The organism is Halobacterium bonnevillei (genome assembly GCF_009831555.1).
Lineage (GTDB): Archaea > Halobacteriota > Halobacteria > Halobacteriales > Halobacteriaceae > Halobacterium > Halobacterium bonnevillei.
This window is the reverse complement of sequence record NZ_WUUU01000001.1, coordinates 1-57,671: the sequence shown is the minus strand read 5'-3', so window position 1 is coordinate 57,671 and position 57,671 is coordinate 1. Positions and strand designations below refer to the sequence as shown.

45 protein-coding genes and 5 pseudogenes (1 of these 50 running past the window's edge) are annotated in these 57,671 nt (G+C 53.3%); 23 read left to right on the top strand and 27 right to left on the bottom strand.

Features of this window, described 5'->3' with window-relative positions:
• The 6 genes from GRX66_RS00250 to GRX66_RS00225 all read right to left on the bottom strand — a co-directional run.
• Nucleotides 1-440, bottom strand: the 5' end (the start) of a protein-coding gene (locus GRX66_RS00250) for an RNA-guided endonuclease InsQ/TnpB family protein (protein ID WP_159524711.1). Its footprint begins 820 nt before the window's first position; only the first 440 of its 1,260 coding nucleotides appear in the window; it begins with the start codon at nucleotides 438-440; its stop codon lies beyond the left edge, outside the window.
• A gap of 3 nt (nucleotides 441-443) precedes the next feature.
• Nucleotides 444-584 (bottom strand): DUF2080 family transposase-associated protein, encoded by a 141-nt coding sequence (locus GRX66_RS00245; protein ID WP_159524710.1) that lies wholly within the window; start codon nucleotides 582-584, stop codon nucleotides 444-446.
• 1,144 nt (nucleotides 585-1,728) lie between these two features.
• Nucleotides 1,729-3,759, bottom strand: a complete 2,031-nt coding sequence (locus tag GRX66_RS00240; RefSeq protein ID WP_159524709.1) for a hypothetical protein — start codon at nucleotides 3,757-3,759, stop codon at nucleotides 1,729-1,731.
• 100 nt (nucleotides 3,760-3,859) lie between these two features.
• On the bottom strand, nucleotides 3,860-6,127 hold the full coding sequence (locus GRX66_RS00235; protein WP_159524708.1) for a hypothetical protein: 2,268 nt from the start codon (nucleotides 6,125-6,127) through the stop codon (nucleotides 3,860-3,862).
• Between the two features lie 118 nt (nucleotides 6,128-6,245).
• Nucleotides 6,246-7,061 carry a hypothetical protein gene (locus GRX66_RS00230; RefSeq protein ID WP_159524707.1) on the bottom strand — a complete coding sequence of 272 codons (816 nt, stop codon included), beginning with the start codon at nucleotides 7,059-7,061 and terminating at the stop codon, nucleotides 6,246-6,248.
• Nucleotides 7,062-8,174: 1,113 nt separating this feature from the next.
• A complete protein-coding gene (locus GRX66_RS00225) occupies nucleotides 8,175-8,630 on the bottom strand; it encodes a MarR family transcriptional regulator (RefSeq protein WP_159524706.1) in 456 nt (151 codons plus the stop codon).
• Between the two features lie 637 nt (nucleotides 8,631-9,267).
• On the opposite strand from GRX66_RS00225, the gene GRX66_RS00220 reads away from it, so the two are divergent.
• The 6 genes from GRX66_RS00220 (at nucleotide 9,268) to GRX66_RS00195 (ending at nucleotide 13,721) form a co-directional block, all read left to right on the top strand.
• Complete coding sequence (locus GRX66_RS00220; protein ID WP_159524705.1) at nucleotides 9,268-9,561, top strand: hypothetical protein; 294 nt, start codon at nucleotides 9,268-9,270, stop codon at nucleotides 9,559-9,561.
• Nucleotides 9,562-9,618: 57 nt separating this feature from the next.
• Nucleotides 9,619-10,626 carry an ABC transporter ATP-binding protein gene (locus tag GRX66_RS00215; protein ID WP_159524704.1) on the top strand — a complete coding sequence of 336 codons (1,008 nt, stop codon included), beginning with the start codon at nucleotides 9,619-9,621 and terminating at the stop codon, nucleotides 10,624-10,626.
• A complete protein-coding gene (locus GRX66_RS00210; protein WP_159524703.1) occupies nucleotides 10,623-11,396 on the top strand; it encodes an ABC transporter permease in 774 nt (257 codons plus the stop codon). Before GRX66_RS00215 ends, GRX66_RS00210 begins: the two co-directional genes overlap by 4 nt.
• A gap of 218 nt (nucleotides 11,397-11,614) precedes the next feature.
• Nucleotides 11,615-12,871, top strand: a complete 1,257-nt coding sequence (locus GRX66_RS00205; protein WP_325063883.1) for an RNA-guided endonuclease InsQ/TnpB family protein — start codon at nucleotides 11,615-11,617, stop codon at nucleotides 12,869-12,871.
• Between the two features lie 180 nt (nucleotides 12,872-13,051).
• Nucleotides 13,052-13,345 carry a hypothetical protein gene (locus tag GRX66_RS00200; RefSeq protein ID WP_159524702.1) on the top strand — a complete coding sequence of 98 codons (294 nt, stop codon included), beginning with the start codon at nucleotides 13,052-13,054 and terminating at the stop codon, nucleotides 13,343-13,345.
• On the top strand, nucleotides 13,338-13,721 hold the full coding sequence (locus GRX66_RS00195; protein ID WP_159524701.1) for a DUF7344 domain-containing protein: 384 nt from the start codon (nucleotides 13,338-13,340) through the stop codon (nucleotides 13,719-13,721). The genes GRX66_RS00200 and GRX66_RS00195 overlap by 8 nt, the downstream gene beginning before the upstream one ends.
• Before the next feature lie 571 nt (nucleotides 13,722-14,292).
• On the opposite strand, the gene GRX66_RS00190 is transcribed toward GRX66_RS00195, so the two are convergent.
• Entirely contained in the window at nucleotides 14,293-14,790 is a 498-nt protein-coding gene (locus tag GRX66_RS00190) for a metal-dependent hydrolase (protein ID WP_159524700.1), read from the bottom strand.
• Nucleotides 14,783-15,286: a hypothetical protein gene (locus GRX66_RS00185; RefSeq protein WP_159524699.1), complete on the bottom strand. Its 504-nt coding sequence runs from the start codon at nucleotides 15,284-15,286 to the stop codon at nucleotides 14,783-14,785. The genes GRX66_RS00190 and GRX66_RS00185 overlap by 8 nt, the downstream gene beginning before the upstream one ends.
• A gap of 605 nt (nucleotides 15,287-15,891) precedes the next feature.
• Here GRX66_RS00185 and GRX66_RS00180 point away from each other — a divergent pair.
• Nucleotides 15,892-16,752 carry a TrmB family transcriptional regulator gene (locus GRX66_RS00180; RefSeq protein WP_159524698.1) on the top strand — a complete coding sequence of 287 codons (861 nt, stop codon included), beginning with the start codon at nucleotides 15,892-15,894 and terminating at the stop codon, nucleotides 16,750-16,752.
• Nucleotides 16,753-16,785: 33 nt separating this feature from the next.
• Here GRX66_RS00180 and GRX66_RS00175 read toward each other — a convergent pair whose 3' ends face one another.
• The 5 genes and pseudogenes from GRX66_RS00175 to rfbB form a co-directional block, all read right to left on the bottom strand.
• Nucleotides 16,786-17,793: an NAD-dependent epimerase/dehydratase family protein gene (locus GRX66_RS00175; protein WP_159524697.1), complete on the bottom strand. Its 1,008-nt coding sequence runs from the start codon at nucleotides 17,791-17,793 to the stop codon at nucleotides 16,786-16,788.
• A complete protein-coding gene (locus tag GRX66_RS00170) occupies nucleotides 17,790-18,773 on the bottom strand; it encodes an NAD-dependent epimerase/dehydratase family protein (RefSeq protein WP_159524696.1) in 984 nt (327 codons plus the stop codon). Before GRX66_RS00170 ends, GRX66_RS00175 begins: the two co-directional genes overlap by 4 nt.
• Before the next feature lie 78 nt (nucleotides 18,774-18,851).
• Complete coding sequence (locus tag GRX66_RS00165; protein ID WP_159524695.1) at nucleotides 18,852-20,033, bottom strand: NAD-dependent epimerase/dehydratase family protein; 1,182 nt, start codon at nucleotides 20,031-20,033, stop codon at nucleotides 18,852-18,854.
• A 737-nt stretch (nucleotides 20,034-20,770) separates the two neighbouring features.
• Nucleotides 20,771-21,173, bottom strand: a pseudogene (locus GRX66_RS00160) (NUDIX domain-containing protein).
• A gap of 47 nt (nucleotides 21,174-21,220) precedes the next feature.
• Complete coding sequence (rfbB, locus tag GRX66_RS00155; protein WP_159524694.1) at nucleotides 21,221-22,147, bottom strand: dTDP-glucose 4,6-dehydratase; 927 nt, start codon at nucleotides 22,145-22,147, stop codon at nucleotides 21,221-21,223.
• A gap of 51 nt (nucleotides 22,148-22,198) precedes the next feature.
• Between rfbB and rfbD the strand changes: the two genes are divergently transcribed.
• Nucleotides 22,199-23,089, top strand: coding sequence for a dTDP-4-dehydrorhamnose reductase (gene rfbD / locus GRX66_RS00150; protein WP_159524693.1), 891 nt, complete (start codon nucleotides 22,199-22,201; stop codon nucleotides 23,087-23,089).
• Here the strand turns inward: rfbD and GRX66_RS00145 are convergent.
• From GRX66_RS00145 to GRX66_RS00135, 3 genes are read right to left on the bottom strand one after another with little or no spacing between them, the layout of a single operon-like run.
• Nucleotides 23,086-23,265 (bottom strand): hypothetical protein, encoded by a 180-nt coding sequence (locus GRX66_RS00145; RefSeq protein ID WP_159524692.1) that lies wholly within the window; start codon nucleotides 23,263-23,265, stop codon nucleotides 23,086-23,088. The genes rfbD and GRX66_RS00145 overlap by 4 nt on opposite strands.
• A 2-nt stretch (nucleotides 23,266-23,267) precedes the next feature.
• Nucleotides 23,268-24,341: a glucose-1-phosphate thymidylyltransferase gene (locus GRX66_RS00140; RefSeq protein ID WP_159524691.1), complete on the bottom strand. Its 1,074-nt coding sequence runs from the start codon at nucleotides 24,339-24,341 to the stop codon at nucleotides 23,268-23,270.
• Nucleotides 24,342-24,399: 58 nt separating this feature from the next.
• Nucleotides 24,400-24,864: a dTDP-4-dehydrorhamnose 3,5-epimerase family protein gene (locus tag GRX66_RS00135; RefSeq protein ID WP_159524690.1), complete on the bottom strand. Its 465-nt coding sequence runs from the start codon at nucleotides 24,862-24,864 to the stop codon at nucleotides 24,400-24,402.
• Nucleotides 24,865-24,958: 94 nt separating this feature from the next.
• Here GRX66_RS00135 and GRX66_RS00130 point away from each other — a divergent pair.
• Nucleotides 24,959-25,554: pseudogene (locus GRX66_RS00130) on the top strand (IS6 family transposase).
• 653 nt (nucleotides 25,555-26,207) lie between these two features.
• On the opposite strand, the gene GRX66_RS20650 reads toward GRX66_RS00130, so the two are convergent.
• The gene (locus GRX66_RS20650) at nucleotides 26,208-27,149 is read right to left on the bottom strand and encodes a polysaccharide deacetylase family protein (RefSeq protein WP_159524689.1); all 942 of its coding nucleotides are present in this window, start codon (nucleotides 27,147-27,149) and stop codon (nucleotides 26,208-26,210) included.
• Nucleotides 27,150-27,255: 106 nt separating this feature from the next.
• Here GRX66_RS20650 and GRX66_RS00120 point away from each other — a divergent pair, with 106 nt between their 5' ends.
• Nucleotides 27,256-28,788: an alkaline phosphatase family protein gene (locus GRX66_RS00120; protein ID WP_159524688.1), complete on the top strand. Its 1,533-nt coding sequence runs from the start codon at nucleotides 27,256-27,258 to the stop codon at nucleotides 28,786-28,788.
• 1 nt (nucleotide 28,789) lies between these two features.
• Here the strand turns inward: GRX66_RS00120 and GRX66_RS00115 are convergent, their stop codons facing one another.
• Nucleotides 28,790-28,972, bottom strand: a complete 183-nt coding sequence (locus GRX66_RS00115; RefSeq protein ID WP_159524687.1) for a hypothetical protein — start codon at nucleotides 28,970-28,972, stop codon at nucleotides 28,790-28,792.
• 123 nt (nucleotides 28,973-29,095) lie between these two features.
• On the opposite strand from GRX66_RS00115, the gene GRX66_RS00110 reads away from it, so the two are divergent.
• From GRX66_RS00110 to GRX66_RS00080, 7 genes and pseudogenes are all read left to right on the top strand, one after another.
• Entirely contained in the window at nucleotides 29,096-30,142 is a 1,047-nt protein-coding gene (locus GRX66_RS00110) for a glycosyltransferase family 4 protein (RefSeq protein ID WP_159524686.1), read from the top strand.
• A 196-nt stretch (nucleotides 30,143-30,338) separates the two neighbouring features.
• A pseudogene (locus GRX66_RS00105) lies at nucleotides 30,339-30,960 on the top strand (IS6 family transposase).
• A 470-nt stretch (nucleotides 30,961-31,430) separates the two neighbouring features.
• Nucleotides 31,431-32,461: pseudogene (locus tag GRX66_RS19345) on the top strand (SDR family NAD(P)-dependent oxidoreductase).
• A complete protein-coding gene (locus GRX66_RS00095) occupies nucleotides 32,458-33,396 on the top strand; it encodes a dTDP-glucose 4,6-dehydratase (RefSeq protein ID WP_159524685.1) in 939 nt (312 codons plus the stop codon). The pseudogene GRX66_RS19345 and the gene GRX66_RS00095 overlap by 4 nt, the downstream one beginning before the upstream one ends.
• Nucleotides 33,393-34,583 (top strand): DegT/DnrJ/EryC1/StrS family aminotransferase, encoded by a 1,191-nt coding sequence (locus GRX66_RS00090; protein WP_159524684.1) that lies wholly within the window; start codon nucleotides 33,393-33,395, stop codon nucleotides 34,581-34,583. The genes GRX66_RS00095 and GRX66_RS00090 overlap by 4 nt, the downstream gene beginning before the upstream one ends.
• Before the next feature lie 401 nt (nucleotides 34,584-34,984).
• The gene (locus tag GRX66_RS00085) at nucleotides 34,985-36,022 is read left to right on the top strand and encodes a hypothetical protein (protein WP_159524683.1); all 1,038 of its coding nucleotides are present in this window, start codon (nucleotides 34,985-34,987) and stop codon (nucleotides 36,020-36,022) included.
• Entirely contained in the window at nucleotides 36,019-36,687 is a 669-nt protein-coding gene (locus GRX66_RS00080; protein WP_159524682.1) for an HAD family hydrolase, read from the top strand. The genes GRX66_RS00085 and GRX66_RS00080 overlap by 4 nt, the downstream gene beginning before the upstream one ends.
• Nucleotides 36,688-36,732: 45 nt before the next feature.
• Here the strand turns inward: GRX66_RS00080 and GRX66_RS00075 are convergent, their stop codons facing one another.
• Nucleotides 36,733-37,791, bottom strand: coding sequence for an N-acetylneuraminate synthase family protein (locus tag GRX66_RS00075; RefSeq protein WP_159524681.1), 1,059 nt, complete (start codon nucleotides 37,789-37,791; stop codon nucleotides 36,733-36,735).
• Between the two features lie 96 nt (nucleotides 37,792-37,887).
• On the opposite strand from GRX66_RS00075, the gene GRX66_RS00070 reads away from it, so the two are divergent.
• The 3 genes from GRX66_RS00070 to GRX66_RS00060 all read left to right on the top strand — a co-directional run bounded on the left by GRX66_RS00070 (nucleotide 37,888) and on the right by GRX66_RS00060 (nucleotide 40,911).
• Nucleotides 37,888-38,643, top strand: coding sequence for a glycosyltransferase family protein (locus GRX66_RS00070; RefSeq protein ID WP_267903043.1), 756 nt, complete (start codon nucleotides 37,888-37,890; stop codon nucleotides 38,641-38,643).
• A gap of 106 nt (nucleotides 38,644-38,749) precedes the next feature.
• On the top strand, nucleotides 38,750-39,784 hold the full coding sequence (gene pseG / locus GRX66_RS00065) for a UDP-2,4-diacetamido-2,4,6-trideoxy-beta-L-altropyranose hydrolase (RefSeq protein ID WP_159524679.1): 1,035 nt from the start codon (nucleotides 38,750-38,752) through the stop codon (nucleotides 39,782-39,784).
• A 236-nt stretch (nucleotides 39,785-40,020) separates the two neighbouring features.
• Nucleotides 40,021-40,911 carry a class I SAM-dependent methyltransferase gene (locus GRX66_RS00060; protein ID WP_159524678.1) on the top strand — a complete coding sequence of 297 codons (891 nt, stop codon included), beginning with the start codon at nucleotides 40,021-40,023 and terminating at the stop codon, nucleotides 40,909-40,911.
• Between the two features lie 93 nt (nucleotides 40,912-41,004).
• Here GRX66_RS00060 and GRX66_RS00055 read toward each other — a convergent pair whose 3' ends face one another.
• The 3 genes from GRX66_RS00055 to GRX66_RS00045 form a co-directional block, all read right to left on the bottom strand.
• Complete coding sequence (locus GRX66_RS00055; protein ID WP_159524677.1) at nucleotides 41,005-41,640, bottom strand: IS6 family transposase; 636 nt, start codon at nucleotides 41,638-41,640, stop codon at nucleotides 41,005-41,007.
• Nucleotides 41,641-42,023: 383 nt separating this feature from the next.
• Nucleotides 42,024-42,962: a hypothetical protein gene (locus GRX66_RS00050; RefSeq protein WP_159524676.1), complete on the bottom strand. Its 939-nt coding sequence runs from the start codon at nucleotides 42,960-42,962 to the stop codon at nucleotides 42,024-42,026.
• Nucleotides 42,963-43,455: 493 nt separating this feature from the next.
• The gene (locus tag GRX66_RS00045) at nucleotides 43,456-44,436 is read right to left on the bottom strand and encodes an NAD-dependent epimerase/dehydratase family protein (protein WP_159524675.1); all 981 of its coding nucleotides are present in this window, start codon (nucleotides 44,434-44,436) and stop codon (nucleotides 43,456-43,458) included.
• A gap of 1,171 nt (nucleotides 44,437-45,607) precedes the next feature.
• Between GRX66_RS00045 and GRX66_RS00040 the strand changes: the two genes are divergently transcribed.
• Entirely contained in the window at nucleotides 45,608-46,792 is a 1,185-nt protein-coding gene (locus GRX66_RS00040; RefSeq protein ID WP_159524674.1) for a hypothetical protein, read from the top strand.
• 821 nt (nucleotides 46,793-47,613) lie between these two features.
• Here GRX66_RS00040 and GRX66_RS00035 read toward each other — a convergent pair.
• Together GRX66_RS00035 and GRX66_RS00030 are read right to left on the bottom strand one after the other, a co-directional pair.
• Entirely contained in the window at nucleotides 47,614-48,774 is a 1,161-nt protein-coding gene (locus tag GRX66_RS00035) for a glycosyltransferase family 4 protein (protein ID WP_159524673.1), read from the bottom strand.
• Between the two features lie 1,114 nt (nucleotides 48,775-49,888).
• Nucleotides 49,889-50,492 (bottom strand): annotated as a pseudogene (locus GRX66_RS00030) (IS6 family transposase).
• Between the two features lie 100 nt (nucleotides 50,493-50,592).
• On the opposite strand from GRX66_RS00030, the gene GRX66_RS00025 reads away from it, so the two are divergent.
• Nucleotides 50,593-52,071, top strand: coding sequence for an alkaline phosphatase family protein (locus GRX66_RS00025; protein ID WP_159524672.1), 1,479 nt, complete (start codon nucleotides 50,593-50,595; stop codon nucleotides 52,069-52,071).
• 80 nt (nucleotides 52,072-52,151) lie between these two features.
• Nucleotides 52,152-53,264, top strand: coding sequence for a CgeB family protein (locus GRX66_RS00020; protein ID WP_159524671.1), 1,113 nt, complete (start codon nucleotides 52,152-52,154; stop codon nucleotides 53,262-53,264).
• Nucleotides 53,265-53,275: 11 nt separating this feature from the next.
• On the opposite strand, the gene GRX66_RS00015 is transcribed toward GRX66_RS00020, so the two are convergent.
• The 3 genes from GRX66_RS00015 to GRX66_RS00005 are packed head-to-tail and all read right to left on the bottom strand — an operon-like array spanning nucleotide 53,276 to nucleotide 57,632.
• A complete protein-coding gene (locus tag GRX66_RS00015; protein ID WP_159524670.1) occupies nucleotides 53,276-54,829 on the bottom strand; it encodes an alkaline phosphatase family protein in 1,554 nt (517 codons plus the stop codon).
• Nucleotides 54,830-54,852: 23 nt separating this feature from the next.
• Nucleotides 54,853-55,779, bottom strand: coding sequence for a polysaccharide deacetylase family protein (locus GRX66_RS00010; protein WP_159524669.1), 927 nt, complete (start codon nucleotides 55,777-55,779; stop codon nucleotides 54,853-54,855).
• Nucleotides 55,780-55,823: 44 nt separating this feature from the next.
• A complete protein-coding gene (locus GRX66_RS00005; protein WP_159524668.1) occupies nucleotides 55,824-57,632 on the bottom strand; it encodes an ABC transporter ATP-binding protein in 1,809 nt (602 codons plus the stop codon).
• Nucleotides 57,633-57,671: the final 39 nt, after the last annotated feature.

Below are 57,671 nucleotides of genomic sequence, written 5' to 3'. Positions count from 1 at the left end.
TGTCGGTGGCACTCAATGGGAATATCCGCGAGTTTCGACAACGAGAGCACAGTCTGACCGTTCTTCTTGTCGAACTCGAAGCCAGACTGGACGTAGGTGAAACTGCGGAAATCTCTGGGTGCCTTCCAGTTGAGACTGCCGACGTTGTAGCCCTTCTCTTTCAGTTCAGACAGTGCTGTGACACTGTCTTCAATCCGCATGACTGTGGCCTGTGCGACCGTCGAGTACAGGTCGTTCAACTCGTCCCACCAGTCTTTGAGGTCGGTGAGTTGGCCGCGGACTTGCCGCACCCGTTGATTGAGTGTTCCCGCCGATTCGGGAATCTTGTTAAACTCGGTGAGAGCGTGGTTGTAGAGTTGCCTACAGGTGTCTCGGTGGTAATCCAACAGCTCACGCTGGTCAGCAGTTGGCTTGAGCCGGAACCTGTAGGCGTAATGCATTGGTTACTCAGTTGGTTCTGATGTTCGGATGATTTTCACGTCTGCGCCACGCCAGTCTTTAGGAACGAGGACGTGTGCGCCGTTGCCGGTGGCTTTCACCTCGCCTTCAATGACTTCGTGGCCTTCAATTTCGTGTCTATCCATCACCAGTGTTTACACATTGTTTCAACATAAACGTATCGGATCGTGGGCCTGTGGGCCAGCAACAGGCAGGCGTATGAAAGATGATGACGGCGGTGTATCCCCTCCCTACTGCGCTACTCGGCCTTCGGCCTGCGTTGCTCCTTGAGGAAGGGGGCTTACCGCCTGCAATCAGCTAACACACCGGCACCGACAACACCACACAGTATATTTCGACTGCCTGCTCCAGTCCTCGAAGCCTTCCATGCGGAACAAGCGCAATACCACGGCGGTGGACCCGATGATTTTTGAATCCCTGATTGTAGTCGAATTTGCTGGAGGGCAGTTAGGACCCTAGTTAAGAGGGGGGCTTTGTGGGGTAGGGGGTATTGGGCAAAATCCCCATACGTAGGAGGTTAATGGGGCCAGGATACGACTGATAAGAACAAAAAGACTAGAACGAAAGCCCCGATTGTGGGGTTGTGAGTGGAATCCGGCGCGGAGGCGAGAGTTCCAACCGTCCATTCAGGTGGGGTGGGTCCTTGGCGTGGTTGCTTGGATTTTCAGTCGGCCTGTTCGCTCAGGGAAATCCAAATGTTGAGCCGCTCATTAATTATATAATTCTGTCATATTTGTATCGGTTTGAGGTGTTGGTGATCGCGGGGAGTATCTCCAATAGTATTACTTATCCTACATATTGTATGTGTTCCATGGTATGTTTCGGTTGGCCAGTCGAGAGTGTGTCTTTTCTGTCGGGGGTCACTTTGAGGGTTGGGTGGTGGTGGCTCCGGCCTGGCGTAACGCGAGTGTTGGGCGGATGGTCATGTGTTAGGGGGGTCTTCTTGTTGTTCTTATCAGTCGGGAGTTAGCCCCCTTAATTGGCTGACGGGGAAGCGATACGTCTCCGATTCCTGGGGGGTGGTGTTCACCCGTTCAGACCGCCCTTTCACTCCCCTTCTAACTCCGTACTTGGGCTGTCATAGTGGGAGTGGTTCAGGGTTGAATCCGCATTTGGGGACAGACTCCGTCGTGGCGGCACACTGGTATGAATGGCGTAATTATCACTTTTATAATCTGTTGTTTAGGTGTTCTTTCGAGGTGTTCTGTTGGTGGTATTGGTATATTCGGCTTTGGGGTGGCTGCCAGAAAATATCAGGTGTACGAGTGTTCAGTCGGGGTTGTTTCGTGCGGGTGGCGTATACCGGAGTGTTCGGCCGTCGATTGTGGTTCGTGACTGGGTGGGACGCGTCGGCGGGGTGGTGTCGTGGAGTCGCTGGAGATGGATCCAGCCGGGGGGCCGCGGTGGTCGGTCGCTTTGGTGGCGAGCGTAGGAGACGACTTCGGGGAGTGTCGTCTGCATGTGGAGTGTCCCGGAGTCGTCGGGAATCGTATACGTCTCCCAGAACGCGGTCGCGACGTCATCGGGACTGCGATTCGAGAGGGGGCTGGTGGTCGAGGGGTGGCGGATGTCTGTAAAGTTCGGGCCGTCTTGGGCGTAGACGGTTGCTGTTTCACGGCCGGTTGCGAGATGGACGGGGCGTGCTGGCGCCTGAATCGGGGTTGCCATCTTGTTGACTGTCTCGCGGCGTTCGTCGGTTGTCGTGCCGTCTGGGTGCGTGACGGTTACTGGTTCACCGTCGGTCGAAACGCAGACGAATTGCTCGGCGATTGTTGCAAGCGGCGCTGTCAGTGGCGCGCTCGCGACGACCGTGCCATCGATGATACAGCGAAGTTCGTTGTCCGGCGTTATAACCCACCGTTCGACGGGGTGTTCGCGGGAGCGGACCGCGACCCCCTTCTGACACGATAGTGGTGTTGGCTTGGGGTACAGCGTTGTCAGGGTCTCCGGTGGCGTGGGTTTGAACGGCCGGCCGAGGATCGTGGCCGCCTGCGTGGCGCGCGTCTGCGATGGCGCGAACACGCTGACGCCGGCGGTGCCAGCCTCGTGGTGGGCGTGCCAGACTGCTGCGAGGAGGCGTCCAGGCTGGAGGGCGTCCCCTGCCGAAAGGTACGCCAGCGTCCGAGTGCCATCAGCTGCAGTCCGCTGGAACGCAACGCCGGGCGGGGATGATGGCCGTGCTGTTAGCGTCTCGCCACGCTCGAGACACCACCGCCGCACGGATCCCTCGAACGCTGACACGGACCCGCCATCCGTCGCTGGGGTCTTCTTCGTGGCGTGGGCGGTCGGATCAGCGTCGGTCATGGTCAGGCCGTGTGGGATCATTATGGGGGTGACGAGTGTTACTTGGATGGGGGCTCGCCCAGCGACGTGGGTCCAGACGGAGTCTGGATACAGGCGGCTGACGACGGGATACAGCGCTGGCAGCTCGCCAGGGGCGGCGGTGAGTCGGCCGGTCACCCCGTACTGCTCGTACACTTCGGCGAGCGGGTCAGCTGGCGCCTGCGTCCACAGTTGGGCGTACTCGTGGGCGGAGGCGGTCACGGTGAGCGCCTGCTTCGTCGGGGTGTCGGTGTACCGTGAGTGGATCGTCTGCCGGAGCACCGGGCGGTCAGCCCGGTGTCGGTCTTCGACCCGTCGCGTCCACCCATTCTCCGCCGGGAGCTCCCAGTTAGTTACCAGGTCCGGGGCGTCGATCGTGTCGCTCAGCGACCCTGGGTGTGTCTGGGCGAATGCGTCACGGGACGTGATCTGGCTTGACGGCGTGAAATCGACGAGCCGGACGGCGACCTCGATATCGCCAGCCGGACTCTCCTCGGCCACGACACTGAACGCGTGGGGCTGTCCATCGATTTCTTCGAGGACGGGCGCGAGTGCTGGTGGTGTCGTCGAGAAGGACGCTGGTGCGGTCGGCTCTTCTGCGAGTAGTCGCTGTGTGAACGCATCCGTGCGTCCAATCGGGGTGGTCTCGACGGCAACGACAGCCAGTCCGATGTCGTCGGCCGTGTCGGCGTCTGCGAGCGCGGCGAGCGTCTGCGTTTCGGGCGTGACGTCACTGGTGTTGATGTCTTGCAGCGGTGGTGGGTTTGTGGGTGGTGAGCCAGCTCGCAGCAGCGTTCGCTGCCGGGTTACCCCGGGGAGCGAGAGGTAGGTGATTGGCCCGCAATCGTACGTTCGAACGGCGTCGTGGACGATGTTGGCGACGGTTTTGTGCAGCGGGCTCGCGTGTCGCGGCCGCGATGCTCGCGGATCACGAATGAATTCAAGTGCTTGCCAAGTATCGTGGGGTGGTTCAGTCATAGCTGGGAATCGTCGAACAGGATTGGGTCGCTGGTGGTTGGTGTGGAACTCACGAGAGTAGGGGAGACAATGCAGGTGACAGCCTCGGGGTGGGATGTCGCTATTCAGGCTCGGATTCCGAGTCCGAGTCTGTGTCTGGGTCGTAGTCGGCGGGCGGGCTTGCTTGATGCGGTGAGTCGAGGCTGGGGGCGAACAGCCAGTCGTACCCGTCGAAGTAGCGGTAATCGTTGCCCGTGCCGCTCGTTTTCGCCTGCTTGAACGGTTTTGGGTGGTGGCCGCCCATGACTGACCTGATCGGCGCATCGAACTGCGAGTGCCCCTCGAACCACGGCGTGAACGCGGCTTCTAAGTCATCGTAGGTCAACTCCGGGCCATCCCGCTCGATGATGAACGTGTCATGGAAGGCTTCGACACCGGCTTCCTGGGTGTCCGTCCGGTCGTTCGTCTCCCAGTCCGGGGATGGGTCGTAAACCTCGAGTTGATTCGTCTGCTCGTCGCGGTACGTGACCGTCACCGCGTGCAGGTAACTGAGCGCCACCGGCACGTGCGGTTCACGAATCCACGTCCAGTCAGCGAGAAACGCCTGCTTTTCACTGTACGTCGTAATCGCCGTCCCGTCCGCGGTCTCAATGCGGTGAGTACCGTCATCGGTCTTCCGATAGTACCCACACCGCTCGGCCGGCAGTTCCTCAGTGCTCGTTGCTGCTTCGTCACCAGTCCCAACGATCGGCCACTCGAAGCTGGCGACATCGTCGGTTGCTGGACCACGGGCCAGTTCGCCGTGGTCGTCGCAAACGATGAGCGTCCGTGATTTGAGCTCGTAGGTCGTGTTGCCGTCGCCGCGCCGGACAAGATACCGCCCGTCGACAGCCTGCACGCGGTCGGTTCCATTGTACAACTCGATTCGGTCCTCGAGGCGTTTCTTGTACGGCTCGTCGAGATGCTTGTACCCAAGTTCGACGTTCGATTGGTTGTACACGAAGATGACGTGCCGGCCGGCAGCCATCGCTCGTTCAGCGTTGCGCAGCGTGTTCGCCGCCTTCGTGGCGTTTTTGCTTTCAGGCTCAACGGCGACAATATCCGAGTCAACCTGGATGCCGAGTGTCTTGATGGTGCCGTTGGTTGTGATGCGGTTATCTGGGAGGGTATCGGTGGTCTGGTCGACTTCTTCGATATCGTCCCCGCCTTCGCTGAAGACTCGCCGGGCGAACTGTCCGAGCGAGCGGTGGACGGGTCCGCCCTCGTTTTCAACACCGGTCTCATCGGACGGGGTATCCTCTCGGCCTTCGCCGAGTCCAAACTCGGCTGGGGTTTCGATCTCGATTGGTTCAATCGAATTGAACTCCGGTGGGTCGCGTCCGCGGACGTCACGCCACGGGTTCGTCTTCCACCGTAGCGTTACCGTTCGGACGAAGGGTTTGAGCTGGGCTTCTAGCGCTGGGATCCACCCGTATCGGTTGAATTCGTCTTTGAGGATGAACTCGGTGGTCGTGTCACCACTCATGAGCCGTCGGTGTGCAGTCTGCCCGAGAACGACGTCTTTGATCGTGTCGGCTTCACGTCGGACTTGCTGTTTGCCCTTATACGGCGTCTCTTTTTCGTAGCTGTAGCTCGCTCGATACGAGTCGTTTCCGTCGACGTGTTCGGTGTAACTCGTCTTCCAGTAGGGGGCCGCCAGCGCCGCATCGTGATTCGAGACGAGGTTGCCGTCACCGAAGACGTGGGCGAGATCCGATGGCTTCCCGCGTTCAACGAGTTTCGCGAACTCGCGGTCACTGACGTAGTTGTCCTTCGGCCGGTACGTCGCACACCGGACGCACAGACTGTACCCGCCATCCTCGCCACTGATGATGACCTGGTAGATGAACGGGTCGTGGGCCTGCCGGAACGCATCGAACAGCACAGCAAGTGGGTTCGCTTTGCTGTTACCCGGCGTCATCCGGTTCCCGTCTTTCAGCGAGTACAATCGCGTCGTCGTCACATCGGTAATCCCGACGGGTTCAAGGTCGAGATGCCCGATCTCGGCGGTTACCGAACTTGGATAGCGGCGCTTGACCGACTGCTTGAGGTTACTCACCGGCCGCGAGTAGATCTTTTTCGTGAACGAATCGAGCGTCGATTGGGTATCGCTCCGACCATCGAGTACTGATGGCCGCGGATGGAGCACGAACTCAAGTCCATACGGGCCCGGGAACATGAGAACTTCGACGCCCGCGATACAGCTTTCACCACACACGTCGCTAATAACCCACAGCAACACCCCATGGATGTCCTCGGGGAGCTCCTCACGTTTCGCAGGGTCGCGCGGCAGCCGGATCCGAATCGCGTTCTGGCGCTGTTTTGGACCACCCTGCAGGCTCCGCACCATCGTCGGACTAGCCGGAACATTCGACGGCGCCGGAAGTTCCTCGGAGTCCTCACTGTCTTCGCTGTCTGGGTCCTGGTATGCGTCAAGCTGCTGCGGTTGAATTGACATGGATTATGAACTACCTGTCCTCCCACTCGCGTTGAGCAACGAGATGGAGTCGAGTGACCGCCAACGCCGGTGGGGCGGACATCGCCCAGGGCTCGTCTCCCAGAACCCGCGGGGGCTTCGTCTCCTGCCCAAGCGACTCCGGAGCGCGATTCCGCGCGGGGTTGTCCGCAGTGAGTCCGCTATCACTGAGGACAGCGACGACGACACCGTGACCGTCCCCCGGTTGATCAGTAATAACCGGTTTCCGTACCAGATACGATGACTCCGGGAGTGTTTCGGTGCTCTCCAGTTCGGTGACCGTCGACTCGTATCCGGGGCGTTTTTTGATGGATCTGGCCGCCGGATTCGATGGCTCAGTCTCACTTTCAGATGCGTTCGCGAGTCTCAATGTGGCTGAGAGCACAGTCCCGTCAGGCGGTGACTGTTCATCGGTCGTTGCAATCCAGACGTGGGGCTCGGAGACGGCGAGTCGAGAGCCATCGAGGACGAACTGTGCTGGATGGAGGAAACACTCGACACCGCAGTCGGTCCGCCTTCGAACCGGGTTCCGGAGGAGCTCTCGGACGCGGCTAGCTATCCCCGGTGAGCCGGTTACGAGATGGATGCGTGCGTGCCGGCTGAGTTGATCGACGTTCCTGAGGAGTACACCCGGTTTCGTAGGGTTGCGTAGAGACGCGACGACAGCAATTGGCTGGTCATCACGAGCCACCCACAGGGTGGCGGCGTCAGCCCGCTGGAAACCTGGGGCGTCTGTGATTGTATAGCCCGCTTGCCGATACGCCGCTGAAAGCGAGCGGTGGTTTGGACCTGCTTGGTTGTCTGTCATTGGCGACGGTGTAGCCCCCTCACGGAGTGCTATTAGGGAGCGATGTCGAGCAGACGCGCGTTCGAGCGTCGAACGACCGTTCGGCTGCGGAACCCACTATCCAATCAGCCAGTGAATTTATATCCTAGGTCGAGTTTGCCGGGGAATCGCGATGGAATTATCTTGCATCGGGAATTTGAAACCAACAGAAACGCCAGATGATGGCCAGTCGAAACGACACCGAGGCGCTACCCGACGAACTTCACGAGGCACTCTCCGAAGCGGGTTTTGACCAACTGCGGAAGCACTCACGGTGGACGTACGCGAGAGTATTCGTTCGTAACGAGGCGGATAGTCCACCCCGAGCGCTCACTCGTCACGAAGTCGAAGCCGATCTCCAAGACCACACTGCTATCGACCCCGCGAAATCATCAAGCCACCCGGCGTTAACCGATCTCGTCGAAGCCGGCATTCTGGATCGCGATACGAGTCGAGAACCCCACCAGTACTGGCTGTCGAACTCACTGAACCTCTCCACTGAGTCGACGACTGACGCGACAGTACCTGAACCAGATTCTAGCAGTGACGGGTCCGAACACTCATCAAGTCCAAGAGCGAATGACGCTGAAGAATCACGGTTTCAGTACCTAGCGTTTGAGCGTCTTTGGCTCTCTGCGCTCGTGGTCGGATTGAGCCTGACACTGCTAACGCTCGTATTGCTTAGACTCTCAGCTCCACCCACACTTTCGATTGGAAGCGCAGCGCTTGCGTGGGGAGCCCTTTCAACTGGCTTCGTTGTCATCGTCGTCAGTGTATTTTACCACTGGCAGTGACATCCTCCTCCGTCCTCAGGCCCAAGGGGTTGTCAAAATGCGTTGAGGTATGGTGAATAGTGGGTTGTCCGTCGCGGGCTTCCCGACTCACGGTGGGCAACTGACAGTTAACTCTCCCAAGGCTCCGGGACCAGGAAACCGAATTGAGGATTCATCTCGTACTTTGAACAAGAGGCAGAGGTGACCGCCACGGAAAAGTCCCACACTCAACATAGCGAGTGTCTGCTAGCCACCATCGAGTAAGTAGGTCCGTTGACACCTGATAGGGTGCTTCCTAGTACCTTCCTGTGGACGAGAGCATCTAGCCGGTTGAGTTTTGTTCTTCGATTTCTGCGACGAGACCCTCAGCGTCTTCCTCAACAGTTCTTGAGGATCGCGAGTCAACGGTGTCTGAATCGTCCTCCATGCCGATGCTTGATACTTGATCGTCCCATCCTGGTTCGGCGTAGACATCGTCGTCTGGAGTCGAATCGAAAAGTTGCTCGACTGCATCCACTGATTCGAGTCGCCGCTTCAACCGGTCAGCTTGATACGGATTGACGTAATAGACTCCATCCTCCTGGTTAATGAGTGCTGACGTCGAGAGCGCTCCCAGCGATTCTGCCGCACGTGAGGTACTAAGTTCAGTGTTGGCTGCGATTTCCGCGGGTGTGGCTCCGGCCTCGTAATCGGTGACGAGCACACGAAGTACCTCGTAGTCCGCCGTCTCTGGTTTGATCGGAAAGGGCTCGTCGAGAGAACAGACCATCTTGGCCACTAATTCACACTCCGTGACAATAATTCATTCGTACAACACCGGATCCGTCTAACCCTACCCTATTCTAAAGAACCAGTCCACACGAACTTGACGAGGAGCTGGTTGGTCCTGATGAATGCGAAGGCGAACGACAGTGCTGCCGCTCACGAATGAGGAGACCCCGAGAAAAGCAAGCGTTGCCACCCGTAATCCACCTTGGCAATCTTTCGCCCGAACGGCTTCGACCGCATCAAGTAATCGTCATTCAGATCCCATCCCCGACCCAGGTTGAAAAGCAGATCCGCCAACACTCACGCGTTGGAGCGCGCGACCGCCCAGAACCGAACCAACGCGCGAACGGCATCCTGGTCGGTGTTCGTTAACGGCGTGAAGGTCGGTTTCACAACCCGGTAGTCCATCTCCGCGTTCCAGCGAGCCGCGTCCTGACGGAGTTTCGTACGGACGGTCTCGCGGGTATCCGGGATGACGTGGCTGGTGAGGTAGACGAACCTTGGCCCGTCGTACCCCTCGAGATCGCGTTGGTTGGATTCCGCAGGGGCCCAGTTGGCCTGTCTTGGTGGCGAACGAATTGAGGAACCGATACGGTGCGGGGTCGGACTCGATTTCTGGGTGGAGACACCGGGCGTACTACGCTCGTGTGAGCGAAGGGGTTGGTGACGCGGTGGCGGTCGCCGGTGATGTCCTGAGACGTGAACTGCGTACCGTCAGAAACAGTGGATTCGAAGGCGAGTTGGTAAAGCTGTTCGGCGAGCGGTGTCTGGTGGTCGCTGGGCAGGGAGGCGGCTTACTCGAATCGTGCTTCAGCGGCGAGTCGTACTTCCAGCAACTGTGGCACGGTTCACGTGAGCGAATCAGTGCTGTGAATAAGGGTCTCTCGTGGCTGACAGAAATTGACGGACCCATGGCTGTATCGGTCAGAGATTCGGAGTGAGTTCTTTTCTCATGTTGTGTACGCTTAAGACCGCCCACCGAAAAATAGCCCCAAACGATGTGTCCCCGCACAACCGGTCCTCCAGAACACGACGCCGTTGTTTCGGTCTCGGCCCTCACAAAACGCTATACCGGGGAAACGGGACGGGTCACAGCCGTTGATGACATTTCATTTGATATTCAGTCCGGACAAATTGTCGGACTTCTCGGCCCAAACGGCGCTGGGAAAACGACAACCGTCAAAACTGTTCTCGGACTCGTCACTCCCACTCGTGGCGATGTTTCTATTCACGGCGTCCCTGTGCATGAGGCGCGTTCCCGGGCATACAACTACGTGAGTGCTGTCCTCGAAGGCGCACGCAACGTCTATTGGCGGTTGAGCGTACGCGAAAATCTCGCGTTCTTCGCTGGCCTCCATGGCATCGATCCACGGACACGCGGCGACAGACACGAGGCGATCATCGACACGCTCGGACTCACCGCAAAGGCAGACGAACCCGCCAAGAATCTCTCGCGTGGCATGAAGCAGAAAGTCGCGCTCGGCACCACCCTCGCCCGCGAAACGCCCGTCCTCTTCCTCGACGAACCGATGCTCGGCCTCGACGTCGAAACGACCCGTGACCTCCAAACCGAATTGCAACGCCTCGCCCAGGAAGAGGACAAAACGATCGTGATTACGAGCCACGACATGGATGTCATCGAAGCCGTCTGCGACCGCGTGATCGTTCTCAGTGACGGCGACATCGTCGCTGACGATTCCGTCGACAACTTACTCGACGTGTTCCAATCCCAATCCTACCGCGTCCAACTTGCCGGGAACCCGCCAGCGCACCTCCGGGAGCAACTCGACACCCGCTTCAAGCTACTCAACTGGCGGACCGACACTGACTCCGCGGAGTTCAAAATCGCGCTTGCAGGCAGCGAGGAGTTCTACGAGTGTGTCGAGATCCTTCAGACCGCAGAGGCGACTATCAGGTCGGTCACCGAAATCGAGCCTGATCTGGAAGACGTCTTCGTTGAGCTGACCACAGCTGAGTCAGTGTCACCGGAGGAGACGGAGACATGAATCGGCACCTCATCCTGTTTCGCGTGATCGCGAGCAAATCAGTGACGCTCTCGCGTCGCTATCTCGTGAATACAGTAGTGGGATTCGTGACCCTGTACGTGTTTTTCGCGCTCATATTCTTCGGCGGGCAGTTTGTGGCAGAAGAGTTGATTTCCCGATCAGTGGGACCGCTCGTTGTCGGGTATTTCCTCTTCACGATGGCAGTGTCGGCATACGCCGATCTCACGCACGACCTGACTGATGAGGCGCAGTGGGGAACGCTCGAACAGTTATCGATGTCCCCGTTCGGCTTCACAGAGGTAGTTGCGATGAAGACCGTGGTCAACCTCTTGGGAACGTTCGCTACCGGTATGGTCCTCCTGGTGTTGATGATGGCGACGACAGGGACGTGGCTTACAATTGCACCCCTCTCAGTCGTCGTGGTCGGTGTGTTGACGCTGCTCCCGGTGGTCGGCCTCGGATTCGTCTTCGGTGGGGCGGCGCTCGTCTACAAGCAGATTGAGAAGGTGTTTCCGCTGATCCAACTATCGTTTGCAGGCCTGATTGCCCTGCCAGTCCAAGACTATGCCCTGTTGAAGCTGCTTCCAATGTCGCTGGGGAGTCACGTATTGCAACGAGTGATGACGGATGGACTCCGCGTATGGGAACTTCCGGTATTCGACCTTGGGCTACTGGTCGGGCAGTCAGTTGTCTACCTTGCGATCGGATTATTGGTCTTCCGGGTTGGGACAGCCGAAGCACGCAAACGGGGTGTTCTCGGGCACTATTAATCGGTGAGGAGCGGTGGCCCATAGTTGAGAACTATCGACAACTCCCCTCTATTGGAATCAGTCAATAATGTGGATACCCGTTACTGACCGGTCTGGCTTCAACTGAAACGGTAGCGCGGAGTCCCCTTCCTCAAGGAGCGACCGTAGGGAGGGGAGGAGCGCGTTCGTATCTGTCACAAACACCGCTCTATAAGTAGTCACCCATTTACATTGAACACGTGGCAGACGACTACGTGCGTCGGACGGCAATCACCCGCCTCTCGGTAGATGGCGAGCAACGCGAGTTGCTTGAGGAAACTATCTCCGAGTGGAAGCGTGGTTGCCAGATCGCCACCGACATGGCGTGGGGCAAGTGCAACGCCAAGAGCGACGTACAACCCTTGGCCTACGACACCGTGCGCGAGGAAACCGACCTCGGGAGTCAGCACGCGATTCTCGCCACTCACCAAGCCGCACAAGCCATCACTGGCTGTACCGAACGCCGCTCGAACGGCAAAACGGTCAGCAAACCCACGTTCACCGCACCCACGGTGAAGTACGATACCCGGACCATGACGCTGTTTGACGACGAAACGGTGTCGCTCTCCACCACAGAGAGCCGCGTCCGATGTGACCTTGCTTTACCTGACGCCGACGATGGCTACCAACGGCAGTACCTCGACTCTGAGGAGTGGAGCGTCACGGAAAGCACGCTCACTGCCGCTGACGGCGACTACTTCTTGCACATCGGCTTCCGCCGCCACAAGACCGATACCGAGCGCAACACCGCCGAGGACGGAACGGTCCTCGGGGTCGACCTCGGTATCGAAAACCTCGCCGTCACCAGTACCGCCACCTTCGTCAGCGGGCGGGAACTCACCCACAACCTCCGCGAGTTCGAGAAGGTACGCGCCGGACTCCAACAGACTGGCACGCGAAGCTCCCACCGAACACTCCTCCAGTCGAGTGGCCGTGAACTTCGCTACGTCCGCGACGTACTCCACCGAGCGTCGAATGCTATCGTAGACGAAGCACTTCGATACGAGTGCGACGTGATCGCATTCGAAGACCTGACCCACATTCGCGACCACACGGGTGCGTCGTGGGGGCACAAGTGGGCGTTCCGAACGCTCTACGAGCAGGTAGAATACAAAGCCGAAGCGGTCGGCGTCTCGGTGAAGCAAGTCGGGTCGGCGTACACGTCGAAACGGTGCGCCGAGTGTGGATTCACGGCTGACGAAAACCGCCCGAATCGAAGCGATTTCTGCTGTCAGAAGTGCGAGTCGGAAGCGAACGCAGACTACAACGCGGCGAAGAACATCGGATTGCGGTATGTCCGTCGGGGCCAACAGTCGTCTCGGCGGACGGGCAACAGTCAGCTTGCCCTACAGTCTGGAACGGTGACGCCGAATGGCGGATTTACCGCCTACCCGGATGAGTTCGAGGCCGAGTTCATGGACAAGCCCCACCCTCCACGAGCGAACCCCTCAGGGTGAGCGAAGTAGGGTGGGGTAGTTGACCAACCGCTAGACTCGACGATAACTGACAGACTGCCTTTGGATACTCACTTGAGTAACGGGTGTAGACTCTCGGTTGTGCGTTTAGGGTTGTGCTGTGGACTGGTTTCTAGCCCCCGTTTGGGGTGAGGGCTGGGTGCATACCTGGCCCGATTCACAATGAGATTGAGAGACCGAGACCAACCGACGCAAGTAGTTGCGCTCTCCGAGTTGTATCGCGCCTATAGAGAGTACTGTGATCCTCGTGTCGACGACCAGTACCAGCGCTTCGAGATCCAGTTCACCACTGGTGTTGTCCGATACCGCATTCGCTACGAGTCGCGGAACGACCACGATGGTTCGTGGCGGTACACTGATGAGTGGACTGGCTGCACGTGGCACGTCCAGGGCCGCGATCCCGTCACCGATCTCGACGTCGCCGTCTTCACCAACACGGAGGACGGCGATGACTGACAATTCTGATGAGGGATCCGGTGTCGACGGGAGATTTCCTGACCGGACGCAGAATGTCTTCTTTCTGTTGAGTCGGCGCCGCCGGCGCGCTGTTGTCTACACGCTCGCGATGAGTCCCCGAAAGCAGGTGTCACTGCGCCAACTCGCCGAAATCATCTGTAGTCTCGAGGCCGAGGGCGAACAGCACTCGGTTCCGACTCGCAAGGTGACGAACGTCCGCACGAATCTGAAACGCTCTCACCTCCCGCCACTCGAGGAGGCTGGCGTAATCACGAGGGTGAGCAACGACAGCGATATCCTTCGGCCCGGACCAGCATTCGGGGAGACGCTCAGTGTGCTCGGCGCCGGCGAACACACCTCGAACGCTCTCGATTGACTTGACACATTCTCAAGAGGTGTTGCGGGAACTGTAGGCAAGCGAAAGCGCACTGAGCACTCCAGACTGGCCCCGCTGAGGGGTACAGCTTGAATGCGTTCCGATTAGTGTGGTAGTGGGGTTAGGAGGGGGGTTGCTGAAACTGCAAATAAGTGCTAATCGCGGGCAGCACTCAGTACTACCACCGCCAACCGACTCGCCCACTCTCAAGACAACACAATCTCTCGAAAGTCCCTCTCAGCCGCCCCAAATGCCAGACCCACCCCCCGACATGCGCTCACACGACGACGAGAACAATCCTCAGAGAACCTGCTCGGTCTGCGGCCACCGAATCCTACACACGACTACGCGTGGCCCAGCAACCAGCATCGCATACCCCTGCGGCCACCACCAACCTTACATCAGTACCGGTGACGAACCCCAGTAGCCGGTTTTCTGGACTCACCACAGTATATCGAGGGGGAGAATTCCGTGCCGAAAGCTACGGCTTCACCACGGATGCTCCATTACGGTCGGTCGGAGTACGTCGTAGTTGGTGGGAGCGGTCGACAAATCTTCGTAGATGGGGTTCTCACTGATGCTCGGATATTCGCTGGCTTGTTCGGAGAAACACAATTAGTGCGAGGACGCCAGCAACTAGGGTGGGCCACCAGTCGTAGCTTACGTACAAACCGGGTGTCGGCAACCCGGTTGTGATGAAGGGCCACCACATTGGTGAGGCATAGCCCGATGGCTTGAGGAGAAACGAATCGAGAACCAGATGTGAGGTGGCCCCTGCGAGGAGGAGGCCGAGCACTCGCCGCCGATTGGTTGGGTTAACGAGGAGCGCGCCGATGCCTGCTGTGAGGAGAACGCCGCCGAGGGTGTGGAGTGTATGCCACGCGAACGGTACTCCCAGAAGGACTTCCATTCGAGAGCTCGGGACAACGATCTGAATTTTTGTGAGGTCCGGGAGGAGTGCGCCGAGCATCACGACTGTCGTCGTTGCTGCTGGCTTCCCGCTGACTCGCCTCGCAAAGAGTGTCCCGAGAATGTACCCGACGAGGACGTGGGTGAGCAAGTCAGGCATCCTCGCCTCCTCCCCATGAGAAGCGTGGGGTGTCTCGTGGCTCGACTGACCAGCGATCAGTGTTGATCTTCCAGCCATTCACCAGGCGTGCCAGCACCCAGAGCCCGCCCACGAAGGAAACGAGATACATGTACTTGGCTTCCCACGGCTCGCGGACAACTGCGTTATCGCTGTCAAGCGTATTGTCGTCGCCAACAGTACCAAAAACAACGATGCGTTCACCTACACTCACAGACGGGTGGAAGTTCTGGACGTTTATCTCGCGGGATTCGTGGCTGTTTGAAATCCGTATGATGACTGGCTCTGTGTGGACAACCGGGCCGCTAATCTGGACGGGGTCGCCGATATAGGCCTCGTAGTCTTCGAGAAGTTCCGTGTTCCCGGGATATCGGTTTTCTGCTGGGTGTGGAGTAATAGAGCCAGCCCACACGAACATCCCGGCTAGCAGGCATACGAGTACCAGGATTCCAAGTGCTCGTGCCCGACGTGAATCCATTGTTCCTGGGTTCCGCGGGGGTTGTGGTAAACGTGGTGATGGCGGGCGAAGCCGAGTTCCTGGCTAGACGGTTCCAGAGTGATATGAAGATTATAACGAAGGGTGTGAATTACGTGGTCTGTAGTATGAGTGAACGATGTCCGGCGTGTGAATCCATTGTTCAAGGAGCGGTTAAGGTTCGTACGGACTCGTTTTCCCTCGTCTGTCCGGACTGTTACGCAGAATTTTCGGTTGCAAGTCCTACGTCACGCAGACCGCTATTGATTCGTGAGCCTGACGCAAGTAATTTGGAGTCGTCTGCTGACTTACTTCGTGAGTGAGCAATATTTTCGAGGAGAATCGAGTGGAAGAGAGATATGTGGAGGGTGTGGTGGGGTTAGTCGTCTGCGTTCTGTGTGCGGTTTTCGCTGAGTTTTTCCCAGATTTCGGTGCAGCCGGCCCCATCCTCCAGGTCGTGGAGGTGTTCGGCGTCATCGCGCTTGCGGTTACTCATCGTCTGAGTAACGAATTGGAGCCATATCACATCAAAGTACCGGTGTCCTAACCCATTCAGCGATCTCTACAAGCACGACGTTTTATTCGTGCACACACCCGAGGAGTGACCAATGAGTACGGACCCGTCAGAATTACTCACGGCGCTCGAGCTCACCGAGTACGAGGAACAAGCCCTCGAAACCCTTCTCATGCTCGGACAGACGACCGCGCCGGACCTCTCGGAAGCGACTGGCATCCCAAAGGCCCGCATCTATGGGGTACTCGACTCACTCGCCGACGACGGCTACCTCAAGATTATCCCCGGCCGTCCAAAGATGTACCAGCCGAAACCACCCACGGAGATTCTCGACCGGGCGATTGAAGCCCGCCGCCAGAACTTCGAAACCTACCAACACGAACTCGACAAGATACGTGATGACTTCCTTGACGCGTTCCAGCCGTTGTACGAGTCCGCCAGTGAGGCAGTCACACCAACGGAAGAGTTGTTCTACGTGGTCGACGTTGGCGACGCAAGCGAGGAAGAAACACGACGCCTCTACCGCGACGCAGACGCCCACATCGACATCATCACCAAGAGTTTCGAATACATCGACGCCGTCGAACCCACACTAGAGGCCGCCATCGAAGCGGGAGCCGCCGTTCGCATCCTGTTCCTACATCCATCGAAGCTCACGACAAACAACCAACCGATCCAACGCGAAATCGTCGAGTACATCCACGACGCGTATCCCGGCATCAAGACGCGATTCAGCGAGAACCTGCTTCCGTGGCGGGGGACGATCATCGACCCGAGCATGGACTACGACCAGGGCGAGGCCATCATGCTCGTCGAAGAGAAAAACATCCCCCTCCACAAGCGACAAGCAGCAGTCACCAAGAACGGCTCATTCGTTGCCGGCCTCGAACGCTACTTCGAGCTAATCTGGACGTACGAAAGCACCGACAGCTATCCCGCCGCCGACACCATCTAACGTGGGAGCCTTCACTGGAGGGTGTATAGTGGCTTAATCCGAGGTGCTGGCAGCGTCACGCAGCAGCCCGCGAATCGAGGCCTCGACGGTATGCCGGGGTTCCCAACCGAGGACGGATTGGGCTTTGCTGGTGTCGACGGCGAAGTCCTGGACGAGCGTTTCGTCGTCGCCACGGGGATTCTCGACGAGTTTCACCTCAACGTCCTGGTCGCGCTCTTCAGCAGCGAGGCGTTGAACCGTTTCAGCAACGGCCTGCACGCTCGGGTCTTCCCCGGACGCGATCTCGTACTTCTCGACGCCAGTCTGGCCGTCGGCGACTTGGTCGAGGAGGCGCTCGGTACTGTGGACGTAGGCGCGCGCGACATCGTCGACGTGAACGTAGTTCCGGGATTGCGACCCTGGCTCGTACACGGTAAGGGGTTCGCCGCTGATAGCGCGACTCACGAAGAAATTAATGACGGTGCCCTTTGAGACGCGACGGCCGTTGAGTTCGTGTTCGCCGTAGAGATTCGATTTCAGGAAGAGATGCGCGGGGAACGCGTCCTCGGCGAAGGACTCGATTGCGCGTTCGCCCAGGAGTTTCGCCCGGCCGTACCAATTGAAGGGGTCACGGGGGTCGTCAACCGTAATCGGGAAGTCTTGGGGATCGCCGAGGACGGCCATGCTGAACGGGAAGACAAGGCCGGCGCCGGTTTTCCGACAGAACCACGCGACGTTATTCGTCCCAGTGACGTTCACGTCGTACGCGAGATCCTGGTTCTGCTGACAGTCATCAACCCCACTAACCGCGGCGAGGTGGAGGACCACGTCCGAGCCCGCGAGGGCGTCCTCGAGTGCACTCCGGTTTCGGACGTCGACGTGCTGGACGTGGATATCGTTGATTTCGCGGACGTCGCCGAGGTAGAAGTTGTCCAGGGCGACGTACTCCCAGTCGGGGTGCTTGTCGGTGAGGAGTTTGACGACGCGGCTGCCGATGTAGCCGGCGGCGCCCGTGATTGCAATCTGTGGCGGCTCGTCAGTGTCTACGCTGGTGTTAGTCATGCAGGATCGGTAGTGGGTGTGGGTGGGAGCTGGCTGGTAGTAGTGAATTTGTCGGCGAGTTCTCGAATACCCGCGCGGAGCGTATGCTGTGGTTCGAAGCCGGTGTCGGCGAGCCGGTCGAAGTTCACGTGGTAGGACGGGCCCGGATGTTCGTCGCGAAGATACGTGATCTCGAGGCCGTTGTTGAGTTCGTCCTGAACCACATCGGCGATTGTTTCGACCTGGTAGTTCTGGTCGTTCGACCCCACGTTGTAAACGTCCTCGGTCCACGACTCGGGATTGAGGGCGGCGTGTTTGTACGCGCGGGCGGCGTCCCGGACGTGGATGAAGGGCCGCCAGTTGCTGCCGTCGCCGTAGACGGTCAGCGGGCGGTCGGTGAGCGCGCGGAACACGAAGTAGTTCACGACGAGGTTGAAGCGGACGCCCGGCGAGTAGCCGTAGTTCGTGCTCATGCGGAGTGCGGTGGCGTTGAAGCCGTACTCGTTTTGGGCCTCACGGACGCGGGTTTCGGCGTCGTATTTTGCTTCCGCATACGGATTCAACGGGTCGGGGTCGACCGTCTCGTCGATGTCGGTGCTGGACGCTCTCCCGTAGAGGTTGCACGAGGACGCGAATACGACGTTCTCGACGCCGAGTTTGCCGGCGGCGCGCACGACGTTCTCCGTGCCCTCGTAGTTGACGTCGAACGTTTCCTCGCGGCGCTCGTGGGTGCTGTCAGCGCCCGTAATGGCCGCCAGGTGGATGACGGTGTCCGTGTTACGCATGGCGTTTTCGACGTCGCCGTACTCGCGGACGTCGCCCCGCTGGAAGTCCAGGCGGTCGGTCGTCCCGAGTCCGACACCCATGAGGTTGCGTGGGGTGCCGGCGGAGAGATTGTCGAGGACCGTGACGTGCTCGACGTCGGTGTCGGCTTCCGCGAGCAACTGTGGGAGCAACGCACTGCCGATGTAGCCACAGCCCCCCGTCACTAACACGCGCATATCACGTACAAGAGATAAATACGAGGGTAAACCCTTCGATACGCACCCCACTCGAATCAGGGGGGTGGCTGGTGGTGGTTAGTCGTCGAGGCGGTCTTCGAGTACGCCCGGGAGGAAGCGGTCCTCGTGGGCTTTGATGACGTCCGCGTGCTCGGTGAGTGTGTCCAGGACGTCTTGGATGCCGGCCTCGAAGTCCTGGGCTTGTTCCCCGATTAAGTCCATGTAGCGTTCTTTTTCGATCTCCATCTTGTGAGTTTCGTCTTCATCGCGCGGATTCTCGAAGTGCTCGACGTCGACGTCGAGGGCGTAGTCGTCGCCGACGTCCGCGATGGTGTTCGCGATCTCGACGATGCTGATTGCCCGCGTGACTTGATTGTAGACGACGAGGTCGTCCGGGCGGTTGTCTGGGTCGGCGAGCGCGAGCTGGGCGAGGCCCTCTACGGCGTCTTCGAGGCTAATGAAGGGTTTTCGCTGTTCGCCCTTGCCGTAGACGGTGACCGGGTAGCCGGCAACGGCTTGAGCGGCGAATCGATGGCCGACTGTCCCGAAGTAGTAGTCGAAGTCGAAGCGCGTGTTCAGGCGGTCGTCCGCGCGGGTTTCCTCCGTTTGGGTGCCGTAGACGATGGCGGTGCGAACGTCGCTGACGGGGATGTCGAACTGCTGGTGGGCGAGTCGCATGTTCGCTGCGTCGTGGGACTTGGTGAGGTGGTACCACGAACCCGCCATCGCAGGGAAGGGGACATCGTCTTGTTCGCTCTGGTTCTCCATCGTCGCGCCGCCTTCTGGGATGGGGAATTCGGGGGCCCCGTAGACGCCCGTGGTTGTCGTCTCGATGAAGTGTGTGTCCGTGAGGCCGTGTTCTTCAAGGCCCCAGAGGAGGTTGCGGGTCGCCTGGAGGTTGTTGTGCTGGGTGTAGTTCGCGCGCTCGCCGTTGATCTGGGAGTAGGGGGCCGAGGGTTGGGCGGCCGTGTGGACGATCGTGTCGGGTTCGTGAACGTTGAGGAGTTCGTTGACGAAAGCCTTGTTCGTGAGGTCGCCCTCAACAAACGAGAGATTCGTGAGGCCGTGTGTTTGTTCGGCGGCTTCGAGGCGAGTTTCTATTGGGTGGACGGGGGTGGCGGAGACGGAGCCAACCTCGTCAACCCAATCTCTACGCGCGAAGTTATCGACAAGGAGGACGCGGCCGTCGGTTTGGGAGGCGGTACGGAGACTCGTGGGCCAGCCGACGTAACCGTCGGCGCCAGTGATGAGAATGGTCATGTTTACTCATAATACGAGTTACTATAACAGAACAAAAAGCCATCGGAAAAGCTCATCAGGTAGTTGTGGGCTGGTCTACGATATTTCCTTGAGGAAGTGGAGTCATTGACAGCCTGAATGATGTGGACGCGCTTCGCGAGCGTATCGGGGAAATAGAACGCCAACTCGACGAACTACAGACGGAACTCCAGACAACGACGGATCAAGATACCCCCCTGTTGAAAGGAACGGTACGGGCGATGCTGAATGGCAAAGTAGCGACCGTCAATGAGTTTCCAGCAACTGGTCGGACGTTTCGCCAGCGAATCGCCGAGCGGGGTGAACGTCTTGAAGAACTCGAAGCCCGGTTGGAGGGACTGACCTAGCATACCAACGCGTCGACGAAGGCGGAGAAAATCACAACTGTCCTTGTGTTCCCGCAGAACTCGAGCAGGTTCTCGAAGAATTTGGATACTGGCCCTCTCGGGTGAGCAGATATGACGATCGGTACTGGAGGTTCGCCGGTGGATTAGTTCCACGCTCTTGTGTAGACCATTGATAGTAGAGAGATGGTTGGCGATTTTGTTATGATTGGACTCAACGATACGACTCTCCAGAATAGAGGCGATAACGGTCGATGGAAGAGAGGGTGCTTATCTGGATCGAGCTATAAAATCGTTACCAACAATCTACCCCACAAGAGCGCACTATTTATATTTCGGAGAGATTCGCTGATTCAGAAAGTGAGGGATACGAAACTAGAGTTCGTTGAGATACCGTTTCACATACGGGTGGAGGTCGTTGAACGGCGGACGAAATACACCAAATTCACTGTGTTGACCGTCACCATCGAAATCCGAAGGATCTCGTTTGAGACGACAGTGATACGCGGTCGACACGTCGTGTTTTGAGTCTACATCCTTAACCTCGGAAGAATCGTAGAAGTGTTCGTAGATTCCGAGGCAGTCGACGACGACAACTGATTCCCCGAGTTCTTCGTTGGCGACGCAGTGGACAGCCTCAGTCCGGGGTTCGTTCTTCAGTACTGTTCCCCCGGGAACAAACCACTTTGGCGGGCTCGTTTTCGCGTGTGCCCAAGAGAAGACCGCCATTATGTTCAAAGACGAGGCCAACAGAAACGAGTGGGACGTTCTCCACGATTGTCCTCCACTCGGCCTACGGGATCGGCTTCTCCTCGGCGGAAATCGTCACTCCAAGTAGTACTCGACGGTTCGTTCGAGGCCCTCTTCGAACGTGTATTCGGGTTCCCAGCCAAGTGCTTCTATTTTCTCGGTATTGAGTGCGTAGCGCTGGTCATGGCCAGCGCGGTCGTCCACAAACTCGATCAGGTCGTCGTCTGCGCCGACGGCGTCCAGAATCGTCTCGGTGACTTTGAGGTTCGTTTTCTCTGCGTCGCTTCCGATGTTGTAGATTTCGCCGATGGTACCGTTTCGGAGAACCACATCGAGTGCCCGACAGTTGTCCTCAACGTATATCCACTCACGCACGTTTGACCCGTCGCCGTAGACAGGAAGCGCCTCGCCGTCGGCGGCGTTCTGGATGAACTTCGGGATGAGTTTCTCGGGGTGCTGTTGGGGACCGAAGTTGTTGCAGGTGCGTGTGATGAGGACAGGGAGATCGTGCGTCGTCTGGAAACTCCGTGCGAGTAGATCCGCACCCGCCTTCGTCGCCGAGTAGGGGTTCCGGGGGTTGAGCGGGTCGTCTTCGGCGAACTTCCCGTCGAGGATCTGCCCGTACACTTCGTCGGTCGAGATCTGGAGGAAGCGATCGATGTCCGCCTCGTTGGCGGCATCAAGGAGGACTTGCGTCCCTTGAACGTTCGTCGAGACGAACGGTCCGGCACCGTCGATTGACCGGTCGACGTGTGACTCCGCGGCGAAGTTGACAACTGCGTCGACATCGCTTACGAGGTCAGTGACGAGGTCGCGATCGCGGATGTCGCCCTCGACGAAGTCGTGACGAGGATTATTGAGTACACCAGCGAGGTTGTCCTTCGAGGCCGCGTACGTCAGCGCGTCCAGTGTGACCACCTCGTCGTCCTCGTGTTCCTCAAGGACGTACTGCACGAAATTCGACCCTATGAATCCAGCTCCGCCGGTGACGAGAATTCGCATGTGTGACTGCATTCACAGTACCTATTTACAGTACTGTCGGTACAGTATTGTATGCGACTTCTTGTCGTCGGCGCAAACGGCCTTCTGGGCAGTAACGTAGTCCGTGCTGGTCAGCAACGCGGCTGGACCGTCTGTGGGACCTACCATTCGACGCGGCCAGCATTTGACATTCCGCTCACACAGTTCGATCTCCGAGAACACGACTTATTCGAGGCTGTTCTTACCGAACACGATCCGGATGTCGTCGTCAACTGTGCTGCGATGACAAATGTTGACGGCTGTGAACGGATTTCAGAACAAGCCTACGAACTCAACGGCGACGCGCCGGGTGAGCTGGCCGCTCAGTGTGACGGTAACGGTGTTTCCTTCGTTCACATATCGACGGACTACATCTTCGATGGGACGGAACGCAAGCCGTACACCGAGTCGGCGGAACCGAATCCAATACAGGTGTATGGCAAGTCAAAGCTAGCGGGCGAGCAGGCCGTTGCCGAGAAGCTGACCGACCCGCTCGTGGCCCGCCTTTCGTTCGTCTGGGGTATCCATCGTGGTACTGGTGATCTCACGGGCTTTCCCGCGTGGGTTTGCAGGCAGCTCCGGTCGGGGGACGCCGTGCCGTTGTTCACGGATCAGTGGGTGACGCCAACGCGTGCCGGTCAGGCAGCGGAAACACTACTGGATCTGATCGAGCAGGACGCCACCGGATGCTTCCACGTCGCCTGTTCGGCGTGCATCTCCCCCTACGAATTCGGGGAGTTGATTGCCGAGTCCGTCAATGCCGACCAGGATCTTCTTAGCGAAGGGTCGATGGAGGATGTCAACCGAGATGCGACACGACCGGCGTATAGCTGTCTCGATGTCGAACACGTGGAATCGACGCTCGGTCGTTCACAGCCGACGGTCCGCGAGGATGTCGAAGCCGTCCGGGAGGCGTTCCGTTAGATCTGGTAGCGGTCCCGGTGGTCGAGGAAGTGCTCGCGCGCGTCTTCAGAGAGGTCATCGAAGCGGAGCACTTCCTGACAGCCGAGTCCCGGACACTTCATCACGCGGTTGTCTTCGAGTTCGTTCGCCGCGACGACGGTGCCACAGGCCGAACAGGTGTGGGTGATGATGCGCATCGTTAGAGTTTGAGCTGGGAGTTTTCACCGACCACGAGTCGGCGCCCCTCGGGCAGGAGTTCGTCGGCGCTCCCGACGTTCGCACCGCGGCCGAGGAGGCTATCGACGATGCGACCGTTCGCGGTGATCTCGGAGTCGCCGATGATGACGCTGTTCTCGATGTGAATATTTTCGAGCGTCGAGTCCGCCCCGACCGACGTGTACGGCCCGACGTAGGTCCCGCTCATGAGGGTCGTATTCTCCGCGATCGAGACCGGGCCGCGGACGACCGCGCCGTCCTCTATGACCGCCGACTCCGCGAGTTCAATGCGGCCGTCGGTCGTTGCGCCGTCCTCAACGACTCCCGCAGTCTTCAGTTTCTTGTCCTCAAGGACCAGTCGGTTCGCTTCGAGGATGTCCTCGGGCTTTCCCGTGTCCTTCCACCAGCCGGTGACGACGTGGGAGTCGATCTCGTAGCCGTCTTCGAAGAGATCCTGGATGGCGTCCGTGATCTCGAGTTCGCCGCGCCACGAGGGTTCGAGGTTATCTATGGCGTCGAAGATCGTCGGGGAGAACACGTACATCCCGATGAGCGCGAGGTTTGTCGGCGGGTCGTCGGGCTTCTCGATGAGTTGTGTGACGTTTCCCGCGTCATCGACGTCCGCGATCCCGAACGCTTGGGGATCGTCCACCTCTTGGAGAGCGATCCCCGCGCCGTAGTCGCCCGCCTGGAAGCTCTCGACGAGTTCGGTGACGCCGGACTTCAGGATGTTGTCGCCGAGGTACATCACAAAGTCATCGTTGCCGACGAAGTCACGTGCGCAGCCCGCAGCGTGTGCGAGCCCGAGGGGATTCCCCTGGACAATATACGTGATCTCGACGCCGTAGTCAGAGCCGTCGCCGAGGAGTTCTTGGATTTCATTGCGGCCCTTGTTCCCGAGGATAACACCGATTTCGGTGATTCCGGCCTCCTTGAGGTCCTCGATTGCGTACTCCAGTACTGGTCTGTTTGCGACCGGGACTAGCTGTTTCGGTCCTGTGTGTGTGATCGGTCGTAGTCGCGACCCGGTTCCGCCCGACAAGAGAACACCTTTCATCAACAGGGTGAAATCCCACTATCCACTTAAAATAATTCATCCCCCTCAACAAATCGGCCTATCCGTGGACCTCCGCGTTCCAGTCGTAGGGAATGCGGTCGTCATCGTAGGGGATGCGCTCTTCGTCCGGGTTGTCGTAGTCGTAGAGGTTCGTTGGGTAGTTGATGAGGAACGCGGGCTCGTCACCGATAGCTTTGAAGCCGTGCCAGCAATCACCGGGGATCCGGATCACCTGTTGATTATGTTCCCCGATGACGAAGGTATTGAGTTCACCCTCCGTGGGTGAGGCCTCACGGTCATCATAGATCCCGACCGTGATCCGGCCCTTGGGGCAGGCAAAGTGGTCGGTCTGTCCTTCGAGGTGTCGATGCCAAGCTCTGACGACGCCAGGGTAGGTCATTGAGTAATAGGACATCTCCGGATCAATATTATACTCCTCCCAGTCATTCCGGAAAACTTCGACGAGGTGACCTCGTTCGTCAGCGTTCACTTTGAGGTCTCTGACCGAAACTCCCTCTATCATGTGCGATGATTCGCAGTACCGATGTATAAGTGTTGATTCTGCGAACGAGGACCGTGTTAAGTTAGGAGTGAGGCGGTCGTTAGTTCGGCTGGTTATGGCCGAATTCGACCGCCTCAGCGGAGGTACCGACTGGATTGACTTGGAGTTATGGAGCGAGAGCGGACACTCGAGCAGATCTTTGAAGCCGGTATTCACCTCCATCTTGGGGTCTATTACTTTCGAATAGCAAACAGTATCTTGATAAGTTGGGTGTCGAGCGAAGTCGCACCGTGATTCAGAATTGAGTTCGGAAAGCCGATCTACAGCCGTCTGGCGACGGGGCCCGAATTATATCGCAGTGGACGAGACGGTGCTTCGGATCAACGACGAACGTCACTGCCCGTACGCTGCTGTCGGTCCCAAAACTAAAGAATTCCTCCACGTTAGGCTGTTTCAGACGGGAAGTACGCAACTCACCATGCTGTTTCTCCGTGAACTCCACGAGAAACACTAGGTCAAATAAGGGACGTTTCTCATCGATGGAGGGCCCTATCTCAAAGCCGCCCTGAAGCGGCTCGGGCTCCAACTTCAAATAATTCGCCACAGGAATCGGAACAGTGTTGAACGTGTCTTTTGTGAGGTAACACATCGAACCCCTCTTCGTTTTCAAATACGTTCAGCAACGTGGAACCACCGACGGCAGAATCGTAGCTCCAAGCCTTCGCCACCTGGTGGAATCGATGCTAAAGTTAACACGACGATCTTGAGATGTAGGGCGTCGAGCAGAGTTGCACCGCGATTCACAATTGGGTTCAAGATACCAATCTACAACCGACTTGTGACGGAACTCTAAATCAGATCGCGGCTGATCAGATTGTGATTCAGATCAACGATGAACTACAATAGCTACACGCTATCGTTGGTCCCGAAATCAATGAATTTCTCCCGTTAGACTGTTTCAGACCAGAACCTCCTGACTCACTGTGCAGTTTCTTCGTGAACTTCGAGAGAAACAGCGGGTCATGCGGGCAATCTTTTCGAGGGTGGGAACTATCTTAAACCACCTCAGAGCGACCTAAACTCCAACTCAGATGACACGTTACCAATAATCGGATTGGTTGAAAAATATGTTTTCATGATTAAAATCCGACTATATTTGTTCTCAAATACGTTTAGCAGCGTGGAGTCGGCGACAGCAGACCGTAGCTTCAAGTCTTCGTCGTCTGCCGGAATCAATTATAAAATTAACACAAATCTATACTTATAAAATAAAACCTATCATCGGGTGGGTCAGATCTCAACTGTATCCAGATGACGCCTTCTGCTTGGATGTATGAGATAGAGTAGTAAATTACAAGATATCTTTAACGAGCTTCCCTATTCAGCTCTTCCATTGTTCTGATAGATAGTTGATTAGTGGCCCGGAGCTTCGAAACGTGTCGCAGGAATTTCTCAATTAGGGGCCATTGTACACCGTTAGCAGTCTCCCAGAGGTGGGACCAAATGTGGATATAGGAGTCTTGTCTGATGGCGGTCGAAAGGACATCAGTTAGATTACGAGAGTGTAATCGGCGTCGAACAGTTTGTGGTATGGCTCTAAACACGGGATGCGGATCCGCTTGTCCCGATCGAAGAAATGGTGCTGTTAATGATGGAAACTGGGTGCAATAGGTTTCGACTATGTCATCAACGACTCGTGGCGACGTAATTGGTTGCGTCCCAGTTAAAATATCCAATGCCAACTGTAACCGATTCGTGGCCTCGTTGTATCCTGGCGCACGAACTCGAGAGGAGCGCACGATCTCAATATCGTACTCGCGAAGAATTTTTCTCGGAGGTGGACTGTGACGAGGTGGAATAAGGGAAATAGGCTGGTCCAGTCCAAAGTTCTCGTGTGTTTTCATTACCTTGTCGAACTCCCATCTAAGTGTCTCGGGAGAGACATTCGCGCACTCTACGTGCGTGAAGGTGTGCGTGCATATTTCGTGATTAACAGATGCATCTCGAATATCATTGATCAAATCAGGGGCGTAGAAACGCGGGGCCTTTTCTGGACCTGTTTTCGGGACATCATCAAACCATCCAGCCTTGTGCCCACTATCGTATGATTTTAGAGGGGTGTCCCGGAGAAGATGACCAACCACATTAAACGTTATTGGCACTTCAATTTCGTCGCATAGATCAAGAAGCCGCTTGAGAGCGGAAGTTTCTGCCTCTCGGTTGGGGCTTAATACATCAAGCTTTCCATACTGAACAACACCCCATCCTAATTCAATTTCGACGCTGAAGGTGACTGTCGCAGGCATAACTCATCACAAAGTGACTACGCTTAATTGTATTATCATCTTTTCCAGTCACGAATGGGATGTCATTCACTGGCATTTTTTAATATGCGGGTGTATGTTTGTTTTAATGACCACCCCTCAGACGGTCGTTGTCGGGCTTGATGGCGCTCACTTCGAACTTATTCAACCTTGGATTGCCGAGGGAAAACTCCCGAATATCGAACGGGCAATCAAGAGCGGTATCGCGACGGACCTCGAGTCAGTTCTCCCACCAGTAACGTCGCCGAACTGGAAAGCCTACTCAACTGGCAAGAACCCCGGCAAGCTCGGTATATTCTGGTGGGAAAACATCGATGTCGAGGAGCAGCGCGTCTACTATCCTTCTGAGCGAAAGAATCTCAACGCTACGTTCTGGGAACTCGTCGGAGAAACCGAGCGTGTCGGCATCATAGGTGTGCCGACCACGTATCCTCCTAAGGACGTGAACGGATTCCTTGTATCAGGGGCGCCTGATGCTGATCGCTCTGGATATACGTTTCCGCCGTCGCTTGAAGACGAGTTGGAGGAGGAATATGGTTATGAGGTCACTAAGCGGAACCGACTCTCTGTCAATAGGGACGTAGCCGTCGAGGAAATTCTTGATCTTATCGACTCTCGCTTTACCGTCGGAAAATCGTTGGCAGAGGAGTACGACGTATCGTTTCTCCAGATCGCGACGTTCTACCTGAACTCGCTTCACCATTTCCTCTGGGACGACGAAGCCACGTTACGAGGCTGGCAAATAATCGACGATCACATAGGAGATTTCTTGGACGACGACACGGATCTCGTACTGATGAGCGATCACGGCTCCACCGAGATAGAGACGGTGTTTCACGTGAATTCATGGCTACAGCAGGAGGGATACCTCGCGTTAAATACGGGTATTTCGGAGTATCTCCACAGGGCCGGTATCACGCAGGAACGAATGATACGACTCGCCTATCTCTTTCGTATCCCACGGTTGGCCGAACGCCTCACACCGAATGCGCTGATTGAACGCCTGCCAGATGAGGAAGGTGGGTTGAGTCGGAAGAGCAAGACCGATACTGTCGATTGGGATTCGAGTATCGCACTGGCGAGTGGACAAGGACTATTATACTTGATGAAAGACCCGGACTCAGACGGATACGAACGAATCCGCTCAGAACTCATCGAAAAACTTGAAGAACTACAGGATCCTGCCGGTCGTTCGATCGCAACTGACATTTTCCGAGGTGAAAAGATCTACAGTGGGCCATATCTCAGTGAAGCCCCAGATATTGTTATTGACCAGAGACAGGGGGTGCATATCACCGGCGGAGTGGGAAGAGACGATGTCTTCGATACTCCGGATACTAATAAGTGGAAGGCAGAAAACAAACGCCATGGCTTGTTTGTTGCCTCGGGACCAAGTTTCAGCGAATCCAGCCCCAAAAAAATATCGATTTTAGATCTGGCACCAACGTTATTACATCTCCACGACTGCAAAATTCCTGAAGATATGGACGGAACCGTCCAGAAACGGATTTTCGCTAGAGACTCGTCTCCAGAACAACGGAACATCGAATACAGAAAAAGGCCCGAATTAGAGAACGAAGTGGATCATATCAGAAGAATCACTCGTGAATTGAATCTGTAGACTATTGTAAATATCCTAGATCTTGAAGCCGGTTTTCCATCTCTTCAGAGGAAGTTTGTGCTTCTAACTCGTCAATTACATTTTGCAGGATGACAACACTATATTCTTCGGCTGAATCAAATCCCTTCTCCTTTGCTCGTTGAGAGAGCCGCTCATGGAGTTGGTCATCAATATCAAGTTGCATTCTCCGTTAACTCTAATCGGATACATTACTTGAAGTTTTGCCTAATGATCCTGAGGAGTATTTCCCGAACAATACTTGGATAGAAAAATACAGGTGCGTTGATGATTCTGTCCTTACTGAGACATGGGCAGCAACATAGGGGTATTCGTTGGCTCCGCTTCCTCGTTCAATATTATTCGTGCAGCAGAGAACATCGGTCAAGCGCTTTCTGAGGAGTTTAGTGTCCATTTGGTGTCTACTAAAAAATCATTTGCCGAGGAGGTATCTCATTCATATGAACAGTACCACGGGACAACAGAGAATTCTTCCACCCTGGGAGAGATTAGCGCACTTCGTTCTTACATTGAATCGTGGAAACCTGATGCACTCTTCCAAATAACAGAACCACCAATTCACGGAACAATAGTCGGTTGCTTTGCAGCAGTATATGACATACCGTTCGTTTATCGCTACAGTGGGGATAGATTCTACGAATATCGAGATTCACTAGGATTCGATAAAATAGTTCACTTCGGTCTTAACAACGTTCTGGGACGGACTCCGCTCGTACTTGCTGAAGCCTGTGTTGCTCTGGGGCCAACAGGGAACAGTAGACTCGTACGCCGGGGAGTGCCTGAGGAAAATATCCGGATAATCCCCCCCATTGTAAATAAAGGTCAATTCTCACCGGACGGATCTTGTATTAGATTTGATACAGACCGTCACGTCGGGCTCTTCGTTGGAAGGTTGAGTAGAAGAAAGGGAAAAGAAATCATTGAGCGAAATCTGCCAAAGATTTTGGACAGGCGTTCGGACCTGCAGTTCGTATTTATAGGCGAGCAAACTGATCATTTTACTGTTCCACCACACTGTGGAGATAATATTACCTTTGTCGGTTCGGTTCCTCCTGAAGAAGTGCCGAAGTACTACAGAGCATCATCATTCATGATACACCCGTCGTTGTCTGAGGGTGTACCACGTGCCGTTTTGGAGGCAAATGCAGCAGGAGTCCCCACAATAGCGAGGGATGTGGGTGATGTCGGGTACGTTACAGATAATACGTTCACAACCGAATCCGAATTTGTAAATCTAGTTTGTGACTTTGAGTCGCTGCAACCCAATTCGGTCGACAGATTCACCGCAGATCGTGTAAAACCCGATTATGCTCGCTTATTTCACAAAATTATATAATTCGATTAATTTAGCTCTGTTGAATTAATATAGCATGATAGAATCCATGAAACTACAAAATCCGCCGGTTGGTAGGAAACGCCTCGAAGAGTAGATTCATTACAGTATTTTATATAAAAAGCGTTGTTAAATTATTACTATCTCTTGTGCCGACCGTGTCAAGTTAGGAATGAGACGGCCGTCAGTTCGGATGGTTATGGCCGAATTCGACCGCCTCAGCGGAGGTACCGAGTGACTCGACTTGGAGTTGTGGAGCGAGAGCGGACACCCAAGCAGATCATTGAAGCCGGTATTCACCTCCATCTTGCGGGCCTCTCGCTCTCGAATACCAAAACAGTATCTAGAGTGGGTGGGTGTCAAGCGGAGTCGCACCGCGATTCACAAGAGGGTACAGAAGGCTGATCAACAGCAGGCTGGCGACGGGGCTCCGAATCAGATCGCGGTCGGCGAGGCAAGGATTCGAATCAACGGATGAACGACACTGGCTTTACGCCGCTGTCGGTCCCGATACAAACGAGTTCTTCCATGCTAGGCTATTTCAGACAAGAACCATGCAACCTACCGTGCTGTTCCTCCGTGGAACCTGCACGAAACAGCAGGTCAAGTAAGCGACGTTTCTCATCGATGGAGGGTCCTATCTCAAAGCCGCCCTGGAGCGGCTCGGGCTCCAACTTCAAATAATTCGCCACAGAAATCGGAATGCTGTCGAACGTGTCTTTAGTGAGGTAAACGTCGAACCCTCTTCGTTTTCAAATACGATCAGCAACGTGGAGCCACCGACAGCAGAACCGTGGCTCCAAGCCTTCGCCGACTGGTAGAATCAATACTAAACTTAACACGACGGTACCGCTGAAGGACGCTCCGTTTCGAACGACTATGTACTCGTTGAGATTAACCAACGACTCGATTTATGGTATCATACTGGGGGACAACGACAGTCTCACCGACGTATCCGCCTGTGTCGTGGACAATATAGGCGGCCCGGGATACCAACGGTCCTGCGGGTTCGATGTGAGCGGAACCCCACAAACACTGCCCCGAGTGCAAGTACGTGAACTCCAAGTGCGAGTGGGTTTTCGGCTGTCAATCATTGCTTGATGGAAGCGACTATCGAAAGGCTGCGGAAAATATGCGGGATGACGTTCTCGCTGCCGGATCCAACCGTCAATCGTAATCGGCGAACGAGCCAATAGTTAACACCAACTCACACGAGCCGGCTATTCCGATATCCTCCCATTGCGATGTTGAACGGTAGATTGATTTGTCTCCTGGTCATGCCCATATTCGTATGTTAACCGACCAGAACATTCTCGTAACAGGGGGCGCGGGGTCTGTCGGTCGTGCCCTTATTTCTCGGTTTCTTGTAGAGGACCCAAACATCGTCCGGATTTTCGATAACAGTGAACCGGCTCTTACCGAATTACAATCGAAGCTTGATGATGAGAGATGTCGGTTTCTCTTAGGAGACGTCCGTGATAAAAAGCGCCTGGAACGAGCCATGGAAGGGATCGACATCGTTGTGCACGCCGCAGCGATGAAACACGTCGATATCTCAGAATACAATCCGTTTGAGGCGGTTAAAACAACGTTGTTGGATTACAGAACATCATCGATACTGCAATCGATTCAACGGTCGAGCGATTCGTATTCACGAGCAGCGATAAAGCAGCAAACCCTGCGAATACGATGGGGACAACCAAATTACTTGGCGAAAAACTAACCACAGCGGGAAATACGTACACTGGTGGAACCGAGATATCGCTCGCATCCGTTCGGTTTGGCAATGTGATCAATTCGTCGCAGTCGGTCATACCGGTGTTCAAAGAGCAAATCAAGACCGGCGGCCCGGTAACGCTCACTGACGACCGAATGACGCGATTCTTTCTCACCTACGACAATATCAAGCACTTAATTATGGGAGCGATCGAGCATATGAACGGCGGAGAAGTGTTTGTTCAGAAAATGAAAGCAATCCGCATCGAAGACTTGGCGCACGCAATGATTGACGTACTTGCCCCCGAATTCGGCTACGATCCGTCAGAGATCGATATCAAAATCATCGGACGACGTGTCGGAGAAACGCTTCACGAGCACATCATGACTCAGCGGGAAGCGGGGCGTGTACTCGAAAGTGAATCGTTGTTGGCAATTCCGCCGGAGACCCAAGACGGTCACTCTCAATACCTTTCCCATGACGGAATTGCTGGCTTCAAGCAAACAGAGCAGATTGTCCGAACGTCTGAATCCGCGGAGAAACTCGATCGAGACGAAATCACCAATCTCCTGAGGGCAAACGGAGCCATCGAGGTGATGCAATGACGGTTATCGTTACAGGTGCCGCTGGGTTCATCGGCAGGTGGGTGGTTGATGAACTCCTTTCGAGAGGTTACGATGTCCGTGGATTAGATAATCTCTCGAACGGCAGCCAACGGAACGTCCGTGCATTCCAAGACAATCCGTCGTTCACGCTAATTGAGGGCGATGTACGGACGCAGGCAGACGTGGAGGAACTGTTCGTTGAGGATGCCGAGGCATGTATTCATCTCGCCGCGGAGATCGATGTGCAGGAAAGTCTCGACGATCCGGCCTCACATTTCCAGACAAACGTCATTGGTACTCAGCGAGTGCTTGAAGCCTGCCGAACACGGGATGTTCGGCTTGGATTGGTAGGGACATGTATGGTGTACGATATGGCCGATTCGGAAGTGGGGATCGATGAAACACATCCCGTCCAGCCTGCGTCACCGTATGCTGGAACAAAGCTCGCGGCCGAGAACCTTGCTGAGTCCTATTATCACGGGTTTGACCTGCCGGTGACGATCCTCCGGCCGTTCAATACCTACGGACCGTATCAGAAAACCGGGATGGCCGGTGGCGTCGTGTCCATTTTTACCAGTCGAGATCTGGACGATGAGCCGCTCAAGATATTCGGAGAAGGGACTCAGACACGGGACTTGTTGTACGCGACTGACTGTGCCCGGTTCATTGTGGATGCGACATTTGCTGATGCCGCAATTGGGGAAGTGATCAATGCCGGGACCGGCCGTGATATCTCGATTAATGATCTTGCTGAGCTGATTGCGACAGAGGGGACCGAGATTACACACGTGGAACACCACCACCCACAGAGTGAGGTACAGAAGTTATTGTGCGATCCGACGAAGGCCAGTGAACTCCTCGGCTGGGAACCACAGATATCTCTTGATGAGGGAGTCACACAGTTACGTAAGTGGCTGAACACGGAGGAAGCATGAGTAGGAATCAAACCCCCGCCATCGCAGGGGGAGATCCTGCATTCCCGGAGGGGATCGGGTACGGCGGGCAATCGATCGGCGAAGCTGAGAAAGAAGCTGTTCTGGACGTGCTGGACCGGGATTACATCACACGCGGCCCCGAGGTCGAAGCCTTCGAAGAGGAGATCGCGGACTTCGTTGGTGCCGACCACGCCATTGCAGTTACATCTGGAACCGCTGCCCTCCATATCGCAGGGTTGGCCGCGGGTCTCGGATCGGGTGATGAGGTGATCACTACACCACTCACCTTCACGGCAACGGCGAACGCGGCCTGTCACGCCGATGCCGAACCGGTCTTTGCGGATATAAAACCTGATACCCGTAATCTCGATCCCGAGGCTGTCAGGGAACGGATCACTGAGGATACAAAGGCGCTCATTCCGATGCACTATGCAGGCCAACCGTGTGCAATCGATGAGCTACTGGAAATCGCCGACGAACACGACCTTACTGTCATTTGGGATGCCTGCCATGCCTTGGGATCGCGCTACGACGGTGATCGTATCGGCAGCGAAAGCGATATGGCGATGTTTAGCTTTCATCCCGTGAAGAACATTACCACTGCCGAGGGTGGAATGGTCGTCACCAACGACGACGACCTCGCCGAGCGCCTTCGTTCCTATCGCTCCTTCCAGATGTCCTCCGACCACGAAGGCCATGAAAACGAACCCTGGTATCAGGCCACCGAAGGCGTCGGATTCAACTACAATTTCACGGATATCCAGGCTGCGCTGGGCCGCATGCAACTTGATCGCATAGAAGAGTTCAAAGAACGGCGTGACGAGTTAGTTGAGCGATATGAAACTAAACTCGACGACATCGGCGGAATCGAGATACCGACTGTTAAGGATAGTGTCGATCCGATGTGGCACCTATATGCGATCGAAATCGATGAGGCGTTTCCTTGCTCCCGCGGTGAGTTCGTGCGCGCAATGCATGCGGAGAACATCGGTGTTCAAGTCCACTATGTTCCGCTGCATCACCACCCACATTTCCAAGAGGTACACGGCTATTCAGCCGAGCAGTTCCCCGTGACTAATCGGCTCTATGATCGACTCGTTTCACTCCCCCTTCATCCCGGTATGAGCGACGAAGATCATGATCGGGTCGTTACAGCGATCCACCAGATCGCGGCTCACTACCAGTAATACTTCCATATTGCCCCAACCACCGTTTAGGTGTTGTATTTCACTTCCTATTGGTGGAAGAAGCGCATAGCTACCATGAACCGTCGAATCGGCTGAGGGTTATGCAGCGGATTGCACTCTGATTCAGACAGTTCGTCATGAAAGTTGGTTTCTGTTAATCTATTTATTAAGGAATGAAAAACAACAATCTCATTGATCAATAATTGCATGGATCACGTTAACGGCGGTGTTCAGATATGGATGATGAATGAGGGGTTCGTCCTCCGATTTTATATGTCTGAAAACGACCGCGTCAAAGGTTCTATGAGCGATATTTAGTCAGGTTAGAGAACCAGCATTTCTGAACACTACGTGCTGACTCTACGAAGGTTTTTATACTGTCGTCTGCAGATTTTCGGTGAATGCTAACTGTTCTGGTAACAGGTTCTGGTGGTAATATCGGGGCCAATATGATTAGAGGACTCCGCGAGTGGGACAGAGACGTGAACGTCGTCGGTACTGAAGCCAACAAGTATTACGGGTTTCTGTCTGAGGCGGATAACACATACCAAGTGCCACTCGCTTCGGACGATGATTATCATGGCCGTTTAGAAAAAATAATTGAACAAGCATCAGTTGACGTCGTTCTACCGTCAAATGGATGGGAAGTGAATGCAATTAGTCAGCATGCCAACCGTCTGAACGCGAAGACAGCACTTCCTCAAAGTGACGCGGTCACACGATTTCAGAATAAATGGACTCTTTATCAACTCTTAAATAATACTGATGTTCCAACGCCGAAGACTACGTTAGTGGAGAACCAATCGGATATCGAAGCCGCGTTGGAATCCATTCCGACTGATGACGTTTGGGTCCGGGGAACTGGAATCAAGGACTATCCCGGTCGGCAAATGCATGATCCGGACCGTATCGCGGATCGTATCGACTCCAAGAATGGATGGGGGAGTAGTACTGTGTCGGCGTACTTGGCAGGGGATGACCTCACTTGGCTCGGGGTGTTTGACCAAGGAACGTTAGTCTGTAGTCAAAGTCGACAGCGACTTGATTACGGAGAGTCACAATCATGGGGAACGGGCGCACCCACCGTATCACGGACTATCCACCGGGATGACCTAAACGAGCTGGGCGAACGCTCAATCAAGGCCGTTGACGAGTGTCCACACGGTGTATACTTTACCGATTTTCGGACCAACGACGAGGGCATTCCTCACGCAACTGAAGTAAATCCGGGCCGTCTCGGAACGACTTCGTCTGCGTTCTATCTTCGTGCAGGCCTCAATCTGACTGCTCTGTTGGTCCAGATTGCGCTCGAGGAGCGGTACGACACCCCGCCGACGTATGATGCACTTCCAACCGACCTCAACTACATATCGAAAGCACACTGCAATCCAGTAATTGTCACTACGGACGAAATAGAAAACAAGGGGTTCGAGACGTGACACTAGATGTTATTGTATTCGACCTCGATGGGACGCTCGTCCAACTTGACTTCACCGGTGAGGGGATGCAAACAGTTCGATCAAATCTCCAAGACGTGTTCAAGCAGTTTGGAGTTGAATACGAGTTCAGGCCACTGCTCGTAGACCTTACGAGCGCACTTGAAGAGGTCGCTGAGCAAACCGACGAAGAAACCACACAGAGAGTCCGCAATGATGCGTTCAACCAAGTAGAAGCCATGGAGCGTGACGCAGTTTCACGCCAACACATCTACGAAGACGCATCCACTACCGTGAGACGAGTGGCAGCCAGTGATACGACTTTGGCTATTGCGACGAACAACACTCGCGAAGCGGCGGAGAGAGCGATTGATGCGGCGAATTTTCCAGACCCCGACATTCTCGTGGCAATAGACGACGTTGACAAACCGAAACCTGATTCTGAAATGATTAACGAACTAATCGAGCGACTTGATTCGGAACCAACCTCGTTGGCAATTGTCGGTGACCGGCCGGGCGATGCAGAGAGCGCGATCGCGGCTTGTGAAGGAACTGGGATAACTGCTCACACCGTTCTAGTCTGTCGAGACGGTCAAGCCATAGAGGACTCAGAAGTGGTCGACGACATTGTTACGTCACTTCCCCAAGCCATTAATAATCTTTTTTAATTTTCAAAAATTTAGAATCAGATGATTAGATATTATTTATCTAGTCTACTGGTCCTCCTGCATAGGGTCGACGATATCGTCCCAGGTAATGCCGGCGTCCTTCTCAATGGGGGCTTTGGCGGTTCTACCGAGTAGATCGTCGTAGTCTGCCGGCGGAGCGCCTTTATCTTGCTTACCGGGCCGGAGGACGGCGACCTTCTCTTTCGTCAACGTCTCGCCTTCTGCGATATCGCGGGTCGCGTGAACTGAGCGCCGTGCAACCTCGTACGTATGCGCTTCGATTTCCTGCACGCCAATATTTCCATCACCGAGTGCATTTTCAGTCTTCCGAACAGCGTCAACCATTTCGGCGAGTTCAGCGGGTTCGAGAGCAAACGAGTGATCTGGTCCCTCCATCGACCTGTCCAATGTGAAGTGTTTTTCGAGAATAGCCGCACCACGGCTTACGGCGGCCGCTGGTGCGATGACAGGGTCTGTCGTATGATCAGAGAGCCCGACTGGGACTGAGAACGTCTCACGTAATGTGTCTATGGCGCGTACGTTAATCCGATTTATTGGCGTCGGATACGACGACACACAGTGGAACAGAGCCACGTCGGTGGCCCCTGCTTCTCGGAGGGTTTGGACTGCAGTCTTCACTTCCGCCAGTTCGTGAGCACCAGTTGACATGATGATTGGCTTTCCTGTCTCGGCGATTCGCTCAAGAAATGCAAGATGGGTTATACTGGACGAAGCAATTTTGTAGGCAGGGATGTGCTCGTCTAGCAGTTCAATAGCTCGCTGATCAAACGGTGTTGCGAGAAATAGGACATCTCGTCGTTCACAGTGTTCGTGTAACTCTGGAATCCACTTGCGTGGAAGTTCAAGCGTGCTAATAACGTCGTGAATGCTTTGGTCTTCGGCTAAGTCCTCGTCAGTGCCGCTATTCTCAACGTATAGATCGTCAGCAGCAAAAACTTGGAATTTCACCGCGTCAACACCCGCTTCTGCCCCTCTATCGATAAGTTCTTTCGCCGTTTCGAAGTCACCGTTGTGGTTCGATCCAGCTTCTGCAATGACGAACGTCTCGTCACCGGTTCCGATTTGGTGACTGCCAATTTCCATTAAACGAGTGTTCCGGATACGACGGGATAAATCTATGCAGGTCCAATAGATGTTGAACAAGAAGACTAATTCTGGCTGAACCCTAACGTGTAACCGATGAATACGATTGCTGTCATTCAGGCCCGAATGGGATCGACGAGACTCCCAGGAAAGGTTATGCTGCCGCTTGATGGAAAACATGTTCTCGAACGGGATATCGAACGTGTCTCGCGGGCAGAGTCGATCAACAAGACAGTCGTCGCAACAAGTGTTTCAACTGCCGACGATATTGTCGAGCGATATGCTGCACAGTGTGGCGCCACCGTCTACCGTGGATCTGAACCAGACGTACTTGGCAGAATGTATAATGCAGCAACAGAAGTATCCGCTGACGTGGTCGTGCGCATCACCGGTGATTGCCCACTTATCTCACCACAGGGAATCGACGCAGTGGTGCATCGCCTCCAAGAGTCAGACGTGGACTATGTTTCGAACACTGTGAAGCAGACGCTTCCCCGTGGCCTCGATGTGGAGGCATTCACATATGAAAGTTTTTCGACAGTGGAGCGCCGGGCCAAGTCACGTGAAGAACGCGAACATGTTACGTTGCACTACTTGAGGAACCAAGATGAATTCGACATCGGCAACGTTTCAGACGAAGAGATTTTCGATGCACCCCACCTCCATGGACGCGATGATCTCAGGTTAACTCTCGACGAGGCCGACGACTACGAACTCCTCCGGCGAATCTACGAGGAAATGCCGACTGACGAACCTCTGGAGATAGAGGATGTTGTGACCGTCATCGACGAGAAGGGGTGGGCAGGCATCAATCAAAACATCCAACAAAAGCACCCGCCAGAGCCTGAATAATGACGACTTTCGAGAAATCTGATCGGCAAACCGTTCGTTGTCTCAAGTCCATACCGTCTGTCAGTTGTACATCAGTAGAAACACGAGTATTAAATATGGAGGATGTATGACGGAGACACTTCTTATTCGCACTGATGGGAGTAGTCAAATCGGAACAGGCCATGTGATGCGATGTCTGTCGCTTGCGCAAGCATGGTCCAAGGCCGACGGCAACGTCCACTTCGTCGGAGCGAAGATACCCAACGGCCTCACTGATCGCATTGACCAGTGGACTACGAGAGTCCACCGACTGAATTCACCGCGCGGCTCCCAATGTGATGCTACCCGAACCACAGACATAGCGAACGAATACGACGCTAGCTGGATCGTCGTTGACGGGCCCCATTTTGACGCTGACTATCTCTCGGAACTCACTGTCGGTCCTGCACGAGTACTACTGATTGATGATATGGGGAAGCGGGTCCACTATGGTACGGACATCGTTCTTAATCAGAATCTTCACGCGCATGAAGACATGTACGCCAATCGTTATTCCGATACGGAACTGCTTCTCGGCTCTGATTACGTGCTCTTTCGAGATGAGTTTCTGGAGTGGATTGATTGGTCGCCAGATCCCGAAGTGAAACCGCGAACACTTCTCGTCACACTCGGCGGAAGTGACCCAAACAACCATACAAAGACCGTTCTCAATGCTCTAGACCAAGTTGAAGCCGATTTGGAAACAGTCGTTATTGTCGGGGCATTGAATGATTCACTCCCAGAGCTGACTGACTTAGCGGAAGAAGTTAACCAATCGATTCAACTCAAGCAGAATGTGTCAGACATGGCCGCTCAGATGGCGTGGGCAGATATCGCGGTGTCTTCGGGGGGAACGACCTGCTGGGAGCTGGCGTTTATGGGAGTTCCGACGGTCGTGGGGACGATTGCACCAATTGAGGAGTACACAATGACGGGACTGAGGCAAACAAAACTATTCAGTCCCGTGGGTAATTTCGAAGACATAGCGGAATCAGAAATTGGAAATGAAATCACTCGTTTGATTAGTGATACTGATTATCGCACACGGATGAGTAACCGGGGTCAAGAAATTGTCGACGGTTACGGCCGTCAACGAACAATCGAGACGATGCGTAACTTCTGAACAAAGCCGATCGTCAATTATTAGGTCAAATCTAAGGAATCAAGAGTTATTGCCCGATATAGTTGTGTTACTAATTATAATTATATTAGGAAATGGATTGTCGGCGACAACTCATCATTAGAGATTTCTTTCCATAGTACATTTAACGGTTTAAATTCAAATTTTGAATATTGAATAAAAGGGCAGTAGGAACGAAGACCCTAGCATATTTATATGATTCCACCCACTGATTAGGTGTGAGCGACGAACGATACAATTTGGTAAAAGATTACAGGTGCGGATATTTCCGTCTCGACCCGATTCCGACCGATTCTGAACTATCAGAATTCTACCAGAGTGATTATCCGGAACTCCTAGAAGACGGTGAACTCGCTGATGACGTATCTCGGCTTCTTCAAAACGACGAAGCAGCGAAACGTGAGCGTGAGTGGCGAAGAACGACTTGGTATTCAGACTACAAGCATATATTTGAGCAAGAATATCCGAATGCTCAGCGAGTTCTGGATATTGGTTGTGGGACTGGTGAGTTTCTTACTTTTATGGAAAACCATGGATACGACACTGTTGGTATAGAACCCTCGGGCCGCATCGGGAAAGCAGCTCGCACGAAAGGTCTGGAGGTCTATGAGACTACGGCTGAGGAGTTCGCAATTTCTAATGAATCGGATTTTGACCTGATAACAATGTTTAACGTTCTTGAGCATGTTCCGAATCCATCAGAAGTTATCCAGGCCTGTGATAAACTCCTCTCAAAGGATGGGATGCTAATTGTGAAGGTACCCAACGAATTTAATCCATTCCAAATTGCTGCCCAGAAATTACTTGATCTTGACCAGTGGTGGGTAAACGCGCCAACACACATCTTCTACTTTGACTTTACCAGTCTAGCTACCCTCCTCTCAGATTGCGGGTTTAAAGTACATTCAAAATTTGCTGACTTCCCGATGTCTCAGTTCCTCCTAATGGGGGATAACTACGTTAAGAGCGATTCAATTGGCAGTAACTGTCATGCTCGAAGAGTGAAATTTGAACAGGCACTCCCCGATGAGGACCGACGATCGTTTTACACGCAACTAGCGCATATTGGTGTTGGTCGCAACTGCACGCTTTTCGCAACAGCTGAGTAGTTTATTACTGATAATTATATTTAAAATTATTAATAGAAGATATCCAAATGAAGGGTAGGAACTAGAAAGTTAGGTCGTGTTTCGAGGTAGTGTTCAGATAAGCTGATTCCATGCGAAGCTGAACGATCTGAGCCACTCGTCGGCGGTTTCTGCTTCGGCATTGCTGAAACAGTTTGAGAAAGAGATAGTTCGTCGTTTTATCTCTCTGAATATACGTTCAACAGCGTTCCGATTTCCATGTTTCTCGTATCTGAAATCGAAGCCGTGGCGTTGACATGCATTCTGCAATGAATGCGAGCCATCGACGAGAAACACGGCGTCGGAGACATCGTGTTTCTCGGCGAGTTCAGTGAGAAATGAATGAGCGAGAACGTTCGTAGTCGTCGGCTCAAGCGTTGTATGGAGTACTTCGTTTGTTTCAGGATCGACAGCGGCGTACAGCCAGTACTGCTCGTCGTTGAGTTGGATCACAGTCTCATCAACCGCGACGTGATCCGGACACCGACCAGATTCGGGCTGTAGATCGGCCTTGTGACCCCAATTATGAACGGTGGATCGAGCACGTTCGACACCGAATACCTCAAGAATAGAAACAGTATTCGAAAGAGATAGTCCAGCAAGATGCAGCTGAATACTGAGCTCCATCAACAATCGCGGTGTCGCTTCTCGTTCAACAAACTCTAAGTTGATCTCGTCTAAACAACCGGTGAGGCGGTCGTTTTCGGGCATAGATCACTCAGAAAACGAACCGCCTCACTCTTCATCCTTATCTGAACACCGCCGGAATAACCCCGTGAGGCTTTAAGTACTCCTCAATCGACGGACGGTGCCGGAAGGGGGGTCGAAAATTCCGCTCGCCCCATGAGTGTCCGGCGTAATCGACGCCTGGGACCCGTCGCGCCACGAAGGGCCGGCGGCTACTTGAGCCGGGGGTGTGAACAATCGAAAGCTCTTCTGTAGCAACGAATAGCCGGCGTCAAGACGAAATCTGTTGGTCAACCTGAGCGTCTATTGCCAGCGAGCTCAGAACCGATCTGGTTCTTGTACTCCCTTCTACCGTTGAGCGCTGTTTTGTTTACGTTTCGGCGACACTAGCACCGCGGTGTTACTACTCAGGTCTTGTAGCCCAGGTCTGCGAGTCGTTCTTTGAGCATCTGGCCATTTCCATCGTCCTCGGTTGAACCCTCGCCCTCCTCGGTCATATCCCCCGATTCGATATGTTTTCGATCTCCATTCTGGTATTCCAGCCACGGGACCTTGACCAGTTCCGGGATGTGTCGTTCCGGCGGGTGCCCGTACACGCCCATCTCCCCGAACGCGTTCCCGTGGTCTGCCGTCACAACTGTTTTCCCCTGGAGTTCGTGGAGCAATGACTCCACATGGGGGAGTGCAATTTCCAGGTTTTCCTTGTAGGCTTCCCACACCCTCTCGGCGTCCATCTCGTCCATCTTGACTGCTTCCCAGAGGTTCGGTAGATGCGTGTCTGCAGATATGATGTCTTCGTCTTTGGAGAACACCACTTCGTACTCCAGTTCCTCACCTGTCTCGCCGATGAAGGGGGCGTGCGGCGGTATGTAGTGGGCAAATATCCGTTTATTAGGATACCGTTCAACCGCCTCTCGGACTGCTTCGGTCATGTCCGCTGGATGCACCGTCCTCAACTCCTCATTCCAGTCAGTCTTCCAGACCTGTACAACGTCGAAAAAACGGTCACTACGCTCCCACTCCGTGTATTTCGGTGTCGCGGTGATCATAACGATGTCGGGGTACTCGTCGGTGAACGTTCGGTCCACGAATCGACCAGTCGTGGACGCCAAGGAATAGTACTTCTCGAGGGTTCCGGGGAGTGTACTCGTTTCCTCGAAGAGGTCGTACCTACAGGCGTCCAATAAGATTAGATTGTCCCAATCACGTTCGACGACAGTTTCTTGCTCGGGATATAAGAATTTCCGAACGGAATAATTGTAAACGTCCCACCCCCTCCGATGAGCTTCCTGTTTAAGACGGGACGGTTGCTTGATTCCCCGTGCAATCTGATCCAGCGAGTACATAGGACGGAGTTCAGCCGTCATAGTATAAATCTTCTGTGCTGCCGGCTACCGCTTACTCGTGACAGACCGAGACAGCCGAAGAGCGGCTAAGCGCTTCGGTTCTTCATCTCTCGCAACCAACCCCCATGACACATCTTCAAACTGACTCGCGTGCTCCAACTCGCCGAGAAGGGTCAACTGAACGAACCGGTCCTACAGGAGCGCTCGGGGAAACTTTAGACGTCTTCGGATTGGCGCCCGGAACCCCTCCGAGTCATATATGACCACTGCGACAACTGTATTGTCGATGAATATTTGGACGGTTCATTCGAACAGAACGAACCCGACTTGATCAGGCACTTCATGAGGAGGACCGACGAACGTTTTACACGCAACTTGCCCATGCTTGGATCGGTCGTAATTGTACCCGGTTTGCAACGGTCAGGTAATAAAGCATTTAGCATACACAGTTATTTGTTCGCAAGGTCGATTCTACCAGTATCTGCCGCCTGATTCAGAGGTATGCTTCCAGGTTATCTCGGTAGTAGTCGATAGTCTCAACTAATCCTTCGGTTAAATCGGTTTCCGGTTCCCAGTCAAAGTGGTCACACATCTTCGAAGGGTCCGACCGGAGATCACCTACTTGGATTGACTCCCAGTCATCCGGCCAAGGAACTAGTTTGACTGACCCCGAGCCAGCGGTATCGACGATCGCCTCTGCCAAATCGTATATTGTGGTGGCGTCACCAGTACCTAAAGTGTAGCGTTCGCCGACCGCTCGTTGTTCAAATCCTAAGCAACGGAGACCCCTAGTGATATCCCTAACGTAGACAAAGTCCCGCTTCATTGTCCCTGGTTCAAATACGGTGAGTGTTTCGTCACGAAGCGCCGCCGCAATGAAGTTGTTGATGACCCCGTAGTTAGGATTCGAAAGCTGTGCCCGTGGGCCGTAGACGTTCGTCAGACGCACAGCAACCGTGGGGACTCCATGAGATTCATAGTAGAGGTTACAGTATAGTTCCCCCGCACGTTTGTTCGCCCCGTATACGTCCAACGGTGCTGCCTGCGTTGTCTCATCGAACGGTAGCGATGCTGGGCGGCCGACAACGGCCTGCGAACTGGTAAAGACGATTCGCGGTGAGTCTGTGGCGGACTTGGCGACCGAGAGGACGTTGAGAAACCCTTGACAATTTATTTCAGCGTCAGTTGCTGGATTTTCATTTGAGACGGTACGGCTCAACTGCGCCGCGAGGTGGAAGACGACATCACTTTGTGTCACGTAGGGTGCAACGTCTTTGACGTCACGCAAGTCAGCTTCGACGATAGTCACATTATCACGTATGGTGTCGACGTTTGCTGGGTTCGCGCCATAATCTTCAAGCTTCGCGTCCAGAAGGGTTACTGATGCGTCCAGTTCCGCGAGGTCATGTGCTAGGGTACTTCCGATGAATCCAAGACCTCCTGTAATTAGTACATTGGTATTTTCCCAAGACATTATTAATTACTCCCTCTGCCATTAACAATCCGGGACGAATTCGATTTCATGATGATTCATAATTCTCATGGAGAGCAACTAAAAGATTCGCACAACGATTCTTATCGATTGACGTACGACGATTCCAGTAGCGAACTGAATAGGTCATGAACCCGTGTAAAAACTGTTTGAAATGATTTCCTAGTCTATTATTTAGCTTAGGGTACGTACAAATCTAGTTGATAATATTGTTGGTGTACTACCTGGGTGGGAGTACAGTTACTTGATTGTGACCTCTTCTATGGGATGTCGGAAACTCCAAGCCATTTGCTTCCCACATGCTGCGATTGGCACGAGACCGCAACTTAGCTGACATCACAAAGGCCATTTTGTCGAAGCGACAGCGGTGTAGCGAGACTACGCTGAGTACGTCTGTAAACGCCAATCGGTTGATCTCATTTAGTTCTGAGAGGGTCTAATAACTGATTTATTAACTAAGTGTCAACGAGAGACATTCAGAAAATGGTTATGATGTTGTTGCTGGGCCGATTTTTAAGCACCAGATGATCGAATTGGCCGCGCTCAGTAATTGCCCTATGCGTAGCCAAAGCCCTCAGCTGGTGTCGAAGTCGATATTTCCTCCTTCTACAAGTATACATCTAGCTCAAATATACATTTTAACTATTATTGGTATTATCAAAGTTGTCTTCAACAAAACTTGTTTCCGGCAGATTCTGTGAGCGATCGTAAAACCGCCTCAAAAGTACATCCCTACGATAGGAGGGGATAATAACCACTCTGAACTCCCTTTATATCCCATATGTAATTAGAAGAACATAACGTTGTGCCAACAGACTGATGCTAATCGCAAGAGATATTATCTCTCAGATGAAATCAAGTCTAAAACAGAGCCTTTGGCGAGACCTTACCTCTCGCACTTTTTATACTGACAATTTCCATGATTGATAACCCGTACGATGACGAGGACCAGTCACTATTCGCTGCGCACCGTGAGCGCTGTCGGGAACGATACGCACCAGCCATCTGGCGAAATTTGGATGTGTTAGTCCAGTATCACTGGGATAACGCCGGAGTTGGGGCTACACCCGAGCGTAGTTGGCAGAATAGGTTGGTTAATCAAGTGCTTTCTATGACGTTTCTTGAACAGGCAACGGTTCGTCGGTGGAACCGTGTGTCGCCGACCGACGCCGACTGCCAAATATTGATACCATTCACAGACACCTTCCGTTCGGACTACGAGCCGTTCGTACTTCCAGTGTTGCGCGACCGCGAGAGGGCACCCAGCGATGTGTCAGTTTTTACCGCCCGTCGTGCTCTAGATGCCGAAGACAAGTCACTGTTCAGTGATGCGACAGTACTCTTTGAAGAGGATCTATTCACACTGGACACGTATCGGCAAGCAAAGAAAGCGTATCAAGACCTTTCTTGTGACATAGAGGATTTGTGTCGGGACTTCGATCTCTCAGTGGATGATCGACAAGCAACCAAACGGTACTTCAAGAAGTACTGCCTGGATAGCGTCCTCTTCCAGTCGGTTCTCGATCAAACTGACCCTGACGTGCTATACGCCGTCCAGTTTACATCGAATCGGGGTTATTTGAACGCGGTTCGTAAACGAAGAGATGGCGAAATGCTAAAGACTCTTGTGATCCAGCATGGTGCGTTCAGACATGGAATCCATCATCCATTTATAGGATCTGACCATGCATTGCTTTGGGGAGAACATTTCAATTCAGTACTTGACAGTATCGATACAGCATTTCAACCCCCTGATACTAAAGTAGTTGGGAATCCGAAACTCCAAGCACGTTTGGCGCAGTATGGGAGAGCGACTGAGCAATCAATTGGATCACCCCCGACCGTTCTATACACCTCTACCCCAGTTGAGCATAGCCTGGAAGCCATGCGACTGTTCGCTGACGTCGTCAACAAGTACCCAAACGTGAAAGTTATCTACAGACCCCATCCATCAGGAGAACCTGCCAAGTACTGCTCTCTCCGCAAAGATGAGTTTTTGAGGGAGGAACAAATTGAAAGGTCACAGAACGTCTACTCGCTAATCAATCAAAGTGACGTTGTCGTTGGTACCGATACGACTGCGTTGCCAGAAGCCGTCGCGTTCGGCGTGCCAGTGATCCAGTTACTCCCCGAACGTAGTGGATCGAAATGGGCAGAGGGCGGTATCTGTAGCGTCTCTACCACCGAGGAACTGGATAAGATGTTATCGTCGCTAGTTACAAATCCAGACGAAAGAGTAGCAGTACTTAATAGGGAACGGCCACTCGCAGAGCAGATGTTTGGCGATGTAAGTAATGCGAGCAAGATCATCGCAGCGTACGTCGACAGCTTCATTTAGTTGGCCTCAAGAGCGTAGCTTCTCAGTTGTTGTAGCAACTTTTGATAAAGTCACATTGAGCATTGCTCAACCGTCTGCTTATCGCGGAGTCTACAAGGAAACAGCACGATGAGTCGCGGGGCTATAATTTGGAACAGTCTAAGTAGGGAATTTCTTAGTTTCAGGATTAACAGCAGCGGACAGGCAGTGTGGTTCATTATTTATCTGAATCGCGGTCTCGTCGACCGCGATCCGATTCAGGGCCCCGTCGCCAGCCGGCTGTAGAACGTCTTTCTGAATCCAGTAATGATCCGTGGTACTGCTCCGCTTGACATTTATTTCCAATACACTATTTAATATCCAAATAATAAAACCGTAAATAAAGTTAAATATAAAGTTTAATTCTCTGTTTGCGTCTCTGGCCTCGCAGATTCCAACTCAGTCCCCGATATTCCATCAAAGCGATTAAAATCTCATTCTATTAATAGTAATTATGACCGATCAAATCCTAACCTAATACGGCACAACACGAATCGCAGTGTTGTAATCGAGGGAAGTCAAGGTAAGGGGAGATAATCTACTTACTGTGTGTAACATGTAAATTACATAAACAACTGCACAAGCCTCGCCGTTGTAGAACCAGCAATGGAAGCCAGCATCTTCATGACAGATAATTGTAATAGTAGGGAATACTGTGAAGATGGAGAGAAGCCCTACTTAGCCAAACCGGTTGATAACACCCCTCAGGCAAAGTGAGATAGCACTGGGTTCGGAGAGATCTTCAGTCGCTTTATATAATTACAATCTACCTATATTTCTATAAACTTAAATATGTTTATCACTTAGCGATTGTCGACAACCTTTTCGAAAGATGTGCAAACATCATCAGCAAAATTCTCGATTGAGTATTTTTCCATTAATTTACTATTTACTTTTCGCTGTGATGAAGACATATTCATATCTTGGATTTTTTTTGCCATACCTTTGGGTGGAGATAACTTAAGACATTCTATATCATCGGAAAGAGACGGTAAAATACCGATTCTTGGCGCGACGACGTAAGAAGAGCAGGAAAGAGCTTCAAATACTACAGCTCCATAGGATTCAGTAGTAGATGTAAGAACTAGAGCATCGGCTAATAGCATTGTTTGTAATGTCTCTACATGAGAGATTTCCCCCGCAAAGTGAATTTTTTCCTTCGATATTATAGTTTTTGCGTAATTTTTAGTCGCATACATTTCGGGCCCATCCCCGATGATGATAAGCTCAAAATTATCTGGAAGTTCTGAAAAAACATCAATAGCGATTTTAGGATTTTTCAAAGGGACAAGCCTACCAACAAACAATAAAACATGATTTTGTGAATTTATGTCAAACTCCGTTTTTTCCCACCCGGGTTCAGTAGGGAGTGAGTCTGCTGCCTCCCGGACTCGTTCTTTATTTACGATTCCATGTGTGACCTGCACTGGTGTATTGCTTTTTATTGCTTTGATATCGTCTCGAATTTGTGGAGTTCGACAGTGTATAAATTTTCCCATGAAGAACCGAAAATTCAATTGTTCTAATAAATAAGACATGTTGGTTATATTTTTGTTTGATTTATCTAGTGATGGAGTATACGAGACAATTGTTACGACTGGACTATTGATAAAGTCACCAACAACTTTTGAAACCCAATGAACAGAATGATTAGTAGAATAGATAACATCACTATTTTCACTAAAGGAATACTTTAATACATATAAGAATAGGACAAACGAGGCGAATAACCGTCCAAGGTTACTCCGAATAGAGCCTATCGAGGCCTGGATAAACGGCGGTTGTATTGGCCGGCGTACATCTATTCCCTGATACAATTCACGCCGGGGGGAGTCGTCTAATTTAAATGTGAATACTGTTACATTATGTCCCTGTTCATTAGCGTACTTTGCTACTTCAGTGTCTTCAAACGCGCCACCAGCGGTTATTGGGTAGAAATCTCCAGTTATCAGAAGGATGTCCATGCCTAAGCATGCTTCTGAGGTCCTAAATCATTAGCGTTTCATTCGTTGTCCATCCTGGCCCAGATCGAGGAAGTTATGGATTCTCCTTATTTTCTACTGCCCGATCACTAATCATACATGAATATTTATATTGATACTTAACAACTAAAGGAGCGGGCCGATAGTCGTAAGATAGTTCCTGGCTTCGCCGTCCACAGTGCGAAAGATAGTATCAGTTTGCTCCGCACTCGTCATAACAACTAATCTAAACCTCGCTGCGGAAGTAATCGTTAATCTCAGGAACATACCGTTCAATACAGATATCTGCTGATCATGATCACTCCGCAAAGTTTTTCGACAGAAAGTATTGTTGACACTGGCATTACAAATATGCTATAGATTAAATTTAAATTATTTAATACAGATATGGTTAAATAACAACATTTCAATCCTGATACATTTATACAAACTGTGTTGTGGGTGTGTTTGGGTAGGGTATATTCTGTATATAATGTTTTTTATTTGCATATTGTTATTCAGTTTTATTTTATGTTGATACTAAATTATAAAATCTGAATGGGTTGCTCTAACCCGGCTTTGATATAGCGTGTTCAATTGGCAAAAAATTGCTTGCTCAACCTGCTGATTCTCGCGAAGTTCATGCAAGAACAGCATGGTAAGTTGCGTAGTTCTCGTCTGAAACAGCTTGACGTGGAGAAATTTGTTTGTATCAAGAGTAACAGCGCCGTACAGTGAGTTTCGTCCGTCGTTGAACTGAATTACTGTCTCGTCGACCGCAGTCCAATTCGGATACCGCCGCCAGCCGGCTATAGACCGGCTTTCTGCACCCAATTATGAATCGCAGTACGACTCCGCTCAACACAAAACCTCTCAATATACTGTTTGGTATTCAAAAGTGAGAGACCCGCAAGATGGAGGTGAATACCGAGTTCAATGATCTGTTAGGATATCCGCTCTCGCTCCACAATCTTCAACACGATCCACTCGATGCCTCCGAAGAGGCAGCAGAATTCAGTCATAGATCACCCGAACTAACGATCGCCTCTTCCTAACTTTACACGACCCATTATTTCGGTAGTGCTCAAATAAGCTGATTCCATGCGAAGGCGAACGATTATAACCACTTGTCGGCAGTTTCTCGATTCGCGTTGCTGAAACAGTTCGAGAAACAGCTAGTTCTCCGTTTTACTTCATGAAAGATATGTTCAACGCTGTTCCGATTACCATATTTTTTCGTATCTGTAACCAAGGCCGTGACGAGAGCAAGCGTCTTGGACCGGTGCAGCGCCATCGACGAGTAACACGGCGTTCTCAACTTCGTGTTTCTAACGTAGCTCGGTGAAAAACGCGTGAGCGAAAACATTGGCTCGGACTGGTTCAAGCTTTGTATGCAACAAATTGTTCGTGGCCGGATCGATAGCGGCGTACAGCCAATACTGCTCATCATTCAGTCGGATCACGGTCTCGTCAACCGCAACCTGATCCGGATTACGACCTTCCTCCGGCTGTAGATCGGTCTTGTGAACCCAGTTGTGAACGGTGGATTGAGCCCGGTCAACACCGAACATATCGAGAATAGAGACGGGATTCGAACGTGATAGTCCTCGCAAATGGAACTGAATACCGAGATTCATAAAATGTTTCGGTGTTGCTTCTCGCTCCACAAAACCTAGCTCCATCTCGCTCAAACACCCGTTGACGAGGGCGATTTCTGGTATAGATCACTGAAGATCGCTCCGCCTCACTCTTCATCCTTATCTGAACACCGCCATTATTTCACTCATAATGCTTTTGTACATGCACTGACGTACCTCCGGTATGTCTAAGACGGTCGTCATCGGCCTAGATGGTTTCCATGAAGGTTTACTCACCTACACGCCAACAATACAGCAACTCTACGAGAGCGGTTATGCTAGTCCACTCCGAAGTACCGTCCCACCTATCACCGCTCCGGCGTGGGCAACGTTCCAGACAGGATTAGAAGCAAATTCGCACCGACTACTCGATTTCGTAAGTTATGACGATCAGTTTAACGCATCGATGCTCGACGGCCGAGCGCTAGACCGTCAGACTGTCTACGAATGGTTAGATAGTAACGGTATTTCTTGTTATCTTCAGAATCTGCCGTTTGCATTACCGCCCCGAGTCGAAGGAGATATAATGCCCTCCTGGTTGGACGGTGATAGCAATGATCCATTTCCACCGGATCTTTGTGAGCGCTACGATGTCGAACGACCATCGTACCCTTCATTCCAACCAAGTGAGTCGAAATTAGCTCAATTGGAACGAATCGAGGAAGTCTTTCGGCATAACGCGGCCATCTTTCAATCTGTGCTTGACGCCAATGATCACGAGTTCTACTTTCATCTTGTTAGTGCCACTGACTGGCTCCAACACAAGTCGCTAAAACATCTCGAATACGAACCTAATTCGAAGAAGGCGTCTAGTGCACGGGAAATCCTCGGTGCCGTCGATTCGTTCGTAGAAACGGTCAACAATTCACTCGGGAACGACGACGACCTGATTCTGCTCAGCGATCATGGCTTCCGTATTTACCATCAACAGTTCTCTGTTAATGACTGGCTACGCGAACAGGGTTATCTAGTCACGTCAGCCGATGGGAAGCACTTTGAGAGTCGAACCGAACGCAACCAAACAATCATCAATGCGGGTAGCCTATTGCGGCGCGTTTCTCATCTCCCGGGAGTATTCCTCGTCGCAAAGCGCATCAACGACGCGCTCCGCTCGACGGCCGATATTGCGTTCACAAGTGAGGCAAAGATCGATGTCGAGAGTTCCGACGCGTACTGCGTATCGAAAGACACTCCCGCAATTGAGGTAACAGCAGCAGATGACGAGGCAATTATCGAAGAAATTTCCGCAAAAGTGAGCGATATTGATGGTTTGCGAGCACAGGTACTACCGGCACGGGCTGATGTCAATCCAATCGTACTGTTACACTCAGATACTGTCCGGTTTGTTCGCGGTCCAACCGGAGCCGTGTGGAGAGACACGACTATGGCGTTTCACGACAGCGAGGGAATACTAGTTGGAAAAGGGCCATCGTTCGTAGGAACCCCGAATTCAGCCTCCCTCTCGGATATTGCCCCAACTCTCTGTCTCCTGTTCGGTCTGCCCGTACCCGACTCCATGGACGGCCGACCACTCATCGAGTGGGTCGGGTGCGAGGGCGAGTACGAAACTGTTAATGAGGTATTCGAGACTAAATTTCGGGTAGATAGAGAGGACGACAACGAGGCCGTTAAGCACAGACTGGAGGACCTTGGATATCTCTAAACTGGTCCACACCCTAAATAAAATCTTTTATTTCAGTCTCAGATCAGAGTGTTTAATAACCCGGCCGATTATGGGTGTCTATGAATGATTGGCCGGCCTGTGGTCTCCTCATCAGTCCAAATTTCCACGGTTACGGCGATGCTATCGCCGCTACCATCGAGCGGCGCGGCATCGAAATGTCCCACCTCCAGTATCCCGATGCCGATGAATCCTTATCAAAGAAGTTGTACTATGCAAGCTTGAAACTCTTCAAGTATAGCGATCTCAAAAAAGATATTGAGCGATTAAAACTCCGCCGGCACAGCAATCTTATTGACGCGTTCAATGAAGACGTGCGAAGGAGTGTCCGTGAGACAGACCCCGACTTCGTACTCGTCATTAAGGGCGAATTTCTCCGGCCAGACACAGTTCGCTGGCTGCGCGACGAAACGAGAGTCACGACCGCACTCTGGTCGTATGACGAATTGGAGCGACTCCCTTATACTGCCGAAGGGGGACGCTTCTACGACAACGTGTACGTGTTTGATCCCGCCGACACAGAGCGCTTCGCCGACAATATTGTACCGTCGTATCTCCCGCTCGCCCATGATGGAACGAAATTCGACGAGACGACGACTGAGGGGCCGTCGATAGATGTTTCCTTCGTCGGCAATCTCCGCGATGATCGGCGCAGGGAACTCCTCACACATCTCGCCAGTGAGCTCGACATAGATATTCAGATCTGGGACTCGGCGTGGGACTGGTATAATCCGTTTTCGGTTTATCGCTATCGGGTCAAACATCGGGCGCTGGGCGACCGCGTCAACAATCAATATGTAGACCACGCAACAATTAATGAGATATACAATCGTTCGCGCATCTGTGTGAACGTACACAAGTCCTGGAAAGTGAAAAACGGTGGTCCCGTGGGACTCAACATGCGGACGTTCGAGATACCCGGCGCCGGTGCATTCCAATTAATCAGCGACGTTCCCAACATCGAGTCGGCCTTCGAAGTCGGTGAAGAATTAGTCACTTACGATTCCAAAGAAAATCTGCTCGACAAAGTTAGATACTATCTGGACAACGATGAAGAACGCGAACGAATCGCGGCGAACGGTTACCAACGGGCGAAGGACGAACACACATTCGAGCATCGAATCGGCGTTATTCTTGACGGAGTACGCAACGCCTATCCCGAGCGCCACACCTGATCTCAGCGCCGTCACTCCAGATATCCCAAGTCAGAGAGTCTGGACTGGAGGTTGTCGTCGACCGCCTCATCGCCGTCCGTCCCAATGACTTCTTTCTCACGGAACATCGGTTCCCGGTCGCCCGCAGCACTACCGTCAGCGAACAGGTCCGTCCGCACCGCTCCGTCAAATGACTCCGGGACGTGACAGTTATGGAGGTGTAGCAGCGTCGGTGCGAGGTCCAGAATCGATAGTGAATCGAGTACTCCTGTTGCGAAGTCCGGTCCGATGGCAGCGAAAAGGCCGTGACGTTTATTTTCGGCGCGCCAACCATCGGTCGCAGGGTCGGTGAACACCTTGTCGCGACCAATGCCCCCTGGAATGTGGACCGCCCGTGCCTGATCAATAACGAGGTCGGGAGCTTCATCACTGTACTCGCCGTGATAAACTTCCTCGCCGCGATATACAGCGTCTGCGACCGGGTTTCCGTCTGGATCTGTCAGCTCCAATATCCCCTCCCGTATAGACTCACGAACTTCATCATACTGCGGCGAATCCTCATCGATTGTGAGATAGATTGGCCCCTGGCCACTTGCGATAGCTTCCGTCCGGCCCCAATCGATATTATCAGTCTTGGATTCGCGTTTTATTTCACCGTACCCGTCGGGAATCTGGTTCAACAAAAATTGCGGAGCGAGTTTCGTAGCGAGTGACCGGATGCCAAGCGCCGAGGTAATTCTAATGAGTGTGTCGGTAGTCAGACCAACTCGGTGCAGGGAGTTGGCAATTCCTGAATCGAGGTGGAGAAATCCCCTCTGTTCGAGCCAAGTATTAATGTGAAAAGCTGTCCGTATCTTGTTGGAGCCGTGGTCACTCATTAGGATGACGTTCCGATCCTCGGCGAGAAATTCACCGAGATGGTCGTCAATAAGCTCCCACGCACGGCGGGTTTCTTCGTCATCCCAGCAGAAGTGGTGAAGTGTATTGATATAGAAGGTGGTCAGTTGGAGAAAGGTGATGTCGTGTTCGTCACAGAGACGCTTGGCAGCACGGAACCGGAGGTCAATGAGATCAAGGATTTCGGCTGTGGTAGCATCCGGATCATCTACCATTCGATTCTCTTTTATCACACGGTAGTCGAATTCTTCGGTTAAGAATCGTTCGACGGACTGAGGATTGGCGAACCCACTATTCTCCCCGTCAGGTGCGCCGGCGACAATAAATGAATCGACCGATTTCGGTGGGTAAGTTGTCGGTACACCGACGACACCCACTGGTTCGTCTTCAGCTATGTACTCCCAGAAGTCAGGATAACGGTTCTTGCGCTCGGAGGGGTAGTAGACGCGCTCGGCTTTAACATCCACATTCTCCCACCAGAAGATGCCGAACTGGCCCGGGTTTCGCCCCGTCGCATACGCCTTCCAGTTCGGCGAGGTGACTGGTGGTAAGACCGATTCAAGGTCGGCCGCAGTACCCTGGTCAATAATTTGTTTGATGTTCGGGAGATGCCCTGCCTCCACCCACGGTTGTATCAGTTCGAAGTGCCCGCCGTCAATACCGACGACGACGGTTCGTGGCCAACTCATGGTAAGTTTTCGCAGCGATTCCCTCAAGACTCTTTCTGTTGAATTATCTCCTGCATCGTCCTGACCGGCACGTTGTAGCGCTCAGCTGTTTCCAGGATCGCACGTAGATCTTGGAACATTTTTTCATCGAAGTTGTGTGGGTGCGTCCAGAGATGGTAGACGCCGCCCGATTCGGCTACCTCTTGAATTGCTTTTCTGGCACGTGTTAGACGTCGGTCCAGTAATTTGTCGACATGCGAAAAATATGGTGGGTCGTAATTAAGATGCTGGGACGCAGGCAGTTCCCACAGTGATTCCTCAACACGAACTGGCTCTACTACTGGGGCTGGTCGACCGAGTAAGTACTTGAGATATACCTGAAAAGGCCCAATCCCACTGTCGAACAACAGCGGCCACTCCGGTGACGTACCACGGTACACACGGAAGCCAGTCTCCACGAGCGCGTCAAGATGGGCTACTTCGTTGCGTGGAAAGACGACAGAAAACGGTTCGGCATCGAAGGCCGCAGCAACGTCGATCCACGCGTGAAGCTCCTCACATAGAATTTCTTTGCTAAATCCTTTCCGGCAACAGAGTACGTGCGAAAATGTGTGGCACCCGATCTCGTGAGGCACAGGACTCTCATGAATTGATTCCACGATGTCACGGCCGTATCGAAGCGGGGCCGTTTCTCTGGACTGGCCAGGATCCTCTGCCCACCAGCCTTTAGGAGCCTCCTCATACGTCGGGGAGGGTATATCATGGTGATGGCCATCGCACGCGTCAAGAAAGAGGTGTCCAACGATTGCCCATGTCGCCGGAGAGTCAAACGATTCGAACAGTGAGAGCAGTTGGTTTATATTCGATCGTTCCCGACTTCCATCGCTACTGAGGTGGTGGTTGGCATCGAAACCGTGGAACCCCCACTCCAGTTCGGTGTCAAGCGAGATCACGACGGCCCCTTCGTCCATCATTTATACTGTGAAAACGGTTGTATCAAAGGTTCCAAGATAATTCACCCACTATTGGCACCTGACTGAGCAAGGTGTAGTTCGTTATACTTTCCTCCACTGGAAACTAGCGTCTCGTGAATCCCCGCTTCAGTAACGACCCCATCTTCAATTGTAAGTATCAGGTCTGCATCTTTCACAGTAGAAATTTGATGTGAAATCATCAAAGTCAAATAATCGTCGTTGGCCTCTCGAATGCCCTCAAGGACTAGCTGTTGGATATTGGAGTCGAGACTGCTAGTCGCCTCATCCAGCACGAGTACGTCGGCATCCTTTAGCAAGGCACGTGCAAGAGCGACTCGTTGACGTTGACCGCCAGATAATTGGACACCGTCGTCGCCAAGCCGGGTGTTGAAACCCTTCGGCAGTTCCGAGAGGAACTCGCTAACCTGTGCAATATCACAGACTCGTTGTATTTCCTTTTCTGAGGCGTTTCGGTTGCCGACAGTAAGGTTGTACCGAAGCGATTCGTCGAAAATATAGGGGTTCTGCCGGACAACGGCGAGTTTCGAGCGCCACTCATTAAGATCGATCTCCGTGAGTGGAACATCGTTAATCATTATAGCCCCTTCATCTGGGTCGTATAGCCTGACAACCAGCGAGATGATAGTCGATTTTCCGGCCCCAGATTCCCCGACCAGTGCTACTGTTTCGCCCGACTCGAGATTGAACGAGATATCCTCCAGCACTGATTCTTCGCTGTTGTACGCAAAACCCACGTTTTCGAAGGCCAGTCGCTCAACTGAATCAGGCGCTGGTTCCCTACCAGTATCTATCTCTTGGTGCTCGCGCAGTTTGGTCATAAACTCGTGAGTCCGGATGACGTGTGGCAGGTCCCCCTCCAGTTGGTACAGGTGTTTATTGATGTTGCTGACTCGTGGTGCCAGCCGGAACATGGCGAAGAGAAATGCACCGAGACCGCCGACTCCGAGGCTGGTAAAGCGAACCGCCCCGTAGATGAGGAGAAACACCATCAACGCAGTGCTCAGCCGATATAACTGACTGATGGCGGCTTTATTTCTTTGAAGTTTGACTAGCGACTGAAAATACTTATCGATGCTCTGCTTGAACTGCTCGTTCAGTTCGTTGGTAATGCTGAATAGGCGGACGTCCCTCGAACCTTGCGAGGACGTCTGAACGATGGATTGTATCTGCTCGTTTGCGTTGGCGAGTCTATCTCCAACCGTATAACCTGGCTCAAGAATATGTCTAATGAGGACAGTGATACCACCGAGGACGGCGATAGTAACAATAGTCATATATGAACTGAGGAAAAACGCCAGACCTAGATATACGACACTGACCAGTCCCGCCTGCATTAGCCGAACTAGTTTAGATACTGACCGGCCTGCGTACTCCGTCTGTGTAATCGCGGCGTTGAGTACATCGTCTGATCCTACCTCGTCAATGAAGGCTATCTGAGCGGTCTGCAGGTGCTCGAATATCTGCTGGCGAATGTACCGCGTGTAATCCGCACGTAGATACTCGCGTGCCCATGCCGTGACGAAACTCAGCACGTAGCGGCCGGTGATAACGGCGGTAACGCCGACAATGATGTATTCAAGGGTAAACGGTATACCTGCGATCTGATAGGCATCAACAAACAGTCCCATTAAGCCGGAGGCATCAACTGCAGCGGCGTCGCCAGACTGAGCAACTTCGATGATGGGGATCAGAAAACTTACGCCGACACCGTCCAAGAAGGCCGAAAAAAAACTAGATGTGACGAGCAGTACAGTGTACTTCGGCCGATAGAGCGCAACCTCCTTCGCCGCGAGTAGTTTTTCTCTGAGAGGGATGTCTTCCTCGCTCATCTAATATAAGTGCCTTTTCTGCGGGTAATTCAATCTTCT

Coding starts and splice junctions, on each gene's coding strand:
- GRX66_RS00245 (WP_159524710.1), bottom strand. CDS start 584: ATGGATAGACACGAAATTGAAGGCCACGAAGTCATTGAAGGCGAGGTG.
- GRX66_RS00240 (WP_159524709.1), bottom strand. CDS start 3,759: ATGACTGAACCACCCCACGATACTTGGCAAGCACTTGAATTCATTCGT.
- GRX66_RS00235 (WP_159524708.1), bottom strand. CDS start 6,127: ATGGTGCGGAGCCTGCAGGGTGGTCCAAAACAGCGCCAGAACGCGATT.
- GRX66_RS00230 (WP_159524707.1), bottom strand. CDS start 7,061: ATGACAGACAACCAAGCAGGTCCAAACCACCGCTCGCTTTCAGCGGCG.
- GRX66_RS00215 (WP_159524704.1), top strand. CDS start 9,619: ATGTGTCCCCGCACAACCGGTCCTCCAGAACACGACGCCGTTGTTTCG.
- GRX66_RS00210 (WP_159524703.1), top strand. CDS start 10,623: ATGAATCGGCACCTCATCCTGTTTCGCGTGATCGCGAGCAAATCAGTG.
- GRX66_RS00200 (WP_159524702.1), top strand. CDS start 13,052: ATGAGATTGAGAGACCGAGACCAACCGACGCAAGTAGTTGCGCTCTCC.
- GRX66_RS00195 (WP_159524701.1), top strand. CDS start 13,338: ATGACTGACAATTCTGATGAGGGATCCGGTGTCGACGGGAGATTTCCT.
- GRX66_RS00190 (WP_159524700.1), bottom strand. CDS start 14,790: ATGCCTGACTTGCTCACCCACGTCCTCGTCGGGTACATTCTCGGGACA.
- GRX66_RS00185 (WP_159524699.1), bottom strand. CDS start 15,286: ATGGATTCACGTCGGGCACGAGCACTTGGAATCCTGGTACTCGTATGC.
- GRX66_RS00180 (WP_159524698.1), top strand. CDS start 15,892: ATGAGTACGGACCCGTCAGAATTACTCACGGCGCTCGAGCTCACCGAG.
- GRX66_RS00175 (WP_159524697.1), bottom strand. CDS start 17,793: ATGACTAACACCAGCGTAGACACTGACGAGCCGCCACAGATTGCAATC.
- GRX66_RS00170 (WP_159524696.1), bottom strand. CDS start 18,773: ATGCGCGTGTTAGTGACGGGGGGCTGTGGCTACATCGGCAGTGCGTTG.
- GRX66_RS00165 (WP_159524695.1), bottom strand. CDS start 20,033: ATGACCATTCTCATCACTGGCGCCGACGGTTACGTCGGCTGGCCCACG.
- rfbB (WP_159524694.1), bottom strand. CDS start 22,147: ATGCGAATTCTCGTCACCGGCGGAGCTGGATTCATAGGGTCGAATTTC.
- rfbD (WP_159524693.1), top strand. CDS start 22,199: ATGCGACTTCTTGTCGTCGGCGCAAACGGCCTTCTGGGCAGTAACGTA.
- GRX66_RS00145 (WP_159524692.1), bottom strand. CDS start 23,265: ATGCGCATCATCACCCACACCTGTTCGGCCTGTGGCACCGTCGTCGCG.
- GRX66_RS00140 (WP_159524691.1), bottom strand. CDS start 24,341: ATGAAAGGTGTTCTCTTGTCGGGCGGAACCGGGTCGCGACTACGACCG.
- GRX66_RS00135 (WP_159524690.1), bottom strand. CDS start 24,864: ATGATAGAGGGAGTTTCGGTCAGAGACCTCAAAGTGAACGCTGACGAA.
- GRX66_RS20650 (WP_159524689.1), bottom strand. CDS start 27,149: ATGCCTGCGACAGTCACCTTCAGCGTCGAAATTGAATTAGGATGGGGT.
- GRX66_RS00120 (WP_159524688.1), top strand. CDS start 27,256: ATGACCACCCCTCAGACGGTCGTTGTCGGGCTTGATGGCGCTCACTTC.
- GRX66_RS00115 (WP_159524687.1), bottom strand. CDS start 28,972: ATGCAACTTGATATTGATGACCAACTCCATGAGCGGCTCTCTCAACGA.
- GRX66_RS00110 (WP_159524686.1), top strand. CDS start 29,096: ATGGGCAGCAACATAGGGGTATTCGTTGGCTCCGCTTCCTCGTTCAAT.
- GRX66_RS00095 (WP_159524685.1), top strand. CDS start 32,458: ATGACGGTTATCGTTACAGGTGCCGCTGGGTTCATCGGCAGGTGGGTG.
- GRX66_RS00090 (WP_159524684.1), top strand. CDS start 33,393: ATGAGTAGGAATCAAACCCCCGCCATCGCAGGGGGAGATCCTGCATTC.
- GRX66_RS00085 (WP_159524683.1), top strand. CDS start 34,985: ATGCTAACTGTTCTGGTAACAGGTTCTGGTGGTAATATCGGGGCCAAT.
- GRX66_RS00075 (WP_159524681.1), bottom strand. CDS start 37,791: ATGGAAATTGGCAGTCACCAAATCGGAACCGGTGACGAGACGTTCGTC.
- GRX66_RS00070 (WP_267903043.1), top strand. CDS start 37,888: ATGAATACGATTGCTGTCATTCAGGCCCGAATGGGATCGACGAGACTC.
- pseG (WP_159524679.1), top strand. CDS start 38,750: ATGACGGAGACACTTCTTATTCGCACTGATGGGAGTAGTCAAATCGGA.
- GRX66_RS00055 (WP_159524677.1), bottom strand. CDS start 41,640: ATGCCCGAAAACGACCGCCTCACCGGTTGTTTAGACGAGATCAACTTA.
- GRX66_RS00050 (WP_159524676.1), bottom strand. CDS start 42,962: ATGTACTCGCTGGATCAGATTGCACGGGGAATCAAGCAACCGTCCCGT.
- GRX66_RS00045 (WP_159524675.1), bottom strand. CDS start 44,436: ATGTCTTGGGAAAATACCAATGTACTAATTACAGGAGGTCTTGGATTC.
- GRX66_RS00035 (WP_159524673.1), bottom strand. CDS start 48,774: ATGGACATCCTTCTGATAACTGGAGATTTCTACCCAATAACCGCTGGT.
- GRX66_RS00025 (WP_159524672.1), top strand. CDS start 50,593: ATGTCTAAGACGGTCGTCATCGGCCTAGATGGTTTCCATGAAGGTTTA.
- GRX66_RS00020 (WP_159524671.1), top strand. CDS start 52,152: ATGAATGATTGGCCGGCCTGTGGTCTCCTCATCAGTCCAAATTTCCAC.
- GRX66_RS00015 (WP_159524670.1), bottom strand. CDS start 54,829: ATGAGTTGGCCACGAACCGTCGTCGTCGGTATTGACGGCGGGCACTTC.
- GRX66_RS00010 (WP_159524669.1), bottom strand. CDS start 55,779: ATGGACGAAGGGGCCGTCGTGATCTCGCTTGACACCGAACTGGAGTGG.
- GRX66_RS00005 (WP_159524668.1), bottom strand. CDS start 57,632: ATGAGCGAGGAAGACATCCCTCTCAGAGAAAAACTACTCGCGGCGAAG.